General features: G+C 70.6%; 52 protein-coding genes and 1 pseudogene (2 of these 53 running past the window's edge). 29 read left to right on the forward strand and 24 right to left on the reverse strand.

From position 1 onward, the window contains the following. The 5 genes from ACZ5VC_RS12995 to ACZ5VC_RS13015 all read right to left on the reverse strand — a co-directional run. On the reverse strand, window positions 1-14 hold the 5' portion of the coding sequence (locus tag ACZ5VC_RS12995) for an RNA polymerase sigma-70 factor (protein ID WP_469120110.1). The gene continues 910 nt to the left of window position 1, outside the view; only the first 14 of its 924 coding nucleotides appear in the window; its start codon is at window positions 12-14; its stop codon lies beyond the left edge, outside the window. A 174-nt stretch (window positions 15-188) separates the two neighbouring features. Beyond that, window positions 189-662 carry a carboxymuconolactone decarboxylase family protein gene (locus tag ACZ5VC_RS13000; RefSeq protein WP_469120111.1) on the reverse strand — a complete coding sequence of 158 codons (474 nt, stop codon included), beginning with the start codon at window positions 660-662 and terminating at the stop codon, window positions 189-191. A 154-nt stretch (window positions 663-816) separates the two neighbouring features. Next, complete coding sequence (locus tag ACZ5VC_RS13005; RefSeq protein WP_469120226.1) at window positions 817-2,181, reverse strand: cytochrome P450; 1,365 nt, start codon at window positions 2,179-2,181, stop codon at window positions 817-819. A 249-nt stretch (window positions 2,182-2,430) separates the two neighbouring features. Further along, entirely contained in the window at window positions 2,431-4,194 is a 1,764-nt protein-coding gene (locus ACZ5VC_RS13010) for a S8 family peptidase (protein ID WP_469120112.1), read from the reverse strand. A 463-nt stretch (window positions 4,195-4,657) separates the two neighbouring features. Further along, a complete protein-coding gene (locus ACZ5VC_RS13015; protein WP_469120113.1) occupies window positions 4,658-5,269 on the reverse strand; it encodes a TetR/AcrR family transcriptional regulator in 612 nt (203 codons plus the stop codon). 50 nt (window positions 5,270-5,319) lie between these two features. Here ACZ5VC_RS13015 and ACZ5VC_RS13020 point away from each other — a divergent pair, with 50 nt between their 5' ends. The 8 genes from ACZ5VC_RS13020 (at window position 5,320) to ACZ5VC_RS13055 (ending at window position 15,260) form a co-directional block, all read left to right on the forward strand. Further along, on the forward strand, window positions 5,320-6,195 hold the full coding sequence (locus tag ACZ5VC_RS13020) for an alpha/beta fold hydrolase (RefSeq protein WP_469120114.1): 876 nt from the start codon (window positions 5,320-5,322) through the stop codon (window positions 6,193-6,195). A gap of 133 nt (window positions 6,196-6,328) precedes the next feature. Then, window positions 6,329-7,447 carry an alkene reductase gene (locus ACZ5VC_RS13025; RefSeq protein ID WP_469120115.1) on the forward strand — a complete coding sequence of 373 codons (1,119 nt, stop codon included), beginning with the start codon at window positions 6,329-6,331 and terminating at the stop codon, window positions 7,445-7,447. A gap of 188 nt (window positions 7,448-7,635) precedes the next feature. Further along, window positions 7,636-10,008 carry a hypothetical protein gene (locus ACZ5VC_RS13030; RefSeq protein ID WP_469120116.1) on the forward strand — a complete coding sequence of 791 codons (2,373 nt, stop codon included), beginning with the start codon at window positions 7,636-7,638 and terminating at the stop codon, window positions 10,006-10,008. Further along, complete coding sequence (locus ACZ5VC_RS13035) at window positions 10,005-10,589, forward strand: hypothetical protein (RefSeq protein WP_469120117.1); 585 nt, start codon at window positions 10,005-10,007, stop codon at window positions 10,587-10,589. Before ACZ5VC_RS13030 ends, ACZ5VC_RS13035 begins: the two co-directional genes overlap by 4 nt. 35 nt (window positions 10,590-10,624) lie before the next feature. Continuing rightward, entirely contained in the window at window positions 10,625-12,187 is a 1,563-nt protein-coding gene (locus ACZ5VC_RS13040; RefSeq protein WP_469120118.1) for a hypothetical protein, read from the forward strand. Window positions 12,188-12,410: 223 nt separating this feature from the next. After that, entirely contained in the window at window positions 12,411-13,226 is an 816-nt protein-coding gene (locus tag ACZ5VC_RS13045; RefSeq protein WP_469120227.1) for an aldo/keto reductase, read from the forward strand. Window positions 13,227-13,318: 92 nt separating this feature from the next. After that, window positions 13,319-13,834: a 2-C-methyl-D-erythritol 2,4-cyclodiphosphate synthase gene (ispF, locus tag ACZ5VC_RS13050; RefSeq protein ID WP_469120119.1), complete on the forward strand. Its 516-nt coding sequence runs from the start codon at window positions 13,319-13,321 to the stop codon at window positions 13,832-13,834. Between the two features lie 277 nt (window positions 13,835-14,111). Next, window positions 14,112-15,260 carry a selina-4(15),7(11)-diene synthase gene (locus ACZ5VC_RS13055; RefSeq protein ID WP_469120120.1) on the forward strand — a complete coding sequence of 383 codons (1,149 nt, stop codon included), beginning with the start codon at window positions 14,112-14,114 and terminating at the stop codon, window positions 15,258-15,260. A 99-nt stretch (window positions 15,261-15,359) separates the two neighbouring features. Here ACZ5VC_RS13055 and ACZ5VC_RS13060 read toward each other — a convergent pair whose 3' ends face one another. Then, entirely contained in the window at window positions 15,360-16,718 is a 1,359-nt protein-coding gene (locus ACZ5VC_RS13060) for a cytochrome P450 (protein WP_469120121.1), read from the reverse strand. A gap of 281 nt (window positions 16,719-16,999) precedes the next feature. On the opposite strand from ACZ5VC_RS13060, the gene ACZ5VC_RS13065 reads away from it, so the two are divergent. The 4 genes from ACZ5VC_RS13065 to ACZ5VC_RS13080 all read left to right on the forward strand — a co-directional run bounded on the left by ACZ5VC_RS13065 (window position 17,000) and on the right by ACZ5VC_RS13080 (window position 21,182). Beyond that, the gene (locus ACZ5VC_RS13065; protein ID WP_469120122.1) at window positions 17,000-18,400 is read left to right on the forward strand and encodes a cytochrome P450; all 1,401 of its coding nucleotides are present in this window, start codon (window positions 17,000-17,002) and stop codon (window positions 18,398-18,400) included. Between the two features lie 200 nt (window positions 18,401-18,600). Next, a complete protein-coding gene (locus ACZ5VC_RS13070) occupies window positions 18,601-19,512 on the forward strand; it encodes a helix-turn-helix domain-containing protein (protein WP_469120123.1) in 912 nt (303 codons plus the stop codon). A 64-nt stretch (window positions 19,513-19,576) separates the two neighbouring features. Continuing rightward, window positions 19,577-20,431, forward strand: coding sequence for an SAM-dependent methyltransferase (locus ACZ5VC_RS13075; protein ID WP_469120124.1), 855 nt, complete (start codon window positions 19,577-19,579; stop codon window positions 20,429-20,431). A gap of 547 nt (window positions 20,432-20,978) precedes the next feature. Continuing rightward, complete coding sequence (locus ACZ5VC_RS13080; protein WP_028964611.1) at window positions 20,979-21,182, forward strand: cold-shock protein; 204 nt, start codon at window positions 20,979-20,981, stop codon at window positions 21,180-21,182. Window positions 21,183-21,262: 80 nt separating this feature from the next. Here the strand turns inward: ACZ5VC_RS13080 and ACZ5VC_RS13085 are convergent, their stop codons facing one another. Continuing rightward, on the reverse strand, window positions 21,263-21,745 hold the full coding sequence (locus ACZ5VC_RS13085; RefSeq protein WP_469120125.1) for a DUF2000 family protein: 483 nt from the start codon (window positions 21,743-21,745) through the stop codon (window positions 21,263-21,265). Between ACZ5VC_RS13085 and ACZ5VC_RS13090 the strand changes: the two genes are divergently transcribed. Beyond that, window positions 21,744-22,535: a helix-turn-helix transcriptional regulator gene (locus ACZ5VC_RS13090; RefSeq protein ID WP_469120126.1), complete on the forward strand. Its 792-nt coding sequence runs from the start codon at window positions 21,744-21,746 to the stop codon at window positions 22,533-22,535. The genes ACZ5VC_RS13085 and ACZ5VC_RS13090 overlap by 2 nt on opposite strands. A 42-nt stretch (window positions 22,536-22,577) precedes the next feature. On the opposite strand, the gene ACZ5VC_RS13095 is transcribed toward ACZ5VC_RS13090, so the two are convergent. Beyond that, the gene (locus ACZ5VC_RS13095; RefSeq protein ID WP_469120127.1) at window positions 22,578-24,593 is read right to left on the reverse strand and encodes a prolyl oligopeptidase family serine peptidase; all 2,016 of its coding nucleotides are present in this window, start codon (window positions 24,591-24,593) and stop codon (window positions 22,578-22,580) included. A 131-nt stretch (window positions 24,594-24,724) separates the two neighbouring features. Between ACZ5VC_RS13095 and ACZ5VC_RS13100 the strand changes: the two genes are divergently transcribed. Further along, window positions 24,725-24,898 (forward strand): CsbD family protein, encoded by a 174-nt coding sequence (locus ACZ5VC_RS13100; RefSeq protein WP_468712681.1) that lies wholly within the window; start codon window positions 24,725-24,727, stop codon window positions 24,896-24,898. Between the two features lie 202 nt (window positions 24,899-25,100). On the opposite strand, the gene ACZ5VC_RS13105 is transcribed toward ACZ5VC_RS13100, so the two are convergent. Continuing rightward, window positions 25,101-25,523, reverse strand: coding sequence for an acyl-CoA thioesterase (locus ACZ5VC_RS13105; RefSeq protein ID WP_469120128.1), 423 nt, complete (start codon window positions 25,521-25,523; stop codon window positions 25,101-25,103). Between the two features lie 400 nt (window positions 25,524-25,923). Here ACZ5VC_RS13105 and ACZ5VC_RS13110 point away from each other — a divergent pair, with 400 nt between their 5' ends. From ACZ5VC_RS13110 to ACZ5VC_RS13125, 4 genes are all read left to right on the forward strand, one after another. After that, a complete protein-coding gene (locus ACZ5VC_RS13110) occupies window positions 25,924-27,333 on the forward strand; it encodes a hypothetical protein (RefSeq protein WP_469120129.1) in 1,410 nt (469 codons plus the stop codon). Between the two features lie 112 nt (window positions 27,334-27,445). Beyond that, the gene (locus ACZ5VC_RS13115; RefSeq protein ID WP_469120130.1) at window positions 27,446-28,711 is read left to right on the forward strand and encodes an AAA family ATPase; all 1,266 of its coding nucleotides are present in this window, start codon (window positions 27,446-27,448) and stop codon (window positions 28,709-28,711) included. Next, window positions 28,708-30,066: a vWA domain-containing protein gene (locus tag ACZ5VC_RS13120; protein ID WP_469120131.1), complete on the forward strand. Its 1,359-nt coding sequence runs from the start codon at window positions 28,708-28,710 to the stop codon at window positions 30,064-30,066. Before ACZ5VC_RS13115 ends, ACZ5VC_RS13120 begins: the two co-directional genes overlap by 4 nt. 241 nt (window positions 30,067-30,307) lie before the next feature. Beyond that, the gene (locus ACZ5VC_RS13125; RefSeq protein ID WP_469120132.1) at window positions 30,308-30,547 is read left to right on the forward strand and encodes a hypothetical protein; all 240 of its coding nucleotides are present in this window, start codon (window positions 30,308-30,310) and stop codon (window positions 30,545-30,547) included. 157 nt (window positions 30,548-30,704) lie between these two features. Here the strand turns inward: ACZ5VC_RS13125 and ACZ5VC_RS13130 are convergent, their stop codons facing one another. After that, window positions 30,705-31,928 carry a glycoside hydrolase family 64 protein gene (locus ACZ5VC_RS13130; protein ID WP_469120133.1) on the reverse strand — a complete coding sequence of 408 codons (1,224 nt, stop codon included), beginning with the start codon at window positions 31,926-31,928 and terminating at the stop codon, window positions 30,705-30,707. A 234-nt stretch (window positions 31,929-32,162) separates the two neighbouring features. Continuing rightward, on the reverse strand, window positions 32,163-32,579 hold the full coding sequence (locus ACZ5VC_RS13135; protein ID WP_469120134.1) for a VOC family protein: 417 nt from the start codon (window positions 32,577-32,579) through the stop codon (window positions 32,163-32,165). Window positions 32,580-32,846: 267 nt separating this feature from the next. On the opposite strand from ACZ5VC_RS13135, the gene ACZ5VC_RS13140 reads away from it, so the two are divergent. After that, window positions 32,847-34,418, forward strand: coding sequence for an SMI1/KNR4 family protein (locus tag ACZ5VC_RS13140; protein WP_469120135.1), 1,572 nt, complete (start codon window positions 32,847-32,849; stop codon window positions 34,416-34,418). Between the two features lie 124 nt (window positions 34,419-34,542). Beyond that, window positions 34,543-35,988: an MFS transporter gene (locus ACZ5VC_RS13145; RefSeq protein WP_469120136.1), complete on the forward strand. Its 1,446-nt coding sequence runs from the start codon at window positions 34,543-34,545 to the stop codon at window positions 35,986-35,988. Between the two features lie 54 nt (window positions 35,989-36,042). Here ACZ5VC_RS13145 and ACZ5VC_RS13150 read toward each other — a convergent pair whose 3' ends face one another. The 5 genes from ACZ5VC_RS13150 to ACZ5VC_RS13170 form a co-directional block, all read right to left on the reverse strand. Next, window positions 36,043-36,318 (reverse strand): hypothetical protein, encoded by a 276-nt coding sequence (locus ACZ5VC_RS13150; RefSeq protein ID WP_469120137.1) that lies wholly within the window; start codon window positions 36,316-36,318, stop codon window positions 36,043-36,045. Next, window positions 36,299-36,868: an RNA polymerase sigma factor gene (locus ACZ5VC_RS13155; protein ID WP_469120138.1), complete on the reverse strand. Its 570-nt coding sequence runs from the start codon at window positions 36,866-36,868 to the stop codon at window positions 36,299-36,301. The genes ACZ5VC_RS13150 and ACZ5VC_RS13155 overlap by 20 nt, the downstream gene beginning before the upstream one ends. 251 nt (window positions 36,869-37,119) lie before the next feature. Beyond that, window positions 37,120-39,468: a protein kinase domain-containing protein gene (locus ACZ5VC_RS13160; protein WP_469120139.1), complete on the reverse strand. Its 2,349-nt coding sequence runs from the start codon at window positions 39,466-39,468 to the stop codon at window positions 37,120-37,122. 2 nt (window positions 39,469-39,470) lie between these two features. Beyond that, complete coding sequence (locus ACZ5VC_RS13165) at window positions 39,471-41,708, reverse strand: protein kinase domain-containing protein (RefSeq protein ID WP_469120140.1); 2,238 nt, start codon at window positions 41,706-41,708, stop codon at window positions 39,471-39,473. Window positions 41,709-41,897: 189 nt separating this feature from the next. After that, window positions 41,898-42,374: a hypothetical protein gene (locus ACZ5VC_RS13170; protein ID WP_469120141.1), complete on the reverse strand. Its 477-nt coding sequence runs from the start codon at window positions 42,372-42,374 to the stop codon at window positions 41,898-41,900. A gap of 313 nt (window positions 42,375-42,687) precedes the next feature. Between ACZ5VC_RS13170 and ACZ5VC_RS13175 the strand changes: the two genes are divergently transcribed. After that, entirely contained in the window at window positions 42,688-43,119 is a 432-nt protein-coding gene (locus ACZ5VC_RS13175; RefSeq protein ID WP_469120142.1) for an ester cyclase, read from the forward strand. Between the two features lie 216 nt (window positions 43,120-43,335). Beyond that, window positions 43,336-44,328 carry an NAD-dependent epimerase/dehydratase family protein gene (locus tag ACZ5VC_RS13180; RefSeq protein WP_469120143.1) on the forward strand — a complete coding sequence of 331 codons (993 nt, stop codon included), beginning with the start codon at window positions 43,336-43,338 and terminating at the stop codon, window positions 44,326-44,328. Window positions 44,329-44,357: 29 nt separating this feature from the next. Here the strand turns inward: ACZ5VC_RS13180 and ACZ5VC_RS13185 are convergent, their stop codons facing one another. Beyond that, window positions 44,358-45,011 carry a maleylpyruvate isomerase N-terminal domain-containing protein gene (locus ACZ5VC_RS13185; RefSeq protein ID WP_469120144.1) on the reverse strand — a complete coding sequence of 218 codons (654 nt, stop codon included), beginning with the start codon at window positions 45,009-45,011 and terminating at the stop codon, window positions 44,358-44,360. 224 nt (window positions 45,012-45,235) lie between these two features. On the opposite strand from ACZ5VC_RS13185, the gene ACZ5VC_RS13190 reads away from it, so the two are divergent. From ACZ5VC_RS13190 to ACZ5VC_RS13200, 3 genes are all read left to right on the forward strand, one after another. Then, window positions 45,236-45,829: a hypothetical protein gene (locus ACZ5VC_RS13190; protein WP_469120145.1), complete on the forward strand. Its 594-nt coding sequence runs from the start codon at window positions 45,236-45,238 to the stop codon at window positions 45,827-45,829. A gap of 299 nt (window positions 45,830-46,128) precedes the next feature. Further along, window positions 46,129-47,496: a pyridoxal phosphate-dependent decarboxylase family protein gene (locus ACZ5VC_RS13195; protein ID WP_469120146.1), complete on the forward strand. Its 1,368-nt coding sequence runs from the start codon at window positions 46,129-46,131 to the stop codon at window positions 47,494-47,496. Window positions 47,497-48,109: 613 nt separating this feature from the next. Continuing rightward, window positions 48,110-48,271, forward strand: a complete 162-nt coding sequence (locus ACZ5VC_RS13200) for a DUF6191 domain-containing protein (protein ID WP_469120147.1) — start codon at window positions 48,110-48,112, stop codon at window positions 48,269-48,271. 272 nt (window positions 48,272-48,543) lie between these two features. Here the strand turns inward: ACZ5VC_RS13200 and ACZ5VC_RS13205 are convergent, their stop codons facing one another. Together ACZ5VC_RS13205 and ACZ5VC_RS13210 are read right to left on the reverse strand one after the other, a co-directional pair. Then, window positions 48,544-48,960, reverse strand: a complete 417-nt coding sequence (locus ACZ5VC_RS13205) for a (R)-mandelonitrile lyase (RefSeq protein WP_469120228.1) — start codon at window positions 48,958-48,960, stop codon at window positions 48,544-48,546. Between the two features lie 255 nt (window positions 48,961-49,215). Beyond that, window positions 49,216-49,374, reverse strand: a pseudogene (locus tag ACZ5VC_RS13210) (IMP dehydrogenase); the annotation flags it as partial. A 353-nt stretch (window positions 49,375-49,727) separates the two neighbouring features. On the opposite strand from ACZ5VC_RS13210, the gene ACZ5VC_RS13215 reads away from it, so the two are divergent. From ACZ5VC_RS13215 to ACZ5VC_RS13225, 3 genes are all read left to right on the forward strand, one after another. Further along, window positions 49,728-50,642 carry a helix-turn-helix transcriptional regulator gene (locus ACZ5VC_RS13215; protein ID WP_469120148.1) on the forward strand — a complete coding sequence of 305 codons (915 nt, stop codon included), beginning with the start codon at window positions 49,728-49,730 and terminating at the stop codon, window positions 50,640-50,642. A gap of 331 nt (window positions 50,643-50,973) precedes the next feature. Then, window positions 50,974-51,642, forward strand: a complete 669-nt coding sequence (locus tag ACZ5VC_RS13220; RefSeq protein ID WP_469120149.1) for a DUF6197 family protein — start codon at window positions 50,974-50,976, stop codon at window positions 51,640-51,642. A 182-nt stretch (window positions 51,643-51,824) separates the two neighbouring features. Continuing rightward, on the forward strand, window positions 51,825-52,661 hold the full coding sequence (locus ACZ5VC_RS13225) for a class I SAM-dependent methyltransferase (RefSeq protein WP_469120150.1): 837 nt from the start codon (window positions 51,825-51,827) through the stop codon (window positions 52,659-52,661). A gap of 96 nt (window positions 52,662-52,757) precedes the next feature. Here ACZ5VC_RS13225 and ACZ5VC_RS13230 read toward each other — a convergent pair whose 3' ends face one another. The 5 genes from ACZ5VC_RS13230 to ACZ5VC_RS13250 form a co-directional block, all read right to left on the reverse strand. Beyond that, entirely contained in the window at window positions 52,758-52,883 is a 126-nt protein-coding gene (locus tag ACZ5VC_RS13230) for a hypothetical protein (protein ID WP_469120151.1), read from the reverse strand. A 195-nt stretch (window positions 52,884-53,078) separates the two neighbouring features. After that, window positions 53,079-53,924, reverse strand: coding sequence for an alpha/beta fold hydrolase (locus ACZ5VC_RS13235; protein ID WP_469120152.1), 846 nt, complete (start codon window positions 53,922-53,924; stop codon window positions 53,079-53,081). Then, the gene (locus ACZ5VC_RS13240) at window positions 53,921-54,433 is read right to left on the reverse strand and encodes a MarR family winged helix-turn-helix transcriptional regulator (protein ID WP_469120153.1); all 513 of its coding nucleotides are present in this window, start codon (window positions 54,431-54,433) and stop codon (window positions 53,921-53,923) included. Before ACZ5VC_RS13240 ends, ACZ5VC_RS13235 begins: the two co-directional genes overlap by 4 nt. A gap of 468 nt (window positions 54,434-54,901) precedes the next feature. Further along, window positions 54,902-55,528 (reverse strand): glyoxalase, encoded by a 627-nt coding sequence (locus ACZ5VC_RS13245; RefSeq protein WP_469120154.1) that lies wholly within the window; start codon window positions 55,526-55,528, stop codon window positions 54,902-54,904. Window positions 55,529-55,533: 5 nt separating this feature from the next. Beyond that, window positions 55,534-56,016, reverse strand: coding sequence for a helix-turn-helix transcriptional regulator (locus tag ACZ5VC_RS13250; protein ID WP_469120155.1), 483 nt, complete (start codon window positions 56,014-56,016; stop codon window positions 55,534-55,536). Window positions 56,017-56,081: 65 nt separating this feature from the next. Between ACZ5VC_RS13250 and ACZ5VC_RS13255 the strand changes: the two genes are divergently transcribed. Next, window positions 56,082-56,146: the 5' end (the start) of a hypothetical protein gene (locus ACZ5VC_RS13255; RefSeq protein WP_469120156.1), read on the forward strand. It continues 301 nt past the right edge of the window; only the first 65 of its 366 coding nucleotides appear in the window; the start codon lies at window positions 56,082-56,084; the stop codon falls past the right edge of the window.

Here is a 56,146-nt window from a genome sequence, read left to right on the forward strand (position 1 = left end):
TCAACCTTGCTCACGCCGGCTCTCCTCCCCCTGAAGGCCTCCCACCTGGCCGTACTCTCCGGCGCGGGAAGCTCCTTGTGATCGGCCGGGCCACCGGCAGGTCAGAGTAACTCCTCCGAACCCGGGGTCCGTTGGCCCGCAGCCGGGCACGGGCCAGTTGCCCGTGCCCCGTCCCCGGCTCGTGGAGCTCAGTGGAACTGCCCGGGCTCGTAGTCACCGGCCGGCTGCTGGGTGATGACGTTCATCCGGTTGAAGGCGTTCATGATGGCGATCAGGGACACCAGGGCGGTGAGCTGCTCCTCGTCGTAGTGCTTGGCGGCACGCGCCCACACCTCGTCACCGACTCCGCCGGCCCCGTCCGCGATCCGGGTCCCCTGCTCCGCCAGCTCCAGTGCGGCACGCTCGGCCTCGGTGTAGACCGTGGCCTCCCGCCACGCCGCCACCAGGTTCAGTCGCACCGAGCTCTCACCGGCGGCGGCGGCGTCCTTGGTGTGCATGTCGATGCAGATGGCGCAGCCGTTGATCTGGCTCACGCGCAGCGCCACCAGCTCCTGCGTCGCGGCCGGCAGCGGTGAGTTCTTCAGTGCCTTGCCCGCCGCCATGAAGTGCTTGATGATCTCGCCCGTGGTCGGGCCGGCGAAGTAGTTCAGTCGCGCGTCCATGGTGTGCTCCTCCGTGGTCGTCAGTGCCTACATCCCCTGAGACGGGGTAGCCCGACGCCCTGTGACATGGACGGATGTGACCTGCGTCTCCCATCCGTCAGCCGCGCATCACGCGCGGAGGGTGCGCACGGTGCGACACGCGAGCGCCGCCCGCTCAGCGAGGCACCGACGGCCGTCTGCGCACGGTGGCCACCAAGGGCGTCGCGGGCTGCAGGAGCAGACCGACCCGTGGGGCCGTCGCCGTGGCGGGGATGTCGAGGTGGTCGCGCTGGGCGAGCGTGGCGAGCAGCAGGGCGGCTTCCACCTGTGCGAACCGGGCTCCCAGACAGGTCCGCTGGCCTCCGCCGAAGGGGTACCAGGCATGGTCGGGTACGGCGTCGGGCGCGTCGGCGTCCCAGCGTTCCGGACGGAAGTCGTCGGGCGAGGGGAACCAGCGAGGGTCGCGGTGCGTGGTGAACGGGCTGCACCAGACGATGGTTCCGGCGGGGACGGGGGTGCCGGCGAGAGTGGCGCCCTGCCGGGCCGACGCCCCGATGAGCCAGGCGGGCGGGAAGAGCCTCATGGCCTCTTTGACGACCTGTTGGGTCCAGACCAGGTCGTCGTAGTCGTCGATGGTCGGCGCCCGGCCGCCCAGGACCCGGTCCAGTTCGAGGTCGAGCCGCGCCCGCGCCCCGGGCGACGCGGACAGCAGGTACCACGTCCACGTCAGGGCGGTCGAGGTCGTCTCGTGGCCGGCGGCCCACAGAGTCACCGCCTCGTCGCGGACCTCCCTGGCCGTCAGGGGCCGCCCGTCCTCGTCGCGTGCCGCGAGAAGCCTGCTCAACAGGTCGTCGCGGTCCTCGCCGTCGGCGGCGGAGCCCTGCCGCCCGGCGATGAGCCGGTGCACCTCGCTGTCGATCGTGGCCACTGCCCTCAGGAGGCGAAGGCGCTCGGGGGTGCGCACCCAGCCGGGCAGGAAGAGGCCGATGCCCCGCAGTTCGGCGCCGACGGCATGGCCGCCCACCGCCATCGCGTCAGCCAGCGCGCGCGTCTGGTCCCCCAGGTCGTTCCCGAACAGCGTCCGCAGGACGACCCGCTGGGTGATGAGCGCCATCTGCTCGTGCACCTCGATCCGCTCGCCGTCCCGCCACCCGCGGGCGGCCGTCGACGCGCAGTCGACCATGGTGGCCGCGTAGGCGCGGACCTGACGCGGGCGGACGGTGGGCTGGACCAGGGACCGCTTGCGTCGCCAGTCGGCGCCCTTGCTGAGGATGACGCTGTTCCCGGTGATCTGCCGGAAGGCCCACCCGATCTCCAGGATGTCGAAGGTCCGTTCGCGGGCCGCCAGGAACTCGGCGATGTGCTGGGGATGGGAGAGGAACATGCTGCGCCTCGGGCCCAGGGACCAGGTCACGGCGTCACCGAAGTCGTCGCGCAGACGCGTCAGAAACGCCAGGGGGTCCTTGCCGAACGCGTGCAGGTTCCCGAGCACAGGAAGACCGCGCGGCCCCGGGACCGGACGCAGTGGGACGGAGGACATGGACGTGGACACGGACACAGCGGCTCCCGGCCTCGACGATCACGGTTCTGGTCAACCGGGCCCGCTGGGCAGGCCCTCATCGAGGTGAAGCTCCCCCCTGCGTACGACGCCTAGCCGCAGCGTCCCCCGAATGGGTTGCCCCGCGGGATCGGCCGGCCCCGGGCGTTCGGCGCGCGCGCCGTGCGGAGACGAAAAAGCACCGTTGCGCGCCCCGGAGTGCGGGACGCGCAACGGTGTGGGGGGTGGCGGTCAGAAGGTCAGGTTCCAGGCGTCGATCCTGCCGGTGTCCTGCGACGCGATGTCGCGGACGCGGAGCTTCCAGATGCCGTTGGCGACTTCGGCGGACGCGTTGACCGTGTAGGTCTTGGCCACGTTGTCCGTGCCGTCGTTGTCGGCGAAGTCCTCCAGGAGGTACACCGTGCCGTCCGGGGCGACCAGGGAGACGACCAGGTCACCGCGGTAGGTGTGCTTGATGTCCACGCCCACCTTGAGAGTGGCCGGCGCGTTGCCGGCCACGCCGGAGACGGTGAGCGGGCTGTCGACGGTCGCGTTGTCCGCGATCGTGGCGTCCGTCGTGGTCTCGAAGTACGGGCCGGAGGGAGGAGTCGTCCCGCCGACCGCCTTCAGTGCGTCGGTCTGACCCTCACCGAAGAAGCCGTTCTTGGAGGTCGTGCCCGTGCACCGGCTGTCCGAGGGGCAGGCGGTGTCGGTGGCCTGGACGCCCAGCTTCGAGCGGAGATCGGCCGGGGTGGCGGTCGGGTTGGCGCTCGCCAGCAGCGCGGCGACACCCGTCACGTGCGGGGAGGCCATCGACGTACCGTTCATGTTGCCGTACTTGCCGCCCGGCAGCGTCGAGTAGACACCGGAGGCGCCGTCGCCGCCCGGGGCGGCGATGTCGATGACGCCGTTGCCGTAGTTGGAGTACGACGCCTTCACATTGCCCTTGCCCATCGCGGCGACGGTCACGACTCCCGGCAGCTCGGTCGGGATGTCGAGGCAGGCGTTGGTGATCGTGCGGGTGACCGGTGTGGAGTCGTTCGGGCTCTCCGTGTCGACCGTCTTGTTCGCCAGGTCGAGGTTGGAGTTTCCGGCGGCGGCGACCTGGAGCGAACCGTGGTTCTCGGCGTACTCCTGGGCGCGCCTGACGCCCTCGATGATGGCGGCCTGGTCGACGTTGTCGGGGCAGTTGAACTGCCACGGGTCGGTGTAGTAGCTGTTGTTGGTGACCTTGAACCCGTGGTCACCGGCCCACATGAAGCCGCAGATCGTGTTCTCCGCGAAGAACAGGCTGCTGCCCGGCTCGGCGATGCGGACCGAGGAGAGCTTGACTCCCGGCGCGACACCGACGACGCCCTTGCCGTTCTTGGCGGCCGCGATCGTGCCGGCGACGTGCGTGCCGTGCGTGCCGACGTCCCGCCAGGCGCCGGCGCGGGTGTCCGCCTTGCCGTAGGCGCAGGACACGGAGTCCGCGGCGTTGAAGTTCGGGGCGATGTCCTGGTGCTGGTCGTCCACGCCCGTGTCGAGCACGCCGACCTTGACCGACGACGAGCCGGTGGTCACGGCCCAGGCCTGGTCGGCCTTGATCTGGGTCATGTCCCAGCGCAGGCTCTCGGTCAGCGTCGTCGCCGACTGGGTCGGGTTCGTCGGCAGCGCCGGGTTGTACGCGTCCGCCGGGACGTCCGAGGTACGCGTCGCGCCGACCTGCTGCACCCCGGGGACGCCACGCATGGCGGAGGCGAATCCGGCCGAGGCGGAGTGCGCGACGATGACACCGATCGCGTCGTACGAGGCGAAGACCGAACCGCCGTTGCCGGCCACGGCCGCGCGCACCGAGGCGGTGTCAGCGGGTGCGGTGATCACGAGGTGGGCGCGCGTCCCCGCGGCCCAGGCCGCCGCGGGTGCCTGCGGTGCGTTCGCGGCGGCCAGGGCGGGAGTTCCGAGAGCCAGCGTGGCGCCCAGGGTGACGAGGGCGACCGCGGGGGCACGGAACCGGTTGAATCTGTGACGTATCAATGCGTCCTCCGAGTCCCGGCAGCCGGTCGGGCCGCCGGGGCCGAATGTGTAGGGGGCGAACGCAAGATGTCAGAGACGTGACTCACGGAGGAAGAGGGGAATCCCTTGTCTTGGCCGGGGCGACGCGCAAGGGTTGGAAGGGCACTCGACGACGGCCGGGCCGGGGCCCGCCAGGGGCGTGCTCCCCAGCGTGATCGTGAGCCGCGAAGATCGTTCGGCAGCGCATGACGTACTTTCGAGAAGTGACCGCCACGCGGCGCAGGGCGGCCCTGGCTGTCGTCCGAGTTCAGCGGCCGGAAGCGATGGCCGCGTCGAGGGAGGGGCGGCCGCCCGCCGCCGTCGCCGCCGACCGCCACGAGGCGTACGCGGCGGAGCGTCAGTGGCAGGACGTGGCCCCACAGCCCCCGGCGTCTTCCCGGACTGCCCGACGCCCTCACCACACCCCGGGCCACGGCGGGCTGACTCAACGGGCGGCAGGGGTCCGGCGGGCGCCCGGCGGCAGGGCGTCGCGGACGATGGCGCCGGCGGCCCGGGCGGCGGCGAGGACCGGTCCCGTGTCGTGCGCCGCGCGGGCCAGCATGAACGCCCCCTCCAGCAGGGCGATCACCGAAGTCGCCGTGTCCCGCGCGGTGTTCGGGGCGATACCGGCCGCGGTGTAGAAGGCGGCCAGCGCCGCCGTCCACGAGGAGAAGACGTCGGCCGTGGCCCGGCGCAGCCCTTCGTGCGTACTCGCGACCTCCAGGGACACGGTCGCGATCGGGCACGGATCGGTGAAGTCCAGCGCCCGCAGCGTCTCGGCGGCCCCCTCGAAAGCGGCGACGGTGGCGGCGACCGGATCCGCCGACGGGTCGGCGAACAGGGCGCCGATCAGATCCAGATAGGCCGCACCGGACGTACGGACGACCTCCTCGCCCAGCTGCGCCTTGCCGCCGGGAAAGAAGTGGTACGCCGAGCCGTACGGCGCCCCGGCCGCCGCGACGATCTGCTTCATTCCCGTGGCCGCGTAGCCCTGTCGGCGAAAGAGCTCGGTGGCCGCCGCCACGATCCGCTGTCTTGTGTCCCCCGTGGTCCTCATGCCGGGTAGTCTCTCACTAGATCGGTCTATCCAGAGCCGGGGGTCACGCCATGCCAGAGATCGAACTGAACGCGGGAACCATCGAGTTCACCGACACACAAGCCGACACCCGAGCGGACGGGGGCTCCGCCGGGCAGAGCGGTACGCGTGAAACGGTGGTCCTCCTCCATGGGCTCGCCTTCGACGAATCCGTCTGGGACGCGGTCCTGGCGGAGCTGCGCGACGACTTCCGCGTGGTGATCCCCGTCCTGCCGCTCGGCAGCCACCGCCGTCCCATGCGGCCCGACGCGGATCTGTCGGCCCAGGGAGTGGCCGACCTGGTTGCCGAATTCCTGGAGCGACTGGACCTGCGCGGGGTCACCCTGGTGCAGAACGACGCCGGCACGGCGCAGCTGCTGGCGGCGGCGGGCGACGAGCGCGTTGCCCGGCTCGTCCTGACCTCCTGCGAGGCGCTCGAGAACTACCCTCCGGGCGTCCAGGGCCGCACCCTGCTGGCCGCGAGCCGGATCCCGGGAGGCCTCTTCCTCCTGCTCCAGTCCTTCCGCCTGCCCTTCCTCGCCTCGATGGGCAGTTCACTGGGCGGTATGACCGCGCGCGGCATCCCGTACGAGCTGGTCCGCCGCTGGTACCGTCCGCTGCTCACCGACCGGGCGATCCGCCGCGACCTTTCCCGCTTCCTTCGCTCCACGCGGAAGGACACCTATGTGCGGGCTGCCGAGCGGCTTCGCGGTTTCGACCGGCCGGCGCTGGTGGCCTGGGGTGCGCGGGACCGGATGATGCCGGCGTCGACCGGCCGCCGGCTCGCCGAACTGCTGCCGCAGGGGCGGTACATCGAGATTCCAGACGCGGGAACGCTGGTGCCCCTCGACAACCCGACCGCACTCGCCGACCAACTGCGCCGGTTCATCAAGGAGAGCCCCGCCTGATCGCAGGGGTGCCGGGAGCCGTCGTGCCGCTCCAGCACCTGCGCTGCCGCTCCCGGAGGCGGGCGGGTTCCCCGGGATCGCCGGGCCGTCACCACTTGAACCTGACACTGATGTCAGCTTCTACCGTCGGAACATGACGAACACAGCGGACAACTCCCGCCTCTTCGAGCCCACCCGCCTCGGTGACCTGCGACTGCCCAACCGTCTGGTGATGGCACCGATGACCCGCAACCGGGCCGGCGCCGACGGCGTCCCGCAGCCGATCATGGCCACCTACTACGCCCAGCGCGCCTCGGCGGGCCTGATCATCGCCGAGGCCGCCACCCCCAACGCCGTGGGCCAGACCTACGCCAACATCCCCGCCCTCCACGCCGACGCCCACGTCGCGGGCTGGCGCCGCGTCACGGACGCGGTACGCGCCGAAGGAGGACGGATGTTCCTCCAACTGCAGCACGGCGGCCGCGTCGGCCACCCCGACAACAGCGGACTCACGCCCGTCGCCCCGTCGCCGATCGCACTTCCGGACACGGTCCACACCCCCGGCGGGCACCAGCCGTCCGTGGTGCCGCGCGAGATGACCGTCGAGGACATCCGGTCCACCGTGGCGGACTTCGCGGCCGCCGCACGCCGGGCCGTCGAGGCGGGCTTCGAGGGGGTGGAGGTGCACTCGGCCAACGGCTATCTGCTCCACCAGTTCCTGGGGCAGGGCACCAACCGGCGCACCGACGCCTACGGCGGCCCGGTCGAGCACCGCATCCGGTTCACCGTGGAGGTGGTCCGGGCCGTCGCCGAGGCGATCGGCCCCGACCGGGTGGGTGTGCGCATCGCCCCCGGGATCACCGTCAACGGCATGGACGAGGGCGACACCGAGGACATCTACCCGGCGCTCGTCGCCGCGCTCGCCGACATCGGACCGGCCTACCTGCACGTCGTCTTCGCCGACCCCGACCACCTCCTCTTCCAGGAGATCCGCAAGGCATGGCCCGGCACGCTGATCGCCAACCCGGTGCTGGGCTGGGGAGGACCTCTGCCGGCCGACGGCGGCAAGGCGGCGGGTGAGCGGCTCCTGGCCGCCGGCGCCGACCTGATCTCCCTCGGCCGCTCCTTCCTCGCCAACCCCGACCTGGTCGAACGACTCCGCGTCGACGCCCCGCTCAACGCCGTGCGCGACAAGCACCTGATGTATGTGGGCGGGGCGGAGGGCTACACCGACTACCCCACCCTGGGCGCAGCCCGCGCCGGCACCCGGTAGCGCGGTCCTGCGTCCCGCCGGGTGTGCGTACGCGGTGCGATCCAAAGTGCGCAGTGTGCCGTACACAGTTGTGCGACTTCGACCCGAATCGGTGCTGAAGCCGGACACCGGCGTACAGACTCGACAGCATTCTCATCCGGGGGCATACAACTCCCGCCGCACATCGAAGACTTCGGGGGACTACACACATGCGGGCCACCACGATCGTCGTCAGCGGCATGCACAGCGGGCCGAACCCATCGCCGGGTCTGGGCGTCGCGCACTCCCTGAAGCTGGCCGATCCGGATCTCCGGGTCATCGGCCTCGACTACTCGGCGGCGAGTTCGGGCCTGCACGCCTCCGTGCTCGACGATGTCGTACTCCTTCCCAGCTGGGACGAAGTGCATCTGAACGCATGGCTCGACCAGATCTCGGAACTGCTGGCCGCAGCCGGTACCTACCTCCTCCCCACCCTGGACCCGGAGGTCCGGCTCCTCGCCGAGAACTTCGGACGGCATGAACGCATCCTGGCGCCGGCCAAGCAAGCCATCGAGCATGTGGTGAAGCCACCCCTCGCGCTCGCGGAAGCACTCGGACTCCCGGTCCCTGCCTTCGTCACGGCCACCGACTGGGACCACACGGAACGCTTTGTCCGCCACGCGCCCCACGGAGTGTGGGTGAAGGGGCAGCACTACGAGGCCTTCCGGGCGCGGACAGCGGACGAGGCGCTCGCCGCCGGGGAGTTCATCAAGGAGGAGTGGGGAGGGGACTGGCATCTCGAAGCACACGTCCCGGGCCAGGAGTGCGGTATCGCGTTCAGCGCCTACGAGGGGGAGCTGCTCGACGCGGTCCTGATGACGAAGGCGGTCCTCACCGCGGAGGGCAAGACATGGTCGGGAGAGATCGCCGAGTTACCGGACGACCTGTGGAAGAGCCTGCGTGACCATGTGGCGGATGTCGCGTGGACCGGCGGAGGCGAACTGGAGCTGATCCGCTCGTGGACCGGCGAGCTGACGCTGATGGAGATCAATCCACGGTTCCCCGCATGGATCCACGGCGCGAGCATCTGCGGCGCCAACCTGCCCGCGGCGCTGGTGACGCAGCGCGCACGGCCCAGGGACCGTTCACTGAACAGCGGGTTCACCAGGGTGGTCGAGGAGATCGCCGTGTCACCCGGCCTCGGCCTGGCCTCGTACCCGTGGGGGCCCTCCGGCGGCATCGCTCCGGCCACCAAGCACCCGTCGGGGATGCGGAGTCTCGGGCGGAGGACCGGCAGTGCCGAGGAGGCCGCGACGACGAAGGGCGGACCGTTCTGGGGCGTCTGCGGGAGCTCCGAGGTCCGTGTGAGCTCCGAGGTCTCTGGGACATCGAGGGTCTCTGGGCCCTCCGCAACCTCTGGGGCCTCCAGGGTCCCGCAGGGTTCGTCGCGTGGCACCACCCCGGAGGCCGCGGACGCGGCACGCGCCTACGAGGCCCTGCTCCCCACACCGTCGCCCGTCTGGTCGACGCCCCGTCGCCGGATCCTCGCGACGCTCTTCGACCAGCAGGTCACGGCACTCCAGGAACAGCTGAGAGGGCTGCCCGACCTCGTCCTGGCGCACAGCGTCAAGACCTGCCCCCACCCGGACCTGCTGGCCCGCGCGGCGCGCCTCGGACTGATCGCCGAGGCCATCACGCTGGACGAGCTGGACGCGGCCACCGCCGGCGGCTTCGACCCCGCGCGGTCCATCCTCAACGGACCCGCGAAGTGGTGGCCGCCCCGCGAAGAAGTGCGCTGCTGGGCGTTCTTCGCCGACTCGACCGACGAGCTCGAACAGCTCCTGCGCTCCATGGACCGAGGCTTCACGCTGTCCGCCGACGTCGTCGGGGTACGTGTCGCGCCGCCGGGTGTGCCGAGCCGCTTCGGGATCACCTTCGAACGAAGCCGGGATCTCCGGAAGGCGGCGGGACTCGTGGCCGAGTTGCGCGCCAGGCTCGGCGCCGACTGGGGTGTGCACTTCCACCACGCCGAAAGCGTCGTCGGGCCGGAACGCTGGCAGCGCGAGGCGGCAGCGGCGCTCGGTTTCGCCGAACCCCTCAGCGACCGGCTCGGCGCCCCGCCCGCCGTCGTCGACCTGGGCGGCGGCTGGCACGTGGACGACCTGGCCGCGGTGCGCCCGTCCCTGGACCGTGTACTGGCGGCCGGACCGCACTGCCTCCGTGGGACAGCTCCGACGCTCGTCCTCGAGCCGGGCAAACTCCTGACGCAGCCGGCAGCCGCCGTCCTCACCCGGGTCCTTCTCGTCAGGGGACGCGGCGCCTCGGCGGACGTCGTCGTCGACGCCGCCCTCGGCGACATTCCCGAAGCCCGGTACCGAGCCCACCCAGTCTCCCGGTTCGATGGCGAGGTCTGGACACCGGTCGGCCCGGGAAGAGGCCGGGTACTCGGACGCTCCTGCATGGAGGGCGATGTCCTCGCCGAGGACGTGGACGTGAGCTCGCTGGCCGAAGGGGATTTCCTCGCCTTCGGTATGTGCGGAGCCTATGACGTGGCCATGGCCTACCCCTTCGGACGAGGCGCCGTAGGAGAGGTGTTCGCATGACCTTCAGCGCCGAAGACCGACGCCGGCTGGACGCGATCGGGCTCTCACGGATCTCCCACCATGACGCGACGTGCTGCCGCGAGGCACGGCACCTCGTCCTGACAGGCTTCGAGCGCTGGCCGGACATCGGCTCACGGCTCGCGGCCGTACCCGTACGCGTTGGCTGGGGGCCCGTACGGTGGCCGCTGCACTGGTGCGAACTGGCCGAGCCGGCAGAGCTCACCGGGGACTGTGGTGTCCACGCCGACCTGGCGGCCGAACTGCTGACGCGCGCGGGAATCCCGCACACTCGCGGACGGGCGGCGATCACGCCCTCGCCCTTCGCCCCCGCGCACTGGAAGGCGGCCTGGGCGGACGCCGGGCTGCACGCGCCGTGGATCGGGGAGTCCGTGGTCCACCACGAAGTCCTGCGCGTCGGCGATCGGTGGTGGGACCCGACGGAGGCGCGCTGGTTCTCCGAACCGGGGGCGCATGTCCTGGCCGGTCGCATAGCAGCGGTCCGCGAGGAAGGGCAGAGCTGGCAGTCGGCGCCGGGGTGTTTGCCTGCGCCCGCGCCCGTGCCTGTGCCGCTGGAAGGCTGAAGAAGGCGCGCACCGCGAGCGAGGGGGAGCGAACGATGAAGAAGCCGATAGGCCTCGCCGTGCTCTGCACCGGCGTTCTGGTTTCCTTTCCCCTGCTCCTCCTCATAGAACTGACAGGCCGTTACGACCGGTTCTCCTATGGGCGGCACGCGGAAAGGATCAGAGAATTCCTCCCCCGGGGGATCGCCGCCCGATTATCACCGCTGATACCGCTCTACGCGGTCTTTCCGCCGACCGTCGACCTGCTCGCCGCCCGTTCCGCCGGTGCGGCGGCCCTCGGATGCCTGGTGGTCGGCGTCTGGCTGCTGGGCGCACTCGCCCTCGCGGAGATCTACTCCGTATGCCTGCACCGCGAGTCGTACATAGCCGCGTTCGAGCCGTGGGTGCTCCCGGCGGACCACTCCCCGCTGGGCGCTCCACCCCTGCGCCCGGCGGACCGGCGCCTCCAGCACCTGGCCCGGGTGCAGCTGCTGCACTGCCTTCCGCTGATCGCGATGGGACTTGCCGTCGGAGCGGGGACCGGGCCACCGGGCTTCCTCGCCGGGGTTCTCTTCCTGGCCAAGTACCTCGCGCCGGCCTGGGTCGATTTCGAGGCCTATTTCCACTGGGACATGCACTGTCAGGTGCTCAACCTCCGCGACCGCCCTTTTCTGACGTCGGTCTGGCGCGCCCTGTCGGACTGGGTCATGGGGCCGATGATCGGTTCACTTCCCAGGTTCTACGGCACCGAGCACCTGGTGATCCACCACCCGGAGAACGCGGGCCCGGAGGACATCCACTCCCCGCTGCCCTATGACCGGACACGCCTCGTCGAATTCTGCGTCTTCGGCCTGAAGACGTGCTTCATCCTTCTGACCGGCTGGGGTGTGCTCCTCCACCGCCGCTGTCGCGGCTCGCGACGCCACGGCCTGCTCCTCGGCATCGCCACGTACTGGTCCGCCGTCGCATACCTGGTCGCCACGGACCGGCTCCTGGGCTACTGGCTGATCGCCGCCGCCCTCTATCGCGGACTCAACACCGCCAGGGCGCAGTACGTCTGGCACGGTCTGAGCGATCCCCGCAACCCCCGCCATCCGAAGGCCGGCACGGTTCTGTGGCTTCCCGAGGAACACCTGGTGGCGGGATGGGACGGCGACGATCCCGGCGCGTCCGGCGGGAAGCCTCAGCCGGGCGGTCCGGACCGCCCGGAGGACGCCCACGCCGGTCGGGCGGTGCGCGTTCCCGTACTGGGCACGGACTGGGCGTTCTTCGACAACTACCACCTGATCCATCATCTGCAACCGCGAGCCCATTTCACCGAGTACCCGGAAATCCTGCGGAAGAGGGTCCCGGAACTCCTCGCATGGGGCTGCGTCGTCATGAGACTGAGCCGCTACGACACCTTCGTCTTCGACTGCTGGGCCGGAAACTTCGCCCACGTGGCCGAGGGCCTGGTCACACCGATGGAAACCGGGCGGCGGGCCGCCTTCATCAGGGAAAGGCTGGCGCCGTTGCCGGCTCATCGCAGCTATGTCGCGAGCCTGTCCACGGGGAGTATCGGGGACGGGGTCAACTCCGCGCTGGTGAGGGGACTGCGTATGGTCATGCCGCCGGCGTGACGAGCGTCCCCGGGTGTCAGAGGACTGACAGGGTGGTGGCCTGCCCCCTGCCCCGCCCGAGGGGCATGACCGGTCCCGCCGTGTGTCGCGGGTGAGTGACGCGCGCCCCGGACGCACAGTGATCACCGACAAAGCGCTCGAAGAACGGAGAAGACTCGTGAGTCCCACCAGGCCGGCCGACGGCGGTCCCTCGCGGTACGTCACCCTGAACAACGGCGTCGAGATGCCGATCCTCGGCTTCGGCGTCTATCAGATCCCGCCGGAGCAGACCGAACAGGCCGTCACCGACGCCCTCGGCACCGGCTACCGGCTCCTCGACACCGCCGCTGCCTACGGCAACGAGGAGGCCGTCGGCCGGGCGATCAGGGCGGCCGGCATCCCGCGCGAGGAGCTGTTCGTCACCACCAAGCTGTGGATCCAGGACCCCGGCGAGGACAACACCAAGCGCGCCTTCGACAAATCCCTGCGCAGGCTCGGCCTGGACCACGTCGACCTGTACCTGATGCACCAGCCCTTCGGCGATGTCTACAGCCAGTGGCGCGCCATGCAGGACCTGTACCGCGAAGGCCGAGTCAAGGCGATCGGCGTCTCCAACTTCTATCCCGACCGGCTCGTCGACCTCATCGACAACAACGAGGTCACCCCCGCGGTGAACCAGGTCGAGACCCACCCGTTCTTCCAGCGCGTCGCCGAGCAGCACCTCATGCACGAGCGCGGCGTGCAGATCGAGTCATGGGGGCCGTTCGCCGAGGGCAGGAACAACCTCTTCACCCACCCCCTGCTGAGCAAGATCGCCGAGGCGCACGGCAAGTCCACGGCGCAGGTCGTGCTCCGCTGGCTCATCCAGCGCGAGGTCGTCGTCATCCCCAAGTCGGTCCGGGCCGACCGGATGGCGGAGAACTTCGATGTCTTCGACTTCCGGCTCACCGGCGACCAGATGGCGTCCATCGCCACCCTCGACACCGGTGCCTCGGTGTTCTTCGACCACCGCGACCCGGCCATGGTGAGCCGGCTCGGCCAGGTTCGCCTCCGCGACTGACGACGACGAAAGGACGCGGATGCCCATGGCGCCCGCCGGTTCGTTAGGGTCGGCCACCTTCCACCAACTGCTGTGAAGGAGATCTGCGTTCCATGCCGCCGCTGCCGGATGCCGTTCCGCCCGCTCGCCTCTCACTGCCCCGGATCGGGACCGGTGTGGACATCCATCCGTTCGCGGCGGGCCGACCGTTGCGCCTCGCCGGATTGGACTGGCCGGACGAGCCGACGGGGCTGGCGGGAGAGCCGGACGGAGACGTGGTGGTTCATGCAGCCTGCAACGCGTTGCTGACAGCGGCGGATCTCGGAGACCTCGGTGCCCACTTCGACACCTCCACGGCGGAGTGGGAGGGGGCCGCTCCCACGCTGCTGCTCGCCGAGACAGCCGGACTGGTCCGGGAAGCCGGTTTCGACATCGGCAATGTGTCGGTCCAGCTGATCGGGGAGCGCCCGAAACTGGGACCGCGCCGGAAGGAGGCCCAGAAGGTTCTCGCGGCCGCCCTCGGTGCTCCCGTCTACCTCGGCGCCGCGACTCCGGAGGGGCTGGGCTGGATAGGTCACGGCGACGGCCTGGCAGCGATTGCCAATGCCCTGATCGTCGAGTGCGGGTGAGGGCGGAAACGGCGGGCATGAGCGCGGCGACAGGCCGCCCCAAGTCATCAGTCGTCAACAGGCTCGGCAACCAATGCCGTCGCGCGGAGCGAGCGTTCGGTCCCGTGCAGCAGGGGGCGGTCTCACCATCCGAGACCCGCCCCGCCGTTGGTGAACGTTCCGTCGGAATGCCGCCGGATTGTCCTACTGGATCAGGTCACAGGGATACGCCATGATCGCGTACTGAGGCGCAGGGACGGGTGATGCCGGTGAGGCGCCGAGCCGGCGCAGAACCGTAATGACCCGCGATCGAGGAGGCAGACCCGCTGTGGTCCCCGTGATACCGCCGCTCTATTCGCCGATTCCCCCGGCGATTCACCCCCGGCACGCGGAAGTTGACGTTCAGACGGCCGCCTGGGCCGAAACGCATCGCATCGGCTCGGAGGAGCTCCGCAGCCGGCTCGTGAGACAGGACATCGGCACTTTCTCCTCACGCATCCTCCCCGAGGGGCGGCAGGAAGTGGTGAGCCTGCTCGCGGACTTCGTCCTCTGGTTGTTCGGCGTGGATGACGGACACTGCGAGGAGGGAGACCTCGGGCACCACCCGGGAGACCTCGCCGGAGCCCTTCACCGGCTGCTGCGGGTGGCGCAGAACCCAGAGGCCCCCTTGCTCCCGGACGACCCGCTCGCCTCGGGACTCCGTGATCTGCGCAGAAGGGTGAATCGATTCGGCACCGCCGGCCAGGCCGCCCGCTGGATCGGCGCCTTGCGCGAGTACTTCTTCTCCGTCGTCTGGGAGGCGTCGCACCGAAGCGCCGGCACCGTGCCCAGCCTCACCGACTACACGCTCATGAGGCTGTACGACGGGGCGACTTCCGTCGTCTTCCCGATGCTGGAGATGGCGCACGGCTACGAACTCCAGCCCCAGGAGCGGGATCACACCGCCGTGCGTGCCGCCGAGGAGATGGCCTCCTTCGTCATCACCTGGGACAACGACATCCTCTCGCACCACAAGGAGCGGTCGGGGACCGGCTACTACCTCAACGTCCTGCGCGTCCTGGAGGAGGAGACGGGGTCCGGTCCGGAGGAAGCCCTCGCGACGGCCATCGCCCAGCGGGACCGCGTGCTCACGCTGTTCATGCGTCTGGCCGCGCATCTGGCGGACCGGGGCAGTCCGCAGCTGCGGCAGTACATGACGGGCCTCGCCTCCTTCATCCGCGGGTCGCAGGACTGGGGCATCAGTTCCATTCGCTACACCACTCCGGACAACCCCGCCCGCCTTCCCACGGTGTTCCGGGACACGCCGACGGACGACAGCCAGGAGCCCCTGGACATCGCCTCGGTCGCGTGGTGGTGGGACGTCCTGCCCGAGGAGCGTCCGCATGCGCCCGCGCGCGGGGCGGGCACGACGCGAGCGGCTCGGCGGAGGCCGGCGAGAGCCGCTTGAGGAACCGGGGGAGCGGCTTGGCCTGCGCCCGCGGTCCTGGCGGCAGTCCCGGTGGAGTACGGCCCCGATGGAGGAGGCCGCACACCAGGGCGTCAGAGATCAGAGGCGCGGCACGACCGTCATCGGGATGCGATCGGCGTGGGCCACCGCGGAGGCCACCTCCTTGGGGGTGTGGCCGGGCTCCGGCACCAGCTTCCAGCGGGCGAGTACGGTCGCTATCGCGACGGTGGCCTCGGTCCACACGAACAGATCGCCGATGCACTTGCGGTTGCCCGCGCCGAACGGGATGTAGGCCTTCCGTCCCGGGCCGGACCGCTGGCGTTCGGGAAGCCACCTGTCGGGGTCGAAACGGTCGGCGTGCTCGTACAGGTCCGGGTCGCGGTGCATCGCGTACAGGCTGAAGGCCACCTCGGTGCCGGTGGGAAGGCTGACGCCGGCCAGCTCCACGGGCTTGGTGGTGCGGCGCATCAGCAGCGTCACCCCGTGCAGCCGGATCACTTCGTCGAGCACCCGCCGGATGCCCTCCAGCCGCGGTACGTGCTCGATGGTGACAGGGCCGTCGCCGACGACCCGCCGGATCTCCTCCACGATGCTCTGCTCGATGTCGGGGCGGGCGGCGAGCTCGTGGAACGTCCAGGCGAGGGTCGCGGCCGTGGTTTCGGCGCCGGCGAAGAGGATCGTGCTCAGCTCGTCCCTCACCTCGACGTCGGTCAGGGACGTACCGCTCTCCGAGTCCTCGGCGGCCAGCAGCAGGGACAGCAGGTCGTCGCGGTCGGTGTGCCCGGCCGCGCGCGCCGTGGCCACCACCTCGTCGATGACCTCGCGCAAGCGGGCGGCCGCGGCGTCGAAGTCGCGGTTCGCCCGGATCGGGACCCGGTCGAGGAACTTGGGGGACGCGGCCCGTATCAGCAGGTTCGTCAGGAGAACCGGCAGATGCTTGCGGACGGCCTCCACGGCGGGCTGCCCGATGTCCGTCGAGAAGAGGGTCGCCGCCAGCGTCTCCACGGCGAACCGCGCCATCGCGGGTTCCAGGTCGATGACGTCTCCCGGCTTCCAGGAGTCGGCGAGGCTCTGCGCGTTGCGGCTCATGGTGGCGGAGTAGCCCGCTATTCGGTCCTTGGAGAACATCGGCGCGACCATCCGCCGGTGCTTGCGGTGCAGCTCGCCGTCCGAGTTCGCCAGGCCGTTGCCCGCCAGCGGTCTCAAGCGGTCGAAGAGGCGCCCCTTCTCGAAGCTCGACACCTGACGGACAGTCACCTCGTGGACCAGTTCCGGCGAGGTGACCACGTACATGGGCATCGTGCCGAGGTCCACGCGCACCAGGTCCCCGTGCCGCCGCAGCGACAGCAGGAAGCCGAAGGGGTCGCGCCACAGCCTCCAGGCATGACCGAGCAGTGGTACCGCACCCGGCGGGCGGGGCACGGCACGGAGACCGGCCGTTCGCGACCCAGCTGACATTCTCGTTCCTCTCTCCAGGGGGTGTGCGCACCCCTGCGGGCGCGCCACCGATCGTGCCGGGCAGCCGCGAGTCCGCCGTCGGACCCGCGCGCGTGCGATGGCACCCTGGCCACCGGCGCCGGACAAGATCATCAGTACCCAAGTAGTAGCAGGGTTCACACGGTTGAGTCCGGGCCACTCGTCGGCGTCGAGCACGCCAGAAGTATGCTGGCGCGTCGCTGTCACCTCGTCACCCTCTGTCGAGGCGCCAGCGCTTCCCACGCCGCTGTCCCGGAGGCCTCGTGACCACCCCGTACCAAGACCAGCCCGGCACGACCACCCCGCCCCCGGGGTGCCCAGCGCACGTCCAGGACACACGTGGTCTGCGCCGGCTCTACGGCCCCGAGGCCGAGGCCCAGCCGTACGCCCTGTACGAGCAGCTCCGCAAGGAACACGGAGCCGTCGCCCCCGTTCTGCTCTACGGAGACGTGCCCGCCTGGCTGATCCTGGGCCACCGGGAGAACCTGGAGGTCATGCGCTCTCCGCGGTTCTCCTCCGACTCGCGCAACTGGCGGGCCCTGCACGAGGGTTCCCTCTCCTCGGACTCGCCACTGCTGCCCATCACCGCCTGGCAGCCGCTGGTGGCGCTGACCGACGGCGCGGAGCACGCCCGTCTGCGCAGCGCGATCACCGAGAGCCTGGAGCGCTTCAACCGGCACGGGCTGCGCCGCTACATCACGCGCTACGCGACCCGCCTCATCGACGGCTTCGTGTCCAAGGGCGAGACCGATCTCGTGGCCGACTTCGCGCGCGCCCTTCCGGCCCTGGTCATCTGCCAGCAGTTCGGGATACACGAGGAGGAGGCGCTCGGCCTGGGCAGAGCGGTCGCGGACATGGTCAGCGGCAGCGAAACTGCTCTGGAGAGCAACGGGCTCGTCGTCGAGGTGATGCGCGAGCTGGTCCAGCGCAAGAAGCAGCGGCCCGGCGACGACCTGGCCAGCTGGCTGATCAGCCACGAGTCCGGTCTGACCGACGAGGAGGTCCGCGAGCACCTGAGGCTGGCGCTCGTCGCCTCGCTGGAGCCCACGGTCAACCTCATCACCAACACGCTCCGGATGGTCCTGACCGACCGCCGCTTCCGCGGCAGCCTGTCAGGCGGCCAGATGACCCTGCCCGACGCGCTGGAGCAGGTGCTGTGGGACCATCCGCCCCTCGCGGTGGTCCCGACCCGGTGGGCCCTGGGCGACACCCAGCTCGGCGGTCAGCGGATCAGGGCGGGGGACATGGTGATGCTCGGCCTCGCCGCGGGCAACGTCGACCCGGCCATCCGCCCCGACCTCTCGCTGCCGGTCCACGGCAACCGTTCGCACCTGGCCTTCGGCGCCGGGCCCCACGAGTGCCCCGGCCAGGACATCGGCCGGGCCATCGCCGACGCGGGGATCGACCTGCTCCTGGCGCGCATCCCCGACCTGGAGCTCGCCGTCCACGAGGCCGACCTGCGCGTGGTGGGCTCGTGGATGTCGCGTCGGCTGACGCGCCTGGACGTACGCTTCACCCCTCAGCGCCAGGACAGGGCACTCGCGGTCGTGGGAGCCCCCGTCGTTCCGGCCCGGCCCACGGTCCCGCCCGTCATCGGCGCGGCCACCCCCGCGCCGGCGGCCGCGCCGGCGGCGCGGCGCCCGAGGTGGCTGCGGCGCCGGTAGCCGTACAGCACGGACATCACGCCCCAGGTCGCCGTGGTCGCGACCTGGGGCGCACGTGTGGACTCTCCTCCGGCGCCTGGGCGCCCGCGTGTCCACCATGTGAGGCGCGGGATGCGAGATGCGACGAGCGATGTGTAAATTACACCTGGGGATCAACAGGCGCTCCACGACGGGCGCTTGACGCGACGGAAGGGGGGACCGTGGCAACACCGCGCAGCACGACGACGGCGGCCCAGTCCGTCCTGGCGAAGCGCCTCGCCGACCTGCGAGAACAAGCGGGACGGAGCCGGGCGGAAGCCGCTCGTGTCGTGGGAGTCCATCCCCACTCCGTGCGGCGCTGGGAGCTCGGCGAGGCCAAGCCGAGCCTTCCGACGGTCGAGAAACTGCTGAGCCTGTACGGAGCAACAGCGTCCGAGATCAAGGCTTTCCTCGCCGACACCGAACAGGCGAAGCGACGCCAGTGGTGGACGGCCTATCCCGTCGAGGTACTGCCACGGGCACTGCACCGCTTCCTCAGCCTGGAGAGCGGGGCCAGTCTCATCCGGGCCTACCAGCCCCACAGCGTGCCGACGCTGCTCCGCACGCAGGAGTACGCCCGCGCATTGCTGAAGGCCCAGTTCCCCCGCGCCGGGGCGAGTCTCCTCGAGCGTCACCTCGAACTGGTCGCAGAGCGGCAAAAACACTGCCTGGGCGCGGAGTTCGGTCACCGCTCGCGACCGGACGCCGAGGAGGGCGGTGGGCCCACCCTGTGGGTGGTTCTCGACGAGACCGCGGTCCGCCGCTGTGTGGGCGGACCCGAGGTGATGAGGCGTCAGATCGAGTACCTCGTCTCCATGGCGCAGAGGCCACGGATCAAGCTTCAGATAGTGCCCCACCGCCACGGCGTCTACCCGGGGATGGAGGGCGGACCGTTCCATCTCTTCCGCTTCACCGCGCCCGAACTGCCCGACATCGTCTACCGCACCAGCCTGGACGGCGGGCAGTACGTGGAGAAGGGAACGGGCGCCTACCTGGAAGGCTTCGACACGATGTGCGCGGGCTACGCCGCCCCCCTACGGGACACGCCGGCCCTTCTGCGCGGCATCGAGCAAGAACTATGGGTCAGTGAGTAATGGGACAAGCAGACGCCGCGGGGAGCTCGCGCGAGATGACAGGAACCACGAGGGGGAGCGCGACATGACCGGGGAGCACGGCACCTTCACCCCCATCCACATAGACACCGCCCGCCCGCACCCCGGGCGGGTGTACAACGCGCTGCTCGGCGGCAAGGACCACTATCCGGTCGACCAGGCGGTCGCCGAGAACATCAGGCGGAACCACCCCAACGCCACCGCCTCCACCTGGGCGGCCCGCCATTTCATGGAACGCAGCGCCACCTTCATGGCCCAACGCGGTATCACCCAGTTCCTGGACCTGGGCTGCGGCGCGTCCATCGATCCCGACCTGCCGCAGATCGTCCAGCGCATCGTGCCGGAGGCGCGGGTCGTGTGCGTCGACTCCGACACCATCGTCGCGCGGCGCGCCGAGGCCCTGATGCAGGGGTCGCCGGGCGGACGCACCGTCTTCCTCCAGGCGGATCTCACCGACCCGTCCTCGGTCCTGGCGTCCCCGGAGGTGACGGACACGCTCGACATGACGCGCCCGGTCGGGCTGGCCCTGAACAACGTGCTGTGCTTCGTCGACGACGCGGCGCGTCCCCACGACGCCGTGGCCACCTTCATCGACGCGCTCGCGCCGGGCAGTTACGTCTCGATATCTCACCCCACGGCGGACTTCCGCGACATGAGCAACGTCGTCGTCGCCTACAACTCCCCGAACGAGACCGGGCCACTGCGGCTGCGCAGCCGCGCCGAGATCGAGCGTTTCTTCACCGGCCTCGACCTCGTCGAGCCCGGCCTCACGACATGCCACCGCTGGCGGCCCGACATCGTCGTCCGAAGATTCGGCGCGATGACCATGCCGTACTGCGATTCCAGTGGAATCACCGATCTGGAGGACTCGAAGTACGCAGGCGTCGCCCGCAAGCGCTAGGTGCGTCAAGCGCCCCGGCCGCCCGCGGCACACCGCACTCCGACCGCCGCGGCCCGAGGCCCCGCACCGCACGACTTCCGGTTGAACCGTTCTGTCACCACGATTCAACCGGTCGCGGACCGAAGCGTCCGCCGCACCGCGCCCCTTGCCCCAGGTGCGCCCCGCGGCGGCAGCTCGTCTCGCCCTCCGTGGAACGAGCTCTCGGTCCGGGGGGTGCCTCCTCCCTCGGAGGCACCCCCGACCCCCGCACCCCCGGGTGCAGGTGGCAGCACCACCACTCCCTCCAGGGCCCCCTGGCACCTCACGGCACAGCCGGGCGTATGTTCGTATGCCTCATGTGGTCAGAGGGGACATCACCCCCCTGTTCAGGGCTTATTGCTCTCTGGTGGTGGACCGTTTCTCCGTGTAGCGTCGCTGCCAGCTGTCGTGGTTCGCAGTACCTGCCCGCGCCTTGGCGCGGGCGTTTTGCTGTGCAGTGCTCGGGGACCAGGACGATCACCTCCGGGTCCGCGTGGTGCGTGCCCGATATCGACTGAGAGGCACGAGCATGGCCAGCGGTACCGTGAAGTGGTTCAACTCCGAAAAGGGCTTCGGTTTTATCGCGCAGGACGGCGGCGGTCCGGACGTCTTCGCGCACTACTCGAACATCAACGCCAGTGGCTACCGTGAGCTCCAGGAAGGCCAGGCGGTGACCTTCGACATCACCCAGGGCCAGAAGGGCCCGCAGGCGGAGAACATCACCCCCGCCTGACCCGAAGCCACACCGTCGGGCCCCCGGAGCTCAGCTCCGGGGGCCCGAGGCAAGTGTCGCCCACCCCTGTCCCGCTTGGCTCAGGGGTGCATCCGGGCGCCCTTGAGGACTTTGTCCACCGCGTTGCGCGGCCCGTACACGGCGAGCCCCACCACATCCAGCTGGTCCCTCGGCACAGCCCGCACCGCCGCGCGGTTGTCCCGGTCGTTGCCCGTGGCGAACAGGTCGGACGTGAACACCGACCGGGGGAGCGAGCGCGACAGGGCCTGGCCGTGCGCGCGCGTCAGCGTCTCCTTCGTACCCTCGAAGACCAGAACGGGCTGGCGGAACATCGGCAGGTAAGGGGTGTCGTCGGCATCGGCGTACGGTTCGCCGATCACCTCGGGAAGCGCCGAGCCGAAGCCGCTGACCAGGAACGCGGTCACATTCAGCCGCTGCCAGGGCTCCAGGTCCTCGCGCAGCAGAACAGCGATCTTCGTGTCGAACCGTACGGGCGTGCTCTCGGATGTCATGATCCGAGACTGCCGTCCGTCCCGCCGGACCGTCTTGTACGTTCTTTGCATGGTGGCCCGCCAGGAGATCTCCGCGTGGCGTCCTCGCGTCGCGGGCGTCGTCGAGGTCTTTCACGCCCACTTCACCGAGCACGCCTACCCGATGCACGTCCACGACGCGTGGACCCTGCTGATCGTCGACGACGGCGCGGTCCGTTACGAACTGAACCGCCACGAGCACGGCACCCCGCGGGACACGGTGTCCCTCCTCCCGCCGCAGGTACCGCACAACGGCTCGCCCGCCACACCGCAGGGCTTTCGCAAGCGGGTGCTCTACCTGGACCTCACCCAGCTGGACGAGAGCTTCATCGGCCCAGCGGTGGACAGCCCAGACCTGGTCGATCCCGTCCTGCGCCGACGCGTCGGACAGCTGCACACGGCCCTCGCGGACCGGGGAGACGAACTGGAGGCGGAGAGCCGTCTCGCCCTGATCGGCGAACGGCTGCGCACCCATCTGCGCCCCAGGCTCGTCCCCCGCCCCTCGCGCCCCGACCGGGGTGTGGCCCGCGACCTGCGAGAACTCCTCGACGGCCGGCTGCTCCAAGGCGTGTCCCTCAACGAGGCCGCGACGCTGCTGCACGCCCACCCCGCCCACCTCGTACGGGCGTTCAGCGCCGCCTTCGGCATCGCCCCGCACCAGTACCTGATGGCCCGCCGGGTGGACCGCGCCCGCCGGCTGCTGCTCGACGGCCGGCGGCCGGGCGACGTGGCGGCGGCGACCGGCTTCTACGACCAGTCCCATCTGAGCCGGCACTTCACCCGCGTCGTGGGCGTCGCCCCCGGACGCTACGCCCGTCAGTGACAGGCGGGGCCCCCGGGGCGCGCCCGGTGTCCTGGGCCTCCGTCACGACGGCGGCGTGCCGAGGTGTCTCCACAGGAACGTGTACGCCAGCGCGTGGTTGAAGGCGGCCTGTTCGTTGTCGGTGGCACCGCCGTGACCACCGCCGGTGTTCTCGTGGAAGAGCACCCGATGGCCCAGTTCGCGCAGGCGCGCCGCCGCCTTGCGGGCGTGACCGGGGTGGACGCGGTCGTCACGGGTGGAGGTCATCAGGAGCACGGGCGGATACACCGGGTCGGCCGACAGATGGTGATAGGGAGAGATGGCCCGCAGGTGGGAGAGGTCGGCGTCACTGTCGGGATCGCCGTACTCGCCGACCCAGGACGCCCCGGCGAGGAGCTTGTGGAAGCGGAGCATGTCCAGGAGCGGCACCTTGGCGACGACGGCGGCGAACAGTTCCGGGTAGCGGGCGAGCATCGCGCCCATCAGAAGACCGCCGTTGCTGCCGCCGGCGATCCCGAGCTGCGCGGGCGTGGTGATGTGCCGGGCGACGAGGTCGGCCGCCACGGCGGCGAAGTCCTCGAACGCGCGGGTGCGGTCCGCGCCGAGGGCGGCCTGGTGCCAGCGCGGCCCGTACTCGCCACCGCCGCGGATGTTCGCGACGACGTACGTGCCCCCGCGCGCGAGCCACGCCCTGCCGGTCACCGGACCGTAGAAGGGTGTCAGGGAGACCCTGAAGCCTCCGTACCCGTACAGCAGCGCCGGACCAGGGCCGCTCGCGCGGTCGGGGCCGACGACGAAGTACGGCACCCGCGTGCCGTCCGGTGAGACGGCGAAGAACCGCCGCACCGACAGACCGGCGGCATCGAAGTACGCGGGGGCCCGCTTGACGATCTCGCTCTCTGCCCCGATCTCCCCCCGGTGGAGCGTGGAGGGCTGCAGATAGCCGTCCACGTCGAGGAAGTACTCGTCGGAGACATCCGGATCGGTGTCGGTAACGGTCGCCGAGGACAGCGGCGGCACCTCCGCCAGCGCGCGCCGCGTCCAGCCGTCGGCGGCCGGGGTGAGGACCTCGACGCGCGAGGAGACATCGACCAGTGTCGTCAGGATCAGATGGTGCCGGGTCCAGGAGTGCCCGACCAGCGCGGTGTGCTCGTCCGGCGTGAACAGCACCTGCGCGTCCCGGCCCCCGGCGAGGAAGGCGTCGAAGTCGAAGGCGAGGAGCGAGCCCGCCGGGTGGCCCAGCCAGGGCGACTTCGGCGTGACGATCAGCCACTGCCGCCAGGCGTACGCGCCGGCGTCGTCCGGCACCTCGATCTTCACCAGCGTGTCGTCGTCGGCCAGCAGAAACAGCTCGTCGTGCCAGAAGTCCCGGGAACGGGAGACGAAGTCCCGCTCGAAGCCGGGCGTCTCGCTGCGCCAGCCATCGGCCGACACATCCCCGTGATCGGCCTCGAAGACGAGCTCCGCGTCCTCCAGCGCCGTACCGCGCCGCCACCGGCGGACCGTCCGCGGATACCCGGACGCGGTGAGCGAGTCCGGTCCCGTGTCCGTGCCGACGAAGACGCGGTCCTCGTCGATCCAGCTGATGCGGGTCTTCGCCTCGGGGACCTCGAACCCGCCCTCGACGAACGCGCGTGCCGCGAGATCGAACTCCCTGACCACCACCGCGTCCGAGCCGTCACGCGACAGGCTGACCAGGGCCCTTCGGTAGTCCGGGTACCGCACGGCGGCGCCGGCCCACACCCACTTCTCTCCCTCCGCCTCCGCCAGGGCGTCGACATCGAGGAGCATCTCCCACTCGGGGGCGTCCTTGCGGTACTGCTCCAGCGTCGTACGCCGCCAGACCCCCTTGGGCCGGCCGGCGTCCCGCCAGTAGTTGTAGAGGAAGCGGCCGTAGCGGACGGTGTACGGGATCCGGTCGGCGTCGTCGAGCACCTCACGCACGTCCACCCGCAGCCGCTCGAAACCGGGATCGGAGACCAGCTCCGCCCGGGTCTCCGCGTTCCGCTCGGCCACCCAGGCCAGCGCGGCCTCACCCTGAACGTCCTCGAGCCAGAGATATGCGTCGTCATCGGTCACGTACCGATTGTGCAGACTCCCGGCCGGCGGTGTCCGTCCCACCGTCGAGTCCCCGGGTTTGGGCCGGACCGTAGCGGCAAGGCGGTCTCCGACACCTAGTGGTGCCGTACCGGCCAGAAGGAGTGATCTTTGTGTCCGCCGAGGAGAAGGCCCAGTCGAAGGCCGAGCAGGCCAAGGGCAAGGCCAAGGAGAGCATCGGCCGCGCCGTGGGCAACGAGCGCATGGAAGCCGAGGGGCGCGGCGAGCAGGCCAAGGGCGACGCCCGCCAGGCCAAGGAGAAGATCAAGGACGTCTTCAAGGACTGACCGCCTGCGGGTGCGGGGTGAGCCGCGAGGCACCCCTCGCAGCAGGATGAAGCGCTGTCGCGCAGGGAGCGGCGCCCCCGGAGAGGGGCGCCGCTCCCCGCGCTCCGCTCCCCGCCATCGGGACGGCCACGGGCCGTGACGCCGCGCCTCGGTCGCCCGCCGGTCATCCAGGGGCGAGAAAGCGACGCCGGGCGAGCCCGGGTCAGAGACCGAAGACCTCCGGGGCGTCCGCCAGCTTGCGGAAGTACTCGCGCGGCTCCGCGACCATTCTGCGCTCCTTCAGGTCCAGCAGTCCGCCGACACCGGTCACCTCGGCGGCCACGGTGCCATCGACCTTGCGGATCGTCTGTTCGATACGGAAGGTCTTGCCCTCACCCCAGATGAAGGCGCACGTCACCTCCACCTCGTCGCCCGCCCGGAGCTCGCGCAGATAGCGCACCGTCACTTCCAGAGCGACCGGCCCCAGACCCTTCTCCAGCAGGTCCGCCTGCCGGATGCCGGCCTCTTGCAACAGCGACCAGCGGGCATGCTCGGCGTACTGGAGATAGACGGCCTGGTTGAGGTGGCCCTGGGTGTCGGTCTCGTATCCGCGCACGACGACGGGTACGGAAAACGGCTCTGCCACTGCGTTCCTCTCGACGGCACATGCTCAGCGCTTGCTCATCGGGGACAACCGCCCTACGGTGCACGACATTCCACGGCGACGGGTTCGTACGCCTGTCGGTGGTACAGGACGCTGGCTCGGCCGCCTCTGGATCTAGCTCCTCGCCACCTGACGCTGGTCAGTGGCGCAGACTGTTCCGTCCCCCGCGCGACGGCGGTTCCCGTACGCGATGGTCAACACGGCGAGGCGCACCCCGGGCTGAACACGGCTTCTCCGTACGGCCGCTGGAGGGGCGCGACCGAGGAATGACCGCAGAGCGCCGAAAAATCTGGTGGATCGCAGAGCGGGGCGATAGGATCATCCCGATGATGACTCACTCCGTTAACAGAATGGGGGTCCCGTCCGCGCAAGGTGAGTGCTGATGCTCACTCAAACCGCGAATGGGGATTCCCGCCTTTCCCTCTGGCTGCGCGTGCGCGAGTTCGCCGTGCCGCCGTCCATGATCGAGACTGCGACCGCCCGCCGTTGTACCGGCGACTGGGCGGGGGCGTGCGCCGCCGCGGGCATCGATGTCGATCTCAACCTGCGTTCCGTGGCCCGCACCCATGGCCGGGAACTCGTGGCCCAAGTCCGGGCCGATCTCCGTCATCTGGCTCCTGACCTGCTGCGCTGGCACATGCCCAGGATCGCTCCCGACGGACTTCTGCGCCCGGGTCTGACGATCACCCTGGCTCGGTACGGCGCTGCGGGGCCCGACGGCAAACGCCCGGTCCACCTCGTTGCCCGGACACCGCCGGCGTGGGCGGACGCCGGTCAGCGGATCAGCCTCGCCCTGTGGGACGGATCCCATTACGAGGCCGACGCCCGCCGTCATCCACATCCGCGCCCCAACCGGCGGTTCCGCCTCGACCTGCACCGCCACCTGTGGGACACGCGCAGAACCGATGAGCTGCGGATCCGGTCCGGGGCCGATCGGCAGTCCTCCGATGCCGTTTCCGCGAGGGATCCGGATCCTCGGGGGGTCGTGCCGCAGGGGCGCCGCTGCGCCGTCGACCGGTGGGCGGCCGAGGGCGAGATTCTGCTCCGGGCCGAGCGGCGGCAGGCAGGTCCCGTCGCCGTACGGCTCGGGAACCGACATCCACTGGTCCTGGACCTGGTCGCCGGCCGGGACGGGGCCGGGCCGCTCGCGATGCGGATCGCGGCCGCGTCCACGGATGGCGCCGCCTCCGCGCTGCCGGTCCTGCCCGACGCGGCGACCTGGGTGCTGCCCGACCTGGAACTGATCCGCGCCGGTGCGATCGACGCCGACCGGCTGCACCCGCTGGTCGCCTCGGCACTCGTACCGGAGTACTCGCCGAACGTCCCCTCCCCGCGTCCGGACCTGGCAGGACAGCCGCGCCTCGTGGACTGCCGGGGCGCGCGGCACCGGATCGGCCTGGTCGACGGCGTACTGGCCCCGCTGGACCACGACCCCGCCGAGATCCGGCGGGAGGAACTGCTGGTCGCACTGACCGGTACTCCGCTTCCCTGCCTGCGGGCGATCGACGAGGCGCATCGTCGTCCCGAGTGCCTCACCGGCGTGCGCGAGCGTCTGGACCACGGCGACATCCCCGGCGCGCTGGCGGTCGTCGAAGGTCTGCTCGGCCCCGACGCACTCCTGCGCAACGGCGCTCTACGGGAGGAACTGGAGGCAGCCGCGCGGCGGCAAATCCTCCACGGACTGTTCCGAGCCGGCCTGGCGGAACCCGGACCCGGCTGCGTCGGCCCGGCCCCTCGCCAACCGCACAACCACCGCTCAGGCCCCCGCCCACGCCGCGCGACTCGTCGCTGACCAGGGACATCCGTCCCCCCGCACCCGCACCCGCGCCACGCGGCCTCGCCGCCTCATGGGACCTCCGTCCCCGCACCCACTTGGCTCACCACACACCCAAAGGTGATGAAACTTGCCCACGCACAGCCAGTTCGCTGCCACCACCACGCCTTCCGTCCCAGCCGCCCAGGCCTCCCAGCTCGACGTCGCCGGTGACCTGCTGGCCCTGCTGCGTGACACGACCACCGAACCGCGGCCGGACAACCAACTCGAGGCCCTGACCCTGGCCGTGGCCGCCGACCTGCCCGTGCTCCTGTGGGGTGAGCCGGGGATCGGCAAGACCGCGGCGCTGACGCAGCTCGCCGAGGCCCTGGACCTTCCGCTGACGACAGTGATCGCCAGCGTGCACGAACCATCCGACTTCTCGGGCCTGCCCATCGTCGGAGACGACCCCGCGGAGCAAGGAGTCCCGATGGCCCCGCCGGACTGGGCCGTACGACTGGTACGGGCCGGCCGAGGGTTGCTGTTCCTGGACGAGCTGTCCACCGCGCCTCCCGCCGTGCAGGCCGCCCTGCTCCGCCTGGTGCTCGAGCGGCGGATCGGTGCCCTGCGACTGCCGCCGGAGGTCCGGATCGTCGCCGCCGCCAATCCGCGGTCCTCGGCAGCGGACGGCTGGGAGCTGAGCCCGCCCTTGGCCAACCGGTTCGTTCATCTTCAGTGGACGCACGACCACGAGGTCGTGGTGCGCGGCCTCGGCGGGACGTGGCCCCGGGCGGCACTCCCACCGCTCGCTCCGGAGCGCCTGCCGGACGCCGTGGACCTCGCCCGTCGCGCGGTGTGCGGGCTCCTCACCGCACGCCCGGCACTCGTGCACCGACTGCCCAGCAGCGAAACGCGCCGAGGCGGCCCCTGGCCCTCACCCCGCAGCTGGGAGATGACACTGCGTCTGATCGCCTTCGCGACCGCGGCCGGCTCTTCCCGGGACGTACTGTCCCTGCTGATCAGGGGCACGGTGGGGGACGGCCCCGGGCTGGAGATGCTGGCCGTGATGGACCGGATGGACCTCCCGGACCCCGAGGTGCTTCTCGCCGACCCCGCGGCTGCCGTCCTGCCCGAGCGGGGAGATCGGCGCCAAGCGACACTCGAAGGTGTGGTGGAGGCGGTCCGCAACCGCCCGGAGAAGTCCCGCTGGGACGCGGCGTGGTCGCTTCTCGTCCGGGCGGTGGAGACCGGAGCTCCGGACCTGGTGGTCGTCCCCGCGACCACGCTGGCCTCGCTGCGCCGCGAGGACTGGGACGTTCCCCGGGCGATCGAGCAGCTCGCCGGAGCCGTCTCCCTGTCCCGGCGGGCAGATGACGCGGCGGCCCGCGTCGGCGTCGCCGCGAGGGCAGGCCGATGACGGCGGACGCCCCGGAAACACCGGAAACACCGGACCGGTTGGCTGCACCCAACGCCCCTGCGACAGCGGCGGCGCCGGAGACGCGGGACGCACCGGGAACACCAGAAATACCGGGGACCCTGGACACCGACAAGCTCTTCGCCGCCCGGCTGCACGCCGCGCGCGTCCGCCCGTACTTGGCGACCGCGCTGTTCGCCCTGCACACCGTGGAGTCGCGCCGGGTACCGACGATGGCCGTCGACCGGCACTGGCGGTGCTACGTCTCGCCCGCGTTCGTGGCCCGTACACCGGTGGAGGAACTGGCCGGCGTGTGGGTGCACGAGGTGTCGCACCTGCTGCGCGACCACCACCAGCGCAGCGACCGGGTCGCCCGGGAGCGCGGATTGACGAGCCCCGGGGATCGGCTGCGGATGAACATCGCCGCGGACTTCGAGATCAACGACGACGCGTTCGGCGACGGGCTGGCCCGGCCCGAAGGCGCTGTCATGCCCCAGCTCCTGGAGCTGCGCGCGGGGCAGCTCATGGAGGACTACCTGCGTCAGTTCCGGCTCGGGCCGCGTACGCAGAGCCTGGCCTGGCTTGACTGCGGCAGTGGCGCCGACGGGCTCGAACGGGAGTGGGAGCTGGGACCGGACGGTGCGCACGGCCTCAGCGACCAGGAGCGGGACGCGGTGCGGTTCCGCGTGGCGCAGGGCATCACCGGCCGCCCGGGGAGCGCCCCGAAGGGGTGGCAGCGCTGGGCGGAGGAGGCCTTCCACCCGCCGCAGCCGTGGCGGGAGCTGCTGGGAGCGGCCGTCCGCTCGGCCGCCTCCGGCTCCGGAGCGGGTGAGGACTACACGTACGGGCGCCCGTCGCGGCGCTCCGCCGGGGTGCCCGGCGCCGTTCTCCCGAGTCTGAGGCGCAGGCCGCCCCGGGTCTCCGTGGTCATCGACACCTCCGGGTCGGTCAGCGACACCGAACTGGGCAGCGCCCTCCACGAAGTCGCCGCGATCTCCCGTGCCGTCGGCGGCCGTCGGGACCTGATCATCGTTCTGCCGTGCGACGCGTCGGCCCGGATCGTGCACCCGCTCTGCCGGGCCGAGGGGATTCCGCTGATCGGCGGTGGGGGGACGGATCTGCGTACGGGCTTCGCCAAGGCGCTCCGGGCGCCGGCGCGACCGGATGTCATCGTGGTCCTGACGGACGGACAGACGCCCTGGCCGACCACGCGACCGCCGTGCCGGACGGTGGTGGGTCTGTTCCCCCGGCAGCACGAGACCGGGTCGTGGGACGAGGACGATCCCGAGTACGTGCCGGACCTGCCGCCGGAATGGGCGCGCACGGTGGTCATCGGATCCTCGACCGGCGGCCGGTGAGCCGCCTCGGGGTCACGTTCCCTTCCCGGCCGCCTGACGGTCGGCGGGGAAGTGTGTCGCGGTGACGACTTCGGCGCCGCGTCCGCCGGGGTCGGGCGTATCACCAGGCGCAGTCCCGGGTTGCGCGGTGGCGCTGCTCGTGAGCTCCTCCGACCGGGTCTCCTTTTGGCGCGCCTGCGTGCGGCGCGGGGGTGCCTGGTCAACAGTCGTTGCGAGTGATCCACAACTCCAAGGAGAAACCATGCTTCGGCGCGTTTCACTGACTCTGGCCGGCCTGATGACCGTCGGCTTCATCGCGGCGTCTCCCGCTGCCGCGTTCACCTTCGGTCCCGAAGGCGGCCAGGAGACTCACTACGGGGTCGAAGGCGGCGGCTGGGAAGAGAGCCACGAGGCCGAAGGCAGCAAGACGGACGCCTACTACGTGAGGGTCGACGAGACCGAGTTGTACAAGTTCCACACCAGCTCGTTCCACATCTCCTAACCCTCACCGGTACGGCGCGCTCGCTCACCGGGCGCGCGACGTGACCGGATTCCTGCCTCGGAGGCAGACTCCGCCTGCCCCATGCCCGTGATGACTGGGCATGGGGCAGGCGTATGCGCCCGGAAACGCTGAGGCGCCGAGGCACAGGCCCGCCGGCCTAGTCGAACGGATCGAGCGTGACGTAGGCCTGCTGCGGGTCGCCGTCGTGTACGAGCGACTCGTGAGCGCCGACGTCGTCGAAGGCGAAGCCGTACGCCTTGCTGTCCGTCATCTGGGCGTGGATCTTGCGGGAGTAGTGGTTGGTCACCGTGTCCTGGTAGAAGCCGGCCGAAGAGGTGTCCGGCTGGTTGGGGTTGGTGAGCAGGGTGGAGCGGTTGTAGCCCGCGCAGAGGGTACGCGAAATGGGGCCGCGCACCTGATCGTTGGGCGCGTCGAGCAGCTTGTAGCAGCCGAACACGCTGTCGGAGTCGGGCTTCTGGAAGGACGTGACGAGGGCTCCGGAAGTGTTGGTGAAGTTCATGGTGTTGCCCGATACGCGGCCGTAGTACTTCACGGAGGGCTGGTTGGCGAACGGCGTCACGGTGAGCGTCGAGCCGGCGTATTTGGCCCAGACGCGGTCGATGTAGTTGTTCATGGTGTTCGACGGAAGTGCGCCGGCCTCGATGCCGTGACCAGGTGCGAGGGCGCGCAGTACGGTGCCGTCGGGCCGGGTCTGGATGAGGTTCGCCCAGCCGCCCGGCTGGCCCCTGAGTGCGTTGAAGAAGCCGTTGTAGCCGCCGGGCTTGAGGCGGCCGGTGGTGGCGACACTGCCGTCGGGGCGCTTGACGCCGACGGCGTACGGCGCCGAAAACATGTCGACCTGGGTGCTGTTGATCCAGAGCCCCGAATCGTTGAGCGTGTACTCGGACCAGTTGAAGAGGATGTTTCTGTTGGGGTCGCTCGGGTTCTGGACGGCCGGCTGCACCAAGCCGCCCGTCGCGAGCTTGAAGACCAGCTTCTGGCCGTAACTGAAGTAGACGCGGCCCGAGAACTTCGGCAGACGGATCGTCATGGACTGGCCCCTGGCGGGCCCGGCCATGGCCGCGTCGGGCGCCGGGACGGGTACGGATCCGCCGGCCGGCCAGGGGTGGAAGGTTCCGCTCGCGTCCGCCCAGCCCTGGCGGCCGGTGGAGAGCTCGGTGCCGAGGTTGTAGACGTAGATCTGCTCACCGCGGTTGGAATTGTTCTTGAAGGTGAGCGGGATGGTGGCCGGGACGGCGGTGGCTCCGGCCGTGTTCGCCCGGACGGTGGGAGAGGGACCGGCGAGCGTGAGTCCGGCGCCGACGAGGGCGGCGGTGACGGGGATGAGCACCTTGAGCTTGCGACGGTGGAGGGAGGGCATGAGGGGGCTCCTGAGGTGTGTGGGGGTGTCCTGAGAGCGCTCTCAGCATGCTGACGGGTGATGGGCCTGTCAATGGACATGACGCACTCGGCCGAGCGGAGGCTGACCTGTGCGCCCGCGAACTCGCCGCGGGTTGCGAGGCGTTGAGGGGATCGGCGCCGGCGGGGTCGAGACGTGTCCACCACGCCGGGCGCCCCCGTCACGGGACGGCCATGCGCCGACCCGGGTCTCCGCTCAGGCCTGCTGCTCGCTGATGTTGACGAGCCAGGTGATCCCGAAGCGGTCCGTGCACATGCCGAAGACGTCGCCCCACATCTGCTTCTCCAGGGGAACCGAAACCGTGCCGTCGCCGGAAAGCTTGTTCCAGTAGCCGCGCAGCTCCTCCGCGTCGTCCCCGCTCAGACTCACCGAGATATTGGTCCCCGGGTTGTACGGCATTCCCGGCGGGGTGTCGGCGGCCATGAGCGTGAAGCCGCTGTCGGTCTCGAGCATGCTGTGCATGATTTTGTCGGCAGCGTCGCCCGCCTCCGCCTGTCCGAATTCCCCGAAGGTGTTCAACGTCAGCGTTCCGCCGAATACCTCCTTGTAGAACTCCATGGCTTGCCGGGCGTCACCGTCGAAACCGATGTACGGGTTGAGGCGAGAGGGCATGGGATCGTTCCTTTCACGGGGGCTCTTTTTCGACAGATTAGGTGGCGTAACGCAGCTGACAGGGAAGGCTCCCCGGCGGCATAGAACGTCAGCCTGTTTCCCGCCCTGCTGCTCCACGGCCGTCGCTCAACTGCACTGCGGTGCTACGTGCCACGACGACGAGCCTGACACTGCGCCGTCTCACCCCGTTGGTCCCCGGGCCCCGCAACCGCACTGTCAGTGGTCGCTGCCATGATCCCTGCAACATCGACAACGCGGGAGCAGAGCATGGTGGAGCAGGCCGTCCAACCGATAGTCGAGGCGATCGTCGCGAACGCCCCCAGCGGCTGGACGCACGCGGTCTTGCACAGCAGGGCGGGGCGTGGTGGTACGTCGGCGACCGGCGGCTACACACCGTCCCGAAACCGCTGGAACACGGGGGTGCCCAATCCCTACATGGAGCTCATGGCGCTCGCGGAGCTACTGCGCGAGGAGCGTGGCTGGGAGCCCGTCAGCCTCGAGTTCCGGTGCCGCCCGTCCGGCGAGTACCAGTTCGTCGCCTTCAACGACGCCATCGCCCGGGTGACCGGGCCGGGCAGCGGCTTCCAGGTGGTCCTCGACCCCGACTACCGGTTGCCCCAGCCCGGCGTGCACCAGGAGCCCGGGACCGCCGCACCGGCGGGCGACCCCGAGCTTGCCGTGGCCCGCTTCCGCGCCTATCTCGAGCGGCGCGCCGCGATCCTCGGGCACGCCGACGAACTGCCTCCGCCCGCCACGGCCGCCGCGATCGACGAAGCCGAGCGCCGCCTCGGGCGCAAACTGCCCGCCGACCTGCGGGCGCTCTACCTGATCGCCGACGGTGACGGCACCGGCTACGAGCACCGCTACCTCTTCCAGGGCAATGCCTGGCTGTCGCTGGAAAGCCTGGTCGCCGAGCACACCGAGTGGAGCGGGGGCGAACGGCCCTGGTACGGCTGGGACCTGGAATGGGACGCCGTCGTCTTCGACGCCACCCCCACCGACACCGTCCGCCGCTGCGGAGGCCACCGCGGCTGGTTGCGCTTCGCCACGAGCGAGGACGGCAACTACCTGGCCGTCGACACGGACCCGGCCGCCGACGGACGCCCTGGCCAGATCATCCGTACCGGCCGCGACTACGACGACGGTCCCGCCTACGTCGACGACTCGATCACCTCACGCCTCGGCCGCTACCTGGAACTGTTGGACCAAGGCGCGTTCGAGAAGCGCGGTGACCACATATCCCTGCTCGAACCCCGCGTCGATTCGACCCCTCGGCAGATCATCGGCGAGATCCCCGACGAAGTCCCGCCCTCCCTCCAGGCCATCCACGTCAACGACGCCAGCGGCTTCGTCGACCTCGCACCGCTCACCGCCGCCCCCAACCTCCGCCGGCTTCACCTCAACCGCTCCACAGCCGCCGACCTGACCCCGGTGCGTGGCCTGCCGGTCGAATCGCTGCGTGTCACCCTCGACGGCGGTGATCTGACCGCCCTCGCAGGCCACGCCCACCTGGCGTCCCTCGATCTGACCACGTCCGCGCCCGCCGATCTCACTCCGTTGCGTACCGCGTCCCAGCTGCGCGGTCTCGATCTCTCCGGATCCGAGATCGCCGACCCGACCGTCCTGGCCGACCTGACGGAACTCCGCTACCTCTCCCTCACCGGACGCCAGTGGCACACCCTGCTGAACGACGGCAAAGTGCCCCCGGCCCTCACGGCCGCCCACCTCGCCGACGCGGACGCCACCCTCGACGACGCCCTGGCCTGGGCATCCCGCCTCGGCCTCAACACCGAGAACGCCCTCCGCGTCACCGGGACGCTCAAGTCCGCGGGCGGGTGAAACACGGCGCACCCCATTTGCCGTATCGGCAAACGCTGTTGGCCGGCGGCGAGGGAGGCGTCCATCGTGGGCGTCGACCCCACGCCAGCGGCCTTCAGCCGCCGCCCGTACCCAGGAGCGAGCCATGTCCGCACTGTCCACAGAGAGAACCGGGCCGGCGGCCCGGCCCGCGCGCCGTACCCCCTCGGCCCGATGGGCGCTCGCCGGCCTGTCCGGGTCGATGCTGCTGTCCTCGCTCGGCACCAGCATCGCCAACGTCGCTCTGCCCACCCTGGCGCAGACCTTCCACGCCTCCTTCCAGGAGGTGCAGTGGATCGTCCTGGCCTACCTCCTCGCCATCACCACACTCATCGTCGGGGTGGGGCGCCTGGGCGACCTCACCGGCCGCCGTCGTCTGCTGCTCGCCGGCATCACGCTGTTCACCGCGGCCTCCGTCCTCTGCGGCCTGGCGCCCACCCTGTGGCTACTCGTCGCCGCCCGCGCGGCCCAAGGGCTGGGCGCGGCCGTCATGATGGCGCTGACCATGGTCTTCGTCAGCGAGGCCGTCCCCAAGGACCGGACCGGCAGCGCCATGGGCCTGCTCGGGACGATGTCCGCGATCGGCACCGCCCTCGGCCCCTCCCTCGGCGGAGTCCTGATCTCCGGCTTCGGCTGGAGAGCGGTCTTCCTTGTCAGCGTGCCCCTGGGCGCTGCCACCCTGATACTCGTCCACCGGCATCTGCCCGCCGGCCGGCCCAGCCCCACAGGCGGCGACACCCGCTTCGACGGCCTCGGCACCCTTCTGCTCGCCCTCACCCTCGGCGCCTACGCCCTGGCCATGACCCTCGGCCACGGCTCCTTCGGCCTCCTCAACACCGCCCTGCTCCTCGCCACCGCCGTCGGCACCGGCCTGTTCGTCCTCACCGAATCCCGAACCGCCGCACCTCTGATCCGCCCCGCCACCCTGCGCGGCCCCGTCGTCAGCACCGGCCTCGCCACCAGCACCCTCGTCTCCACCGTCATGATGACCACCCTGGTCGTCGGGCCCTTCTACCTCTCCCGGGCCCTGGGCCTGGACGCGGCCCCGGTCGGCCTGGTCATGTCCACCGGCCCCTTGGTGGCCGCGCTGACCGGCATACCAGCGGGCCGCGTCGTCGACCGCCTCGGCGCCCAGCGCATGACCGTCCTGGGGCTGGCCGCCCTCGTCGCCGGCTGCGCCGCCCTCGCGGCCCTTCCCACTGCCCTTGGCGCCCCCGGTTACCTTGCTCCTCTCGTCGTCCTCACCGCCGGCTACGCCCTGTTCCAGACCGCCAACAACACCTCCGTCATGTCCGGCATCGAGCCCACCCAGCGCGGCGTCGTCTCCGGCATGCTCAGCCTTTCCCGCAACCTCGGCCTGATCACCGGTACTTCCGTCATGGGCGCCGTCTTCGCCCTGGCCGCGGGAACCAGCGACCTCACCCTCGCGCACCCTGCCGATGTCGCCGACGGGATGCGCATCACCTTCACCGCCGCGGCGGCCCTGGTCGCCGCCGCCCTGGGAATCGCCGTCACCGGCCGCGCCTTCACCCGCCGCACCCACCCGGCTTGAGGCCCCGGCGCCTCACCCCCGGAAGACCAGAGGAGGCATCCTCACGGGTGCGCTTCATCTCCCGGCGACGGTCACCTTGCACTGGCCGTTCTCGCAGGACCGCTGCAGCCGGCCCCTCGAGACGGTCTGCATCAGGCCGATCGTCCAGCACATCGGACAGCCGCGCAGTGCCAGTACGCCGACCGGCAGGAGAAGCAGGCTGATCGCGCCGACCGCCGGGATCAGCGCGAACGAGCCGATCAGGCCGCCGAAGCCGACCACGCCCCGGATGAGGTGCCGGGGCAGGGAGGTGCTCGCGAAGTCGGGGCGGTCAGTCTTCGTCGCGGTCATCGTTTCCTCCAGGAGCCGAGTCGGGTGCGGGACGCAGGGCGAGTTGAACAGCCGCGCGGGCGCGGTGCAGGCGCGATTTCATCGCGGCGGTACTGAGACCCAGCGCGTCGGCGACCATCCGTCCGCTGTAGCCCTGGACGTCTCGCATGATCAGCACGCGGCGCTGGTCGGCGGGGAGAGCGGCGATCGCCGCCACCACCCTGCCGGTTTCAAGGCGTTGCAGGACCTCCTCCTCGGCCGAGCGCACGGCGGCGTCCGGCACGGGGACGTGTTCCCGCATCGTCCGCGCGCGCCGCAGACACTCGTTGCGGACGATGCGGAACATCCACGAGGCCAGGGCGCCGGACGCCCGTAGCATCCCGATCTTGCGGTACAGGATGATCAACGCCTCCTGCGCCGCGTCCTCGGCATCCTCGGGCGTGGCGCAGAGCGAGCGGGCGAATCGCCGCACGTTCGGATGCGAGCCCGACACCAGCGCGGTGATCGAATCGACGTCACCGCGCTGCGCCGCGAGGATCAGCTGCTCGCCGGGCCAGGTCGGGTCAGCCACGTGCCCGACCTCGTTTGCGCATGACGACGAAGCTGCACGTGCAGAGAAGTACGACTCCGACGGCGACAGCGATACCAATGACCATCACAACCTCCAGACACGTACGGGCGTTTGCCGGTACGCGTATAAGAGGCACGGGCCTGCCGAAAGGATTCAGCCCGCGCCCCAAAAAGGAGTCCGCGGCCGAAGAAACGCGACGGTCCGGCCGCTGGTCGAAGGGACGGGCCGCCGAAAGCCCGTCACCCACGTCCTCACCGTCCGGTGGCGCTGACGGCCACCAGCCCCTTCGCCGACATGCCGTAGACCCTGCCGCCGCCCGCCCAGAGCGCAGGCTGCGGGGTGAACGACAGCGTCGGGTTGAGCTCGTACGTCCAACGGGCCTTCCCGTCCCTCGTGTTCAGGGCCCAGAGGCGGCCGCCCATGGAGAGGTAGACGGTGTCGTCCGCGCTCTGCATCACGGGCGGGGGCCCCGACGAGTCCGGCAGGGACCCCGCCCAGCGCACGGTGCCGGTGCGGGCGTCGAGCGCGTAGACGACGATGTCGAGTCCGATCCGGCCCGCGGCATAGACCGTCTTCCCGTCCGGACTCGCCACCACGGCCTTGAAGGGGACCTTGGGGGAGCGCCAGACGACCTGCCCGTTGGCCGGGTCGATGGCGTAGAGGAGGTCCGACACATGGAGGAACCAGCCGCCGGCCGAGGAGTGCGGGCCGTCGCGCCAGGGACCGTAGCTGCCCTTCAGGTGCTGGTCGAGATAGCTTCCTCCCGCGCCGGGGGCCGGCTGCTCCCAGGCGGCCTTCCCCTTGCCCCGGACGTCGATGCCCGCGATCATCGGCGCGCTGCCGTCGCTGTTGTCGCTCGCGTAGAACAGGCGTGTGCCGGACGACGGGATGAACAGCTTGCCGCGGCTGTACTGGGTGTCCGGGTCCGTGATGAACGATCCCCAGGCGAACTTGCGGCCGACGGTGTCCACGGCCCAGATGAACGTGCCGCCCCGGGACGCTTGCTGGGGTTTGGTGATGTCGAACGTCGTCGCCCCACCGGTGATGTACACGTGGCCGTCGAGCATGCCGGGCACGGTCGCATCCGACGTGATCCGCTGTGGCAGGGCCGCGGTCCAGGCGACGGCGCCGGTGTCCAGGCGGACGGCCCGCAGGCTGTGGTACATGGTGCCGCTGTGGACGAGGGTGTACGCCATGCCGCCGCCGACGGCGGCATGGAGGCCCCCGATGGCCGCACCCCCTCGGTCGGGAACGTTGGACAGCGGCCCCCATCTGCGGCGGCCCGAGCGGTCGAAGGCCCACATGTGCTTGGCGCTGAACGCGACGACGGTGTCCCCGTCGGCCGCGAGTTGCACGACCGGTTCGGCCACGGGCACCGTCCACAGCGCGGTGGCGGAGACGGTGGTGCCGAGCGGGCGCGCCGGGTCGGTCAGGGCGGGGGCGGGCCGCTTCCCGGTGGGCGGGGTCGTCCCGGGGGAGTCGCGCCCGAGCCACAGCCCGAGCGCCGTGCCGCCGCCCGCCAGCGCCACCGCGCCACCCGCCATCCCGAGCAACAGTCCGCGGCGGCCGACCGTCCGGGCCGGCGGGGGCGGCTGTGGCGGGTACGAGGGCGCGGGAGGCAGCAGGAGAGTGCCGCTCGTGGGAGGCAGCGCTGCCGTGGTCGCGGTCGGCGAACTGCCGGGCGGGGCCGAGCCCGGCGGGGGAGGGGCCGCGGTCACCGAGGGCGCCATCACCGCCGCGGCCTCCTCGATCGCCGCGATCAGCGCGGGCGGCAGCCACGCCCCCGCCGACCACGGGGCCGCTCCCCGAGCGACCGCCTCGACGACCTGACGCGGCGTCGGGCGGTCGGCGGGATTCTTCGCCAGACACGCGGCGACGAGGAGCCGCAGCCCGTCCGGCACCGCCGAGAGATCCGGCTCCTCGCGGACCACCCGCTTGAGGACGTCCGCCGGCCGACCGCCGTCGAACGGCCCCTCTCCGCGCGCGGCGAACGCGAGCGTCGAGCCCAGCGAGAACACGTCGCTCGCCGGGCCGACCGGCCGGTCCGTGGCCTGTTCCGGCGACATGTACGAAGGGGTACCGAGGATCGTGCCAGTGGCCGTCAGGGCCGTGCCGTCGACGGCACGGGCGATGCCGAAGTCGATGACATGGGGGCCGTCCAGGGCGAGCAGGACGTTGCTCGGTTTGAGGTCCCGGTGGGTGAGACCCGCGTTGTGGATCGCCTCCAGTGACTCGGCGATGCCGGCCGCCAGGGCACGCAGCGACTTCTCCGGCAGCGGTCCGCCGAGGGCCACCGCCCGGGCGAGCGGGACGCCCGGCACGAACGCGGTCGCCATCCACGGCACCGGTCCCTCGGGATCGGCGTCGACGACCGGGGCGGTGAAGGCGCCGGACACCGCACGGGCCGCCGTCACCTCCGCCCGGAACCGTGCGCGGAACACCGCGTCACCGGCCAGTTCGGGACGTACGAGTTTCACCGCGACGGTACGTCCACCGGCCGAACGTCCCAGGTACACCGCTCCCATGCCGCCGGCGCCCAGGCGGCCCAGCAGGAGGTACGGGCCGATCCGAGGCGGATCCGAGGGGCCCAACGGCTCCATGCTCAGGCCCCGTTCGCTTGCAGGGCGGCGACCGTCGTCTGAGCCGGGTTCGAGACGCACAGCCGGTTGTCCCCGGCGCTCCAGGCGAGGTTCACGGGATTGGTCCCCTTCCAGCCGGTGTGCTTCCAGCGGGGTTTGCCGTTCGACGCGTCGAAGGCCCACAGCACGCAGTCCGCCCCCATTCGGTATACGTTCTTGTCGGCGTACAGCAGCCTGGCGCCGAAGTACGCGGAGCTCTTGTCGTCGGCCGGTATCGGCGTCCTCCATCGAATCTCGCCGGTCGCGCTGTCCCGGGCGGCGAGCGAGAAGCCACCGTCCTCGTCACGCCACAGGGCGTAGAGCACGGTCCCCTTCTCGTCGGTCGCGATGCCGTCGCCCCTGAGGGACGCGCCGACGACGCCCGTCGCCTTCCACGCCACCTTGCCCGTCGCCGGTTCCAGGGCGGACAGCGTGCCCGCCGAGTCCACGACGATGAAGTACCGGCCGGCGGCGGCGACCGTGAAGGGGGCGAACGCCTTCGACCAGGCGACGGCGCCCTTCGCGTCGAGTGCGACCAGTTTCTTGGCGCCGGCGTACAGAAGGCCGCCGCCGGTGTGCGGCAGGGCGCAGAAGATGGGTGTCGCCTCGGTGGTGTGGAGCCAGGCGGTACGCCGGGAGGCGAGGTCCAGAGCCCATGCGCCGTATCCGGTGATGGACCCGAGGCCCTGTGTCGTCAGGGACAACAGGTGGGCGCGGCCGTCACGCACACCGCAGAGCAGCTGCACCCCCAGGCTCTCCGACCGGTCCAGGGTCGCCAGCGCCGGTTCCTTGCCGTCGGCCATGCGCATGCCGAGAACAACGGCCCTGCCGATGGTCTGGAACCCGGTCGACACCGTCCCCGTCGTGGTGTGCGTCAGTCCGCCCACGTACAGACGGCCGGCATCCACGGCGGCGACCGGCCTCGGGTTGGGGCCCATCACGGCGAACGACATGCCGTGGTCGGCGCCGTTCACCGTCCACTTCGCGGTGCCCTTGCCGTCGATCCCCCAGATCTGTTGCAGGGACACGCAGGCGACGACGCCACCCGCGGTGAGCACCTGCGTGCAGGGGGCCGACTGACGTACCTTCCAGGCCAGCTGTGCGTCGGGGACCGACTCGGCCGAAGGACGGGCGACGGTCCGGCTCCCGCCGGACTTCCTGGACGCGCCCCGGTTCAGCGCCCACACGGCCCCGGTTCCGGCGACCGCGAGCGCCCCGCCTCCCAGGCCGAGGAGCAGCCTGCGGCGGCTCGGCCCCGGAGAGCCGGGCGGCCCGCCGACGTCCGATGAGCCCAGCACGTCCGTCGGGCCCGTCAGCGGCATCGTCGGTTCCGGCTGGGGCAGAGCCGTCAGCACCGACCGCAGGGCGAGGACGTCCGCGGCCACCGGCTCGGGAAGCCACCCCGCCCCGGGCCGTGGACGGTCCTCCCGCTCGATGAACTCGATCACCTCGCGCGGGGACGGCCGATCGGCCGGGTCCTTGGCGAGACACCGCTCGACCAGGGGCCGCAGCCGCCCCGGGACCGCGGAGAGGTCCGGTTCGGTGTGGACGACACGGAACATGACCGCGGCCGCCGCCCCGTCCCCGAACGGGCTCGCGCCGCCCGCCGCGAAGGCGACCGTCGACCCGAGCGAGAACAGGTCGCTCGCCGGGGTGAGCGGCTGCCCCAGAGCCTGCTCCGGCGACATGTACGGCGCCGAACCGACGACCGCCCCGGTCGACGTCACCGCCGTACCGTCCGCTGCCCGCGCGATCCCGAAGTCGATGACATGCGGCCCGTCCAGGGCGAGCAGCACGTTGGCCGGTTTCAGATCGCGGTGGATCACCTGGGCGGCATGCACCCCGGTCAGCGCCTCCGCGAGACCGGCCGTCAGCATCCGTAACGCGTCCTCCGGCAGCGGTCCTCTCGTGGTGACCGCCTGCTGCAGGGAGACACCGACGACGAACGCGGTCGCCATCCAGGGCACCGCGGCATCCGGATCGGCGTCCACGACCGGGGCGGTGAAGGCCCCCGACACCTGCCGCGCCGCCGCGACCTCGCGCCGGAAACGGTCGCGGAAGCCGTCCTCGCTCGCCAGATCCGGCCGCACGACCTTCACCGCGACCGTACGACCACCGGCCGACCGCCCGAGATACACCGCCCCCATCCCACCGGCACCCAGGCGTCCCATGAGCGCATAGGGCCCGACCTGGCGCGGGTCGGCGGCGTCGAGTCGCTTCATCAGTGGATCCCCTCCCCCGTGGGCCACAACAGGTTACTGGGGACCCTCCCGCGAGGAGATCGTTTCCGGGTACATCAGTGGAACGGGTGACGGGCCGGCGCGCACCGGCCCGTCACGGGGCGCATCGGGCTTCCGGCGTAGCGGGCGGCGTCGTCGGAACACGTTCGGCATCGGCGCCGGGCCACGTGCTCAGGGGAAGAGCTTGAAGGTCACGTCCTTGGAGCCGGGGGGCGGTGCGCTGTTGGTGTAGTGGAGCTGGATGGTGGTGAAGCGCTGGGTGTCGGGGTGGGCGGGCCAGGGCTTGGGGTTGCTGAGGGTGACCGTGACCGGGTACGGGTGGAAGCGGCCCGCCGCGCAGTAGGGGCGGCAGTCGTTGACCATGTCGGTGCCGGTGGCCGTCGCCTTGCGCGTGCCCCAAGTCTTCCAGTGGAGTTCGACGAGGCGGTTGTTGCCGTCGCCGCAGGCCAGCAGGTACTCGTCGGGGCGTATCTGGGGCCGGGAGAAGCAGTCGACGACCACGACCGGATCCGGTGCCGGGGCAGCCGTGGTCCGCGCGGAGGCGGGCACCGCGCCCGCCGCGAGAGCCGCAGCCGCGCACAGCAGAGTGACCGTCCGCACCTTGGTTCGGGCTGCGGGAGAGAGCCCGGCCTTTCCTGAAGCGTCCACGAGACCTCCTCGCCGAGTCGGGGATGCAGCAGTGCCCAGCGTCCCCCATCCGGGCGTACGGCGCACCCGCTGCGAGCCGAGAGAGGGCAGGGGCCACGCCCTGTGGTTACTTGTGGTTACAGGACATTTGCCCACTGTGGTCGGGCTGCGGAGACGAGGAGCCCGCAGTCCGAAGAACTCCCGCTCCTCAGTCCAAGGAACTCCCACTCCTCGAAAAGCAGGGGTGATCACCTCCAGGGCTTCCTCCCGCTGGTGCTGATCGAGCGGTGGGATAGTGAAAATGACGCCTCCGTGCGACTGAGGAGGAGACGCGATGTCGATCGATAGCAACAAGGCGCTGGTACGGCGGTTCTACGACGAGGTCTTGAACGGCCGGCGCGTGGAACTCGTCGACGAGTTTGCCGTGGCGGACTACGAGGAGCACGATCCGCTGCCGGGGCAGCGCGCCGGCCGCGAGGGGCTGAAGGACCGATTGACCATGCTCGTGGAGGGATTGGCACCCACCTTCACCGTCGATGACATCATTGCCGAGAACGACCGGGTCGTCGTCCGCTGGACGAATGACGCAACGCACTCGGGCGCGTTCTTGGGCATCCCGCCCACAGGGCGCTCGTGCCGCTTCGCGGGCATCGACATCTTCCGCCTGGAGGGTGACCTGCTGGCCGAGCACTGGCACGTGGTCGATCAGCTCACGATGCTTCAGCAGCTCGAACTGCTGCCGTCCTCCCAGGGAGCGCCGGCGTAGAGCTCGTAGCTTCCTGCATTCCCGTCTGCATTCCCACCGCCGGTCACGCGGTGGCGCGGGCCACGCGAGCGCGGATGGGCAAGGACGGTTTGACGGCACCGGCCACGCATCTGCCGACTGCTCTGCGCGTGGGCCTCTGTGGCCAGTTGACGACATCGGCTCCGCCGGCAGCGAACCCGCCTGGCCGCCCGGTGTTCGCGGTGCTTGGGTGTGGGGATGGAGATCCTGGTTCTGGGCGGAACAGCATGGGTGGGCCGCGAGCTGTCGCGGCAGGCGATAGCGCGCGGTCACCAGGTGACATGCCTCGCCCGCGGCGAAAGCGGAGAAGTCGCGGACGGAGCCACGCTGGTGACCGCCGACCGTCGCGATCCTTCGGCGTACGAGCCACTACTCGACCGCGCATGGGATGCGGTCATCGAGGTCTCATGGCAGCCCGGCTTCGTGCGTGAGGCACTCCACGCACTGGGCGACAGGGCCAGGCACTGGATCTACGTCTCCTCCGTCAGTGCCTACGCCTCCCATGCCATACCGGACGCGGACGAGTCGGCGGCACTCCTTGCCCCGACCGACCGGAGCGAGGTCGACCGCGCCCTGTACGGCGAGGCGAAGGTCGCCTGCGAGCAGGTGTCGACGGCCGTCGTGGGCAACCGCCTCCTCATCGCACGCGCCGGTCTCATCGGCGGCCCGGGCGATCACAGCGGACGCTCCGGCTACTGGGTGGCCCGTGCCGCACGCGATCCGCGAGGACCGATGCTGGTTCCCGACGCACCGGCCAGGCCGACACAGGCAATTGACGTACGTGACCTCAGCGCCTGGCTGCTCGACGCCGCGGAGAAGGGCACCACAGGCATCTACAACGCCGTCGGTCCGGTCGTTCCGTTCGAAGAATGGATCGAGTTGTCCCGGTCCCTCGGCGGGCACACCGGGCCGGTGGCCACCGTCGACTCGGCATGGCTGCTCGCGAATGGAGTCGCCGAATACATGGGAGCCGAGTCGCTGCCGATGTGGGTGGTCGCGCCGGGCTGGGAAGGGTGGGCGGCCCGGAGTGGGTCTGCGGCGCGCGACGCGGGGCTGCGCCATCGGCCGCGGGCCGAGCTGCTGGCGGACACCCTGCGCTGGGAACGCGAGCAGGGCCTGGATCGGGCGAGGCGAGCCGGACTCAGCGCGCAGCGCGAGCGCGAGTTGCTCGACGCTCTGGGTGACGGCTGACGTCTCCCGCCTCTCGCACAATGCGCGGCTCAGCCGAGGACGAACGGCAGCTTCGCCGCGAAGTCGCCCAGCGCGGCCTTCTCCGCGTCGGTCGGCGTGCGACGTCCGGTGCCGATCAGCAGCGTGTCCTTGTCCGAGAACGAGTCGGGAAACGGGGTCCCGGCGATCTTCTCCAGCGCCGCGCGTGCCGCCGCGAGGGTCTCGGCCGGCGGCTCGGCGGCCGACGGCAGGTGCGCGGTCAGGTCGAGGTGGTGCAAGGTCCACTCGAGTACGTACGCGGAAAGGTAGTCGCCGACGGTCAGTACCTCGTCGCGAGTGCTGACGCGGAGGGTGGGGTCGGCGAGTTCCGCGGCGCGGCCCGCGGCGGAACCGACGTCGTCGAAATGGAACTTGAGCCACCGGGGCTCGCCGTAGGCGGCGGCCAGCCGGGGGATGAGCGCGTCGAGCGGGTCCTCGCCGGTCGGGGGTTCGACGAGGTCCCAGTAGGCGATCGCGTCCACGGTCGGTTCGGTTTCCGCAGGCGTGACGAGGGTGATCAGGACGTCCTGGGCGTCGATGACCAGGTGGCACACCAGGTCCCGCACGAGCCAGCCGGTACATCCGGACGGCCGATCGAAGTCCTCGTCCGGGATTTCGGCGACTGCCGTGCGCAAGGCCGTCCAAGAGCGTGAGAAGAGATCCACTACGGCACGGTAATACCGGACGGGAACGGCGGACAAGCGCGTACGGGCGGCCGGCTCGCGTACTTCCCGCACGGCCAACGCAACTGACGGGGCATCAGGGAGAAGAGCAAGGGAGAAGAGCAAGGGAGAAGAACAGGGGGCACGGCGCAGCCTCTTCACGCGCCGTTGTCAGAGGTCGATGGCATGGTGGGCGGAACCGAACGAGACACGGGGAGTGAAGAACCATGGGTGACTTCTTCGAGCGGATCGTCGACCTCGAGGTGAGTGCCGAAGATGCCGGTGCGCTCGCGGAGCGGATGGTCGACTGGATGGTTTCCGAAGGCCTGGTCACGCGCGACATGTCGGGTGACGCCATGTACTCCCTGAGCGTCGACAAGGGTTACGCCCCCGGCCCGAACTGGCGGCGCGCCGTGGAGGACTGGGATTGGGACTGGATACCCGGCCCGGTTGCCGTCGTAGTCGGGCGGGACGATCACATTGAGGGTCAGGGAGAGATCGAGCCGGAATGCGCCGTCTGCCCACGCTGCCGCGCCAAGACCGTGATCATCAACTACCCGGAGGCGTGGGGGGCGGACGAACAGGTCTGGCAACCCTTCCAGGACGGCATCGAACGGTGGAAGGAAACGGGGGAGGGGAGCGCTGCGTGCCCGTCCTGTGGCGCGATGGTCCCTGTCACTGAATGGGAGTGGCCCTCCGGCTTCGAGCTCGCGTCGCTCGCGTTCGACTTCTGGGGGTGGCCACCGCTCCTCGACAGCTTCTTCGCCCAATTCAGCGAACAGCTCGGACATCGCACCGCAGAGCAGACGGGAAAGTTCTGAACGCACCGGGATCGGCCGCACCGCCCCGCCCTGCCTCGAGCCCTTGGGGCTCTCGGCTCGCCGCGAGAACACGGGGCGTCGTCCGCGCGTACCGCTCGCCACAGGGGCCCGGGGTTCGGGGAGACCGTCACAGGTCACGCGTGGCTCCACCTGCAGGCGCGCGTGGGGTCGAGTGCTGGTCGTGGCAGCCAGGCACCGAGCGCAGTGCTCAGCTTCCGCCCCACGACGGTCGGCGCGGGGGGAGCGACCGTGTGAGTCGTGGCTTGCGCGGCGGCAGTGACTGACTCATAGTCCGAGGTATGGACGCGCGCGAGGCGGCGCTACGGCAGGCGTACGGTCATGCTGTCCGCTGGCTGGCGAGCCTGTCCGACCGCCCGGTTCCCGCCCGCGCTTCGGTCGATGAGATCGTGCGCGCGCTTGGTGTGGACTTGCCCGACGGACCAAGCCCACCCGCCGATGTTGTCGACCTGCTGGCCAAGGCCTGTGAGCCGGGGCTCACCGCGTTTCCCAGTGGTCGCTTCTACGGATTCGTGGTCGGTGGCACCGAACCGGCCGCGCTGGCCACGGACTGGCTGGTCAGCGCCTGGGACCAGAACTGCGTCATGCGCGCCGTCTCGCCCGCCTACTCGGCGGTGGAAGACATCGCCGGCGCGTGGTTGCTCGATATGTTCGGCCTGCCGACCGGCAGCGCCGTCGGCTTCACCACCGGTGCCACGATGGCGAACTTCACCTGTCTCGCCGCCGGGCGCGACGCGGTGCTGGCGCGAACCGGCTGGGACGTCGCCCGGGGCGGGCTCGTGGGCGGGCCGGCTGTACGCGTCATCGTCGGCGAGGGCCGCCACATGGCCATTGACCTGGCTTTGCGCTACCTGGGGCTCGGCGCGCCGGACCTGGTGAAGGCGGACGATCAGGGACGCATCGAACCCGAGGCCCTGCGCCACGCCCTCGAGGCCGGCGGGCAGAGCCCCACCATCGTGATCCTCCAGGCCGGAGAGATCCACTCCGGCGCCTTCGATCCCTTCGCCGAGACGATCCGCGCCGCTCGCCAGGCAGGTGCATGGGTGCACATCGACGGCGCCTTCGGGCTGTGGGCGGCCGCCTCTCCGACGTACGCACACCTGACGGCAGGCTGCGCGGACGCCGACTCCTGGGCGTCGGATGCCCACAAGACCCTGAACGTCCCCTACGACTGCGGCCTCGCCATCGTGCGCGACCCGTCCGCGGTCCGCGCAGCGATGGGCGTGCAAGGCGACTACCTCATCCAGGCCGACCACGGCGACCCCATCGACACGGTCCCCGAGCTCTCCCGGCGCGGCAGAGCCTTCACCGTGTGGGCCGCGCTCCGGTCCCTCGGCCGATCCGGCGTGGCAGATCTCGTCCAGCGGCTGTGCGGGCACGCCTCCGCGTTCGCCGCCGGCATTGCCGAGATCGACGGCGCGACGGTCCTCAACGAAGTGGTATTCACGCAAGTCTGCGCCGAGTTCGGGAGCGACGAACGCACGGATCAGGTACTCGCCCGGCTGCTCGACGAGGGCACGACGTGGATCAGCGGCTCCACCTGGCACGGCCGTCGCGTCATGCGGATCTCGGTGAGCAACTGGTCGACGACGGACGACGACGTGGCACGCGCGCTCGACGCGATCCGGCGCGCATCCATCGGCGCCTGATCCGAAGCCGCCATCCGGTTACGTCCTGGACGAGCGCGGCACGCAGTCGTGAGGGGCCACCCTCCTCGGTGGTTGCCGTCCCAGGGCAGTCACGGCACACCGGGGCATGGTGGCGCCTCCGCCGCATGGGGGAAGCGGATCATGCGCCAGTCTGATCCCTGCGCGCTGCGGATCCAGAACAGTGAGCGCATGGCAATCAGCGAGATGAGACGAGTCCACGACGGCGGTCGAGGGGATCCAGCGGCCTGCCGCTCTGTGCAGAGCGCAATTGCCCGCGAGACGGGGAGCAAGCCCCATCGGGTGATATACGGCGCTGCCGGGCTGTGTACCGGACTGTCTGTGCGAGCGGCCCACGCGCGGGCCGATGGCTGGCGTCCCGAGTTCTCCCATTCCGCACATCCGATGAGAGCGACGCCGACCCTTCCGCCGTTTGCCGGCAGTCAATCGCGTTGAGGACGATGAGGGACCACCTGTGACGTTCTTGCTCATGTCGTTCCCGGCGTTCGCGTCCTGTCTGGTCTTGTTCGCCCTGATGGAGAGCGCGTGGCGATGGTTCACAGGGCTGGGCTTGATCCCTTGGGTACGCAGGCGCACGGGGCGGTCGTTGTCGAGCGTGGCCTTCGACGAATTCACGGCGGTCGTGAACGGAAACAAGTCGGTAGAGGTGGAGCAGCGGAGGGTGGAGCTGCTGCTGCGGGACGACGAGAGCGACGGTGCGCCGCCCCGCTCCGGCGTCGACCTGACCAAGGGCACGGCGTTCATCGCGCCGACCTGACGATCTTCACCGCCGCCCCCTCATCACCCCTGCCGCCGACCTGTCGGGCCTTCCGGTACTCCTCACCGTGCTCGACGGAGAACCGGCTCACCGCGAGGCGCGTTTGTGACCGGCCGAAGGGACGGCGACACGAGAGAGCGACACGAGACGGCGAGACGGGACGGCGACACCAGACCGGGTACGCGCGGTGAGTGACGCAGGCTCAGGCGCAAGCGCAGGTGCGTAGCCATGGCGTGCCGCTCGAGGCTGGGGGAGCCGTCGCCCGGCGTGCCTCAAGGACGGTTGGTGGTGCGGGGGCCACCGTACTGGCTGTCCGTGACGGGCTCGGCCCATGTGGTCTCCGGGCGGCCGTCCTCAAGGGCTTCCCACATGGCGAGGTGTTCCATGAAGCGGTCGGGGGAGGCTCCGTGCCAGTGCTCCTCGCCGGGCGGGCAGGTGACGGTCTCGCCCGGGTGGGCCTCGAAGACCGTGCCGTCGCGCGTCCCGATCAGGGCGATACCGGACACCACGTGCAGGGTCTGGCCGAGGGCGTGGGCGTGCCAGTGGGTGCGGGCGCCGGGGGCGAAACGGACCATGTTGATGCGCATCCGCGACGGCTTCTGGCCGGCGTGGATGACGTCCCACCAGACGTCGCCGGTGAACCAGTCGGCCGGGGCCTTGCTGGTGGACTGCTGCTTGGTGAACTCCATGGTGTTCCTCCGGGGGGTTCTGGATGGCGTCGTCGCGCCGGGATCGGGCCGGGTGGAGTCAGGGGAAGGGCGGCCTACGGCGACACCGCGGCGCGGACGTGTGGGGCTGGGCTCCGCGGGCCCGGCCCCGCCGCCTGCGGCGACACTGCGGCGCGGACATATGGAGGCCAGGCTCCGCTCGCCCGGCCCCGGAGACAGGGCCACAGCCACAGAAGCGGGCGGAAGCAAGCGGAAGCGGTTACGGGCGCAGGAGGCCTTGATGGCGCGGCGCTCGTCCATGGCCTGGTACGCCTCGGCCGCCCGGTCGAGTGGGAGCTCCAGGTCGAAGACCTTGCCGGGGTTGATTTTCCGGTTCCAGATCAGGTCGATCAGCTCCGGCAGGTACTGGCGCACGGGAGCGGGGCCGCCGAGCACGCCGCGGACACCCGGATGTCGCCGGGGGCGTGCAACACGGCAGCGCGCATGATGATCTCTCTTTCTCACTGGTTCAGGAGGTGGGCCGCCCGCAGGTGCCCAAGGCGTCTCGGGCACGGTCGCCGCGCGGCGGTCGGCCGCAGGGGCGCCACGCGGTGCGTAGCCCGCCTTGTCACTCGCGGGCGGGCACCGCCCGCACACGGGCCTGGTGACCTTCGCCCGTCGGCGCCCCGGCACAGCAGGGAAGTCGCCGCAATCAAGAAAACCGCCTTTCGCGGCGGTCTGGGAGTTCCTCTCGAGGGGTGTACCAGCAGTACATCCCAAGCCCGTCGTACCCGGCGTACGGTCGAGACGTGGACAATCGCCAGGAAGTCCGCGAGTTCCTCGTCTCGCGGGGAGCCAAGATCACCCCCGAACAGGCCGGACTGCCCACCGGTCCCAAGCGCCGCGTGCCCGGACTGCGCCGCAGCGAAGTCGCGGCGCTCGCCGACGTCAGCGTCGAGTACTACTCCAAAGTCGAACGCGGAACCCTCGCCGGCGTCTCCGCCGGCGTACTGGACGCCATCGCCCGGGCCCTCCAACTCGACGAGGCCGAGCGCGCGCACCTGTTCAACCTGGCCCGGGCCGCGGACGGCAGCGATGCGCTCGCCCGCCCCCGCCGTCGCTCACCCAAACGCTGGACGCCCCACCCCAGCCTCCAGTGGACCCTCGACGCGGTCACCGAAGGACCGGCCTTCGTCCGCAACGGCCGCATGGATCTCCTGGCCGCCAACCGTCTGGCCCGCGCCTTCTACCACGACGTCTACGCCGACCCGCACAACCAGGAGAACCTCGCCCGTTTCAGCTTCCTCAGCCCCGACTCCCGCCGCTTCTACCCCGACTGGGACCTCGCCGCCGACATCGCCGTCGCCATCCTGCGCACCGAAGCCGGCCGCGACCCCCACGACAAGGACCTCCACGACCTCGTCGGCGAACTCTCAACCCGCAGCGATGCCTTCCGTACCCGGTGGGGCGCCCACAACGTCCGCCACCACGGGATCGGCTTCAAGCGGTTCCACCACGCGGTCGTAGGCGAACTCACCCTCGCCTACGAAGGACTCGAGATGGCCGCCGAACCCGGCCTCACCCTCACCATCTACACCGCCGAACCCAGCTCACCGTCCGCAGAAGCACTGCGCCTCCTCGGCTCCTGGGCAGCCACACAGGAATCGGAATCCTCCCCGCGCCCCGCTCCCGACCAGCTGAGCCAGAGCCACGAGACCACCTGACAAGTACGACGGCGGTCCGGTCGGCTTCTCGTACGTCTGGTTGACCCAGCCCCATCGGCAGCGACGAAGTCGGTCCTCACCAATCGTGCACGCAGCGACGCGGTGCGGCGTATCCGCCACGAACCGGGCGAGTAGCACATGTCCCCGGTTGGCACGCTGCTCGGCTCTCTGAAGGTTCGAGGAAGGTGACCGCACGTCTCCACGGCGGACGGCTCCCCGTCGCCACCTCAACTCGAACTCCCCCGAATGCCACAGCCCCCTCAAGCGGCATCTGCGTGCCGCCGACATCACCCTCACCACAAGGACCGACAGCCATGGAGCCCCAGCCCCGATGCCGACCGCCGCCCCCCTCACCCCCGCCCCCCTCACCCCCGCCGCCCTCGACCTCGAGGCCTGCCGCCTCTACGAGTCCGCAGCCTGGCAGCAGATCGTCACCAATTGGTCAGCGACCGCCCAGGAACCGACGGCCCGCCCAGCCACCCAAGCGACCCCAGCCACTGAAGCCTCCACCTGTGGTCACGAACCAGGGAACTGGCGCAGCCTTCTCTCCGCCCCCGTCGACCAGCTCATCACCACCGCCCTCAACACCCTCCCGGCGCAGCCCCCCGACGAGCGGCCCCTGCCGGGCCGGCTGGGCGCGATCCTCCCCGACCGCCTCCACGCCTGGCGCCGCATCGGCCAAACCGACCTGCGCCCCTCCATCCACCTCGCCTACGCCCGCCAGGTGCTGGCCGAGTGGGGCTGGCAGAACACGCCGTACAGGCTCCGCAACGCACGCGGCGCCCGCTGTATCTGCGGCGCCATGCTCACTGCGCACCGCCTCGGCTACGGCAGCAGCGACTGCATGAACCGGGCCGGCGCCTGGATCCTCACCGAACTGCGCACCCAAGGATGGAACGGCCTCATCGGCCCCTGGAATCGAGCCCCCGGCCGTACCGCTTCCGAAGCCGTCAACCTCATCGACGCCACGATCCGACGCGCCTCTCACGCCGGGCACTGAGGCACCTGGGGGTATCAGCTGCCGGACAAGCGCCCGACCATGCCCACGCGCTCGGCCACGGGTGATCCGTCGGGACGCCGCGCGGCGTGCCTCACCCGCGTGGGCGGTGGCCCGTGCAGGATCGCTGGATATGGGCCGCGCCGGCCGTCAGACCGTCCCTGTCGTCCCGAAGAGGTCCTGCCGTGGAACTTCCCGACCCTCCGCTCCCCGGCGGTGGCGAAACCGTTGACAGCCGCTACGGCGAGGCGGTGTTCCCGCCGGAGCGGCCGGGAGAGGACGAACGGATCGACCTCGGCGCCCTCGCCTACGACGAGACCACCTTCGCGCGGTTCGGGGAACTCGGGGTCGGTCCCGGATGGCACTGCCTGGACGTGGGCGCCGGGACGGGCACGGTGGCCCGCCGGTTGCTGGATCAGGTTCGCGTCACGTCCGTTCTCGCCGTCGACCGTGACGTACGCTTCCTCGCCGCCCGGCCCGCACCGGGGCTCACCGTCATGGAGGCGGACATCACCGACCCGGACTTCGATCCCGGGCGATTTCAGCTGGTCCACGCACGGTTCGTCTTGATGCATCTCCCCGCACGGCGGGAACTCATCGCGACACTCAGCCACTTGCTGGCCCCCGGCGGAATACTCGTCCTCAGCGACGCGGTCGACCTGACCTCTGCCGACGCGGCCGACACCTCGTACACCCGGGTGATGCGGGCGATGTGGCAGGGGCTGAAGGACACCATCGGGACGGACATCACCTGGGTGCTGGAGTACCCCCGTCTGCTGCGCGAGGCCGGGCTCACCTCCGTGGCCGCGGAGATGCACGTCCCTCCGCTGCTGCCCGGCAGCGCGATCAGCCGGTTCTGGGCCGATACGTGGCACCGCGCGCGGGAGGCGATGACGGCCACGGGCCTCGTCGACGACGCGACGGTCGAGGACGCGATCGGCTGTCTGGAGTCGTCGGACTGCGCCGAACTGTCGCCCGGGATGATCACCGCATGGGGGCGCCTGCCGGAAGGCGGTTCCTGAGAGCTTCCATGCCGGTTCGGCCGGTGGACGGTCCAGGAGAGCCCGTCCCGCGCCTGGCCCCCGCCGTCGCTTGCGTCCACTGAGCGGAATGGAGACTCAGACCATCGCCCACGGCTCGGCACGCCAGCCCGGCAGTCCCTGGTCCAGCCACTCCTCGATCGTCCGCCGCCAAGGGTCGGTGGAGTCACCGTCGACGACATCGGCCCAGGTGTCCGCCGCCACGTCCGGATCGATGACGAGGCTGTCGAGGTAGGCGTCGAAGTCGTCGGCGACCTTTGCCCCGATACCAGCGCGACGACTCCTCAGACACAGTCGGATTGTCGCACCCGTGGCGGCCCGAGATCCCCTGAGCCAACGTTGCTGAGTGCCGAACCGAGCACGCCGGCCATGTGCTCAAGCGGGTACAGGTGGGTGTGCTCATGCCGGGGAGGCGGTGAGCAGGAAGCGCTTGAGTTCGTGGTTGACGAGGTCGGTGTTCTCGACGTTGACCATGTGTCCCGCAGAGGGGATGCGGACGCGGCGGGCGCCCCGGGTGGCGTGCTCGATCTGCCGGGCGTTGGACGTGATGTCGCTGCTGTCGAGCTCTCCGTCGAGGACGAGAACGGGCATGTCGAGCTCACCGAGGCGGTCGGCTGCTCCCACTTCTTGTGGCATTCCGGCGCCGAGGCCCGCGGCGTGACGGGCTACGTTGCGCGACGCCGAGCCCCTCATACGCTCGCGCAACGCCGCAGGCGTGTCACCCGGGTCGCGGTGAGGTCCGTCCACCCACATGCGCAGGAAGTGTTCCACGAAGCGGTTGACGCCGTCGGGGGCGCCGACCGCCGCCAACTGCGCTTGTGTGTGGTGGAGGACGAAGGGGTCGGTGAACGACCGGCCGCTGATTCCCGGTGAGGCGAGGGCGAGGGCCGACACGAAGTGGGGATGAGCGAGCGCGGTATCGATGGCGGTGCGAGCTCCGAGGGAGAGCCCCACAAGCGTCGCGCTGGGGGCCTCGAGGCAGGTGAGCAGGTCCCGCAGGTCGTCGTGGGGGGCGTAGTCGGCGCTGACGGTGGAAGAGCGCCCATGGCCGCGGGCGTCATAGCGAATGACTCGGTGTCCCAGGTCCGCGAGCCAGTGGAACTGCTCGTCCCACATGCTCAGGTCAAGCATGCCGCCGTGGAGGAGTACGACGGTCGGCCCCTCGCCCCTCGACTCGTAGAACAGTTCGCCGTCCACGACCGGGACGGTACCGGTCTCGGTGCGCTTGGTGGGTGCATGCCTCATCGCGCTTGATCTCCTTGCTGCCTGGGGGAAGCCGGATCCTGCTGGGCGAAGTACTGGAACTCCTCGCCGAGGCGGTCGAGTACGCGCAGCGCGGTGACCACGTCCTCATGGGAGAGGTCGGAGAGCCGCTGCCGCATTTCGGCCTCCTCTGAGTCCTGGATGTCGCGGATGACAGCGGCGCCCTTGGAGGTGAGGCGGATCAGACGCGAACGTCGGTGTTCCGGGTTCGGGGCGCTCTCCGTCAGTCCGAGAGCTGCCGCGTCGTTCACCAGCCGTTGGACGGGCTGTCGGTCAAGCCCCAGAGCACGGGCCAGCTGAGGCACGGTCCGTGGGCCGCCGCCCAGCAACTCGTCCAGTACGGCGTGCTGACCAGCGGTCATCCCTGTATCCGTCAGCTCTCGCTCCACCGCGCGCACCACCGTGCGATGCAGCGGCCAAAGGCGTCGGATCACCGCGTAGAGCAGGCGCTCCACCGGCACCTTGTTGTCGGCATCTCCATCGACACTCACAGTGTCATGATGACATCAAGGCTGTCATTCGGGCAAGCGGGTGGGACACCAGCGGAATGCGCGCGTTCATGGGTGCGTATCGACTGGGCACTTGGTCCGTACGCCGACACCTGGACGATTCCGTGCCGCCTCTGCCCGGTCTGCCGGCCGGACGCCCCAACTCCCAGGAGAGAAGACAGGGTTCATCCCGTTCCGGAACCGGCACCGTTCATAGGTGGTGCGGGCAGACAGTCGTGGGTCGGTCGTACCGAGCCCGGCCGCCGCCCTCTCTCCCTCCCTGGCCCAGGCGGCGGCGAGTCCGTTCAGGCCTGGATGCGTACTTCCGGAGTGCCGTAGACGCTTGCGGTCCGTTCACCGGACGCCGGCCTGCCCGGCTTCGGCGCCGCGCTCCCGCGGTGAGACGCCCAGCAGGGTAAGCAACTGCTCGAAGGCCTCGGGGCCTCGGCCACCGCCGGGGGCGGGGGCACATCAGAGGGCGGGGGCCGGTGATGCGGCCTCCCACGCGAACCCGTCCGGGTCGGTGAAAGGCCCGGCAGCGCCACCGATCGCGAGCCGGTGCGAGCCGGTGCCGTCGGGAGAGACGCCGACGTCCTTGGCAAGGGCGCGGCGCCTGTACAGCGCCAGCTTGACGGGACTCGATCCCGCAGCGAACTCGACGTACATGCGGCCGAAGCTCTTCGTTACGGCAAGGCCCTGGTCGACGTAGAACCGCTTGCTCGCGGTCACGTCCGCGACTCCCAGCAGGAGCACGATCTCGTCGATCTGCCGGGTGGCGGGGCCGGTGTCCTTCTTCGCCGAGGTCGCCACCTTCCAGATTGTGCCGTCGGGGGCTCGTACGACACCGCCGTAGCCCCAGAGCGACTTCGCGGCAGGCTTCAGCGGCATGGCGCCGGCCTCGAGGGCGGCGCCGATGAGGCTGTTGACGGTGGCCGGCTGGGACACCGTGAGCGACAGCGTGAACCCGCGGAAGCCGACTGTGGGGGCCTCCGAGGCCCGCAGGCGTATCTGCGAGTCCAAACCGAAGGTGGTGGTGTAGAAGCGGTGGGCGGCCGTGGGGTCGGCCACGTCGAGGGTGATGGATTCGATGGATGCCATGGCCATCACGCTAGTTGCGGCTCGACGACCGGCGCTTCTCGATTCCTGACCCGTCTTGTCGCTTGTTTCGCCAGGCACGGAGGCATCCCCTCGGCCGCGCCCGTCGCGTGGCGCCGGTAGGCGCTGGGTGGCATGCCGACCAGCTCGGTGAAGCGGGTGCTGAAGGTGCCCAGCGATGAGCAGCCGACCGCGAAGCAGACCTCGGTGACGCTGAGGTCGCCACGGCGCAGCAGCGCCGTCGCGCGCTCGATGCGACGCGTCATCAGGTACGCGTACGGCGATTCGCCGTAGGCCAGCCGGAACTGGCGGCTGAGGTGCCCGGCGGACATGCTCACGCCGCGGGCGAGAGCCTCGACGTCCAGCGGCCGCGCGTACTCCCGGTCGATCCGGTCGCGGACGCGGCGCAGTCGCGAGAGGTCCGTCAGTCGCGCGAGGTCACTCAGGCGCTGCGACGCGGCGCGTGCGCGCCCCCAGGAGGGGTGACACATGGGAGAACTCCTTGTCATCGAGGTCCGCGAGCACCTGGCCACATGCCGAGCCGGGCGGTGGGTGGGTGGGGGGCTCTGGCGGTGACCGGCCCGCCGGAGTCGACGAGCCGGTCAAGCAGGCTGAGCAGAT

The sequence above is a fragment of the Streptomyces sp. NPDC033174 genome, assembly GCF_055577795.1.

Bases quoted from the DNA above. Each gene is read 5' to 3' on its own strand.
- ACZ5VC_RS13205 (WP_469120228.1), bottom strand. From the start codon at position 48,960: ATGGAGTTCACCAAGCAGCAGTCCACCAGCAAGGCCCCGGCCGACTGG.
- ACZ5VC_RS13135 (WP_469120134.1), bottom strand. From the start codon at position 32,579: ATGCCCTCTCGCCTCAACCCGTACATCGGTTTCGACGGTGACGCCCGG.
- ACZ5VC_RS13175 (WP_469120142.1), top strand. From the start codon at position 42,688: ATGTCGATCGATAGCAACAAGGCGCTGGTACGGCGGTTCTACGACGAG.
- ACZ5VC_RS13035 (WP_469120117.1), top strand. From the start codon at position 10,005: ATGACCTTCAGCGCCGAAGACCGACGCCGGCTGGACGCGATCGGGCTC.
- ACZ5VC_RS13060 (WP_469120121.1), bottom strand. From the start codon at position 16,718: ATGTCAGCTGGGTCGCGAACGGCCGGTCTCCGTGCCGTGCCCCGCCCG.
- ACZ5VC_RS13180 (WP_469120143.1), top strand. From the start codon at position 43,336: ATGGAGATCCTGGTTCTGGGCGGAACAGCATGGGTGGGCCGCGAGCTG.
- ACZ5VC_RS13165 (WP_469120140.1), bottom strand. From the start codon at position 41,708: ATGAAGCGACTCGACGCCGCCGACCCGCGCCAGGTCGGGCCCTATGCG.
- ACZ5VC_RS13025 (WP_469120115.1), top strand. From the start codon at position 6,329: ATGACGAACACAGCGGACAACTCCCGCCTCTTCGAGCCCACCCGCCTC.
- ACZ5VC_RS13250 (WP_469120155.1), bottom strand. From the start codon at position 56,016: ATGTGTCACCCCTCCTGGGGGCGCGCACGCGCCGCGTCGCAGCGCCTG.
- ACZ5VC_RS13235 (WP_469120152.1), bottom strand. From the start codon at position 53,924: ATGAGGCATGCACCCACCAAGCGCACCGAGACCGGTACCGTCCCGGTC.
- ACZ5VC_RS13195 (WP_469120146.1), top strand. From the start codon at position 46,129: ATGGACGCGCGCGAGGCGGCGCTACGGCAGGCGTACGGTCATGCTGTC.
- ACZ5VC_RS13190 (WP_469120145.1), top strand. From the start codon at position 45,236: ATGGGTGACTTCTTCGAGCGGATCGTCGACCTCGAGGTGAGTGCCGAA.
- ACZ5VC_RS13150 (WP_469120137.1), bottom strand. From the start codon at position 36,318: ATGACCGCGACGAAGACTGACCGCCCCGACTTCGCGAGCACCTCCCTG.
- ACZ5VC_RS13045 (WP_469120227.1), top strand. From the start codon at position 12,411: ATGCCGATCCTCGGCTTCGGCGTCTATCAGATCCCGCCGGAGCAGACC.
- ACZ5VC_RS13080 (WP_028964611.1), top strand. From the start codon at position 20,979: ATGGCCAGCGGTACCGTGAAGTGGTTCAACTCCGAAAAGGGCTTCGGT.
- ACZ5VC_RS13000 (WP_469120111.1), bottom strand. From the start codon at position 662: ATGGACGCGCGACTGAACTACTTCGCCGGCCCGACCACGGGCGAGATC.
- ACZ5VC_RS13120 (WP_469120131.1), top strand. From the start codon at position 28,708: ATGACGGCGGACGCCCCGGAAACACCGGAAACACCGGACCGGTTGGCT.
- ispF (WP_469120119.1), top strand. From the start codon at position 13,319: ATGCCGCCGCTGCCGGATGCCGTTCCGCCCGCTCGCCTCTCACTGCCC.
- ACZ5VC_RS13090 (WP_469120126.1), top strand. From the start codon at position 21,744: ATGGTGGCCCGCCAGGAGATCTCCGCGTGGCGTCCTCGCGTCGCGGGC.
- ACZ5VC_RS13160 (WP_469120139.1), bottom strand. From the start codon at position 39,468: ATGGAGCCGTTGGGCCCCTCGGATCCGCCTCGGATCGGCCCGTACCTC.
- ACZ5VC_RS13245 (WP_469120154.1), bottom strand. From the start codon at position 55,528: ATGGCATCCATCGAATCCATCACCCTCGACGTGGCCGACCCCACGGCC.
- ACZ5VC_RS13145 (WP_469120136.1), top strand. From the start codon at position 34,543: ATGTCCGCACTGTCCACAGAGAGAACCGGGCCGGCGGCCCGGCCCGCG.
- ACZ5VC_RS13055 (WP_469120120.1), top strand. From the start codon at position 14,112: ATGACCCGCGATCGAGGAGGCAGACCCGCTGTGGTCCCCGTGATACCG.
- ACZ5VC_RS13110 (WP_469120129.1), top strand. From the start codon at position 25,924: ATGCTCACTCAAACCGCGAATGGGGATTCCCGCCTTTCCCTCTGGCTG.
- ACZ5VC_RS13085 (WP_469120125.1), bottom strand. From the start codon at position 21,745: ATGCAAAGAACGTACAAGACGGTCCGGCGGGACGGACGGCAGTCTCGG.
- ACZ5VC_RS13220 (WP_469120149.1), top strand. From the start codon at position 50,974: ATGCCGACCGCCGCCCCCCTCACCCCCGCCCCCCTCACCCCCGCCGCC.
- ACZ5VC_RS13020 (WP_469120114.1), top strand. From the start codon at position 5,320: ATGCCAGAGATCGAACTGAACGCGGGAACCATCGAGTTCACCGACACA.
- ACZ5VC_RS13130 (WP_469120133.1), bottom strand. From the start codon at position 31,928: ATGCCCTCCCTCCACCGTCGCAAGCTCAAGGTGCTCATCCCCGTCACC.
- ACZ5VC_RS13125 (WP_469120132.1), top strand. From the start codon at position 30,308: ATGCTTCGGCGCGTTTCACTGACTCTGGCCGGCCTGATGACCGTCGGC.
- ACZ5VC_RS13040 (WP_469120118.1), top strand. From the start codon at position 10,625: ATGAAGAAGCCGATAGGCCTCGCCGTGCTCTGCACCGGCGTTCTGGTT.
- ACZ5VC_RS13030 (WP_469120116.1), top strand. From the start codon at position 7,636: ATGCGGGCCACCACGATCGTCGTCAGCGGCATGCACAGCGGGCCGAAC.
- ACZ5VC_RS13005 (WP_469120226.1), bottom strand. From the start codon at position 2,181: ATGTCCTCCGTCCCACTGCGTCCGGTCCCGGGGCCGCGCGGTCTTCCT.
- ACZ5VC_RS13140 (WP_469120135.1), top strand. From the start codon at position 32,847: ATGGTGGAGCAGGCCGTCCAACCGATAGTCGAGGCGATCGTCGCGAAC.
- ACZ5VC_RS13075 (WP_469120124.1), top strand. From the start codon at position 19,577: ATGACCGGGGAGCACGGCACCTTCACCCCCATCCACATAGACACCGCC.
- ACZ5VC_RS13015 (WP_469120113.1), bottom strand. From the start codon at position 5,269: ATGAGGACCACGGGGGACACAAGACAGCGGATCGTGGCGGCGGCCACC.